The organism is Myxococcus dinghuensis (assembly GCF_024198235.1).
Lineage (GTDB): Bacteria > Myxococcota > Myxococcia > Myxococcales > Myxococcaceae > Myxococcus > Myxococcus dinghuensis.
This window is the reverse complement of record NZ_JAKCFB010000006.1, coordinates 1-57671: the sequence shown is the minus strand read 5'-3', so window position 1 is coordinate 57671 and position 57671 is coordinate 1. Positions and strand designations below refer to the sequence as shown.

Annotated in this window: 41 protein-coding genes and 2 tRNA genes (1 of these 43 running past the window's edge); 32 read left to right on the top strand and 11 right to left on the bottom strand. The window is 70.1% G+C overall.

The features are described 5' to 3' along the window. Positions 1 to 709: the 5' portion of a tetratricopeptide repeat protein gene (locus LZ198_RS10840; RefSeq protein ID WP_253971840.1), read on the bottom strand. The gene continues 44 nt to the left of window position 1, outside the view; 709 of the gene's 753 nt are visible here — the first part of the coding sequence; its start codon is at positions 707 to 709; its stop codon lies beyond the left edge, outside the window. Positions 710 to 805: 96 nt separating this feature from the next. Between LZ198_RS10840 and LZ198_RS10835 the strand changes: the two genes are divergently transcribed. From LZ198_RS10835 to LZ198_RS10805, 7 genes are all read left to right on the top strand, one after another. Continuing rightward, a tRNA-Leu gene (locus LZ198_RS10835) sits at positions 806 to 891 on the top strand. A 96-nt stretch (positions 892 to 987) separates the two neighbouring features. Beyond that, positions 988 to 1653, top strand: coding sequence for a response regulator (locus tag LZ198_RS10830; RefSeq protein WP_253971839.1), 666 nt, complete (start codon positions 988 to 990; stop codon positions 1651 to 1653). A gap of 106 nt (positions 1654 to 1759) precedes the next feature. Beyond that, positions 1760 to 3040: an RsmB/NOP family class I SAM-dependent RNA methyltransferase gene (locus tag LZ198_RS10825; protein ID WP_253972080.1), complete on the top strand. Its 1281-nt coding sequence runs from the start codon at positions 1760 to 1762 to the stop codon at positions 3038 to 3040. 87 nt (positions 3041 to 3127) lie between these two features. Then, positions 3128 to 3499: a hypothetical protein gene (locus tag LZ198_RS10820; protein ID WP_253971838.1), complete on the top strand. Its 372-nt coding sequence runs from the start codon at positions 3128 to 3130 to the stop codon at positions 3497 to 3499. Positions 3500 to 3555: 56 nt separating this feature from the next. Next, positions 3556 to 3628: transfer RNA gene (locus LZ198_RS10815), tRNA-Ala, on the top strand. A 398-nt stretch (positions 3629 to 4026) separates the two neighbouring features. Beyond that, on the top strand, positions 4027 to 5835 hold the full coding sequence (locus LZ198_RS10810; protein ID WP_253971837.1) for a TolC family protein: 1809 nt from the start codon (positions 4027 to 4029) through the stop codon (positions 5833 to 5835). A 54-nt stretch (positions 5836 to 5889) separates the two neighbouring features. Further along, positions 5890 to 6501 (top strand): MlaC/ttg2D family ABC transporter substrate-binding protein, encoded by a 612-nt coding sequence (locus LZ198_RS10805; protein WP_253971836.1) that lies wholly within the window; start codon positions 5890 to 5892, stop codon positions 6499 to 6501. Between the two features lie 91 nt (positions 6502 to 6592). On the opposite strand, the gene LZ198_RS10800 is transcribed toward LZ198_RS10805, so the two are convergent. From LZ198_RS10800 to LZ198_RS10790, 3 genes are read right to left on the bottom strand one after another with little or no spacing between them, the layout of a single operon-like run. Further along, on the bottom strand, positions 6593 to 7591 hold the full coding sequence (locus LZ198_RS10800; RefSeq protein ID WP_253971835.1) for an NAD-dependent epimerase/dehydratase family protein: 999 nt from the start codon (positions 7589 to 7591) through the stop codon (positions 6593 to 6595). A 21-nt stretch (positions 7592 to 7612) separates the two neighbouring features. After that, positions 7613 to 8794, bottom strand: coding sequence for an N-acetyltransferase (locus LZ198_RS10795; RefSeq protein WP_253971834.1), 1182 nt, complete (start codon positions 8792 to 8794; stop codon positions 7613 to 7615). Between the two features lie 7 nt (positions 8795 to 8801). Beyond that, positions 8802 to 10355 carry an aminotransferase class I/II-fold pyridoxal phosphate-dependent enzyme gene (locus tag LZ198_RS10790; RefSeq protein ID WP_253971833.1) on the bottom strand — a complete coding sequence of 518 codons (1554 nt, stop codon included), beginning with the start codon at positions 10353 to 10355 and terminating at the stop codon, positions 8802 to 8804. 425 nt (positions 10356 to 10780) lie between these two features. On the opposite strand from LZ198_RS10790, the gene LZ198_RS10785 reads away from it, so the two are divergent. From LZ198_RS10785 to LZ198_RS10755, 7 genes are all read left to right on the top strand, one after another. Continuing rightward, entirely contained in the window at positions 10781 to 13288 is a 2508-nt protein-coding gene (locus LZ198_RS10785; protein WP_253971832.1) for an efflux RND transporter permease subunit, read from the top strand. Further along, positions 13285 to 14256: a phosphatase PAP2 family protein gene (locus LZ198_RS10780; RefSeq protein ID WP_407667400.1), complete on the top strand. Its 972-nt coding sequence runs from the start codon at positions 13285 to 13287 to the stop codon at positions 14254 to 14256. The genes LZ198_RS10785 and LZ198_RS10780 overlap by 4 nt, the downstream gene beginning before the upstream one ends. Positions 14257 to 14299: 43 nt before the next feature. Further along, entirely contained in the window at positions 14300 to 15493 is a 1194-nt protein-coding gene (locus LZ198_RS10775; protein WP_253971831.1) for an aminotransferase class I/II-fold pyridoxal phosphate-dependent enzyme, read from the top strand. 93 nt (positions 15494 to 15586) lie between these two features. After that, the gene (locus tag LZ198_RS10770; protein ID WP_253971830.1) at positions 15587 to 16315 is read left to right on the top strand and encodes a class I SAM-dependent methyltransferase; all 729 of its coding nucleotides are present in this window, start codon (positions 15587 to 15589) and stop codon (positions 16313 to 16315) included. Continuing rightward, positions 16308 to 17282 carry a hydroxymethylglutaryl-CoA lyase gene (locus LZ198_RS10765; protein WP_253971829.1) on the top strand — a complete coding sequence of 325 codons (975 nt, stop codon included), beginning with the start codon at positions 16308 to 16310 and terminating at the stop codon, positions 17280 to 17282. Before LZ198_RS10770 ends, LZ198_RS10765 begins: the two co-directional genes overlap by 8 nt. 117 nt (positions 17283 to 17399) lie before the next feature. After that, positions 17400 to 18947, top strand: a complete 1548-nt coding sequence (locus tag LZ198_RS10760; protein ID WP_253971828.1) for a methyl-accepting chemotaxis protein — start codon at positions 17400 to 17402, stop codon at positions 18945 to 18947. A gap of 169 nt (positions 18948 to 19116) precedes the next feature. Then, positions 19117 to 20628 carry a methyl-accepting chemotaxis protein gene (locus LZ198_RS10755; protein WP_253971827.1) on the top strand — a complete coding sequence of 504 codons (1512 nt, stop codon included), beginning with the start codon at positions 19117 to 19119 and terminating at the stop codon, positions 20626 to 20628. Between the two features lie 52 nt (positions 20629 to 20680). Here LZ198_RS10755 and LZ198_RS10750 read toward each other — a convergent pair whose 3' ends face one another. Continuing rightward, positions 20681 to 22639 (bottom strand): TIM44-like domain-containing protein, encoded by a 1959-nt coding sequence (locus tag LZ198_RS10750; RefSeq protein ID WP_253971826.1) that lies wholly within the window; start codon positions 22637 to 22639, stop codon positions 20681 to 20683. A 104-nt stretch (positions 22640 to 22743) separates the two neighbouring features. Here LZ198_RS10750 and LZ198_RS10745 point away from each other — a divergent pair, with 104 nt between their 5' ends. Continuing rightward, positions 22744 to 23520, top strand: coding sequence for an enoyl-CoA hydratase-related protein (locus LZ198_RS10745; RefSeq protein WP_253971825.1), 777 nt, complete (start codon positions 22744 to 22746; stop codon positions 23518 to 23520). A gap of 102 nt (positions 23521 to 23622) precedes the next feature. Here LZ198_RS10745 and LZ198_RS10740 read toward each other — a convergent pair whose 3' ends face one another. Further along, positions 23623 to 23982, bottom strand: a complete 360-nt coding sequence (locus LZ198_RS10740; RefSeq protein ID WP_253971824.1) for a YtxH domain-containing protein — start codon at positions 23980 to 23982, stop codon at positions 23623 to 23625. A gap of 298 nt (positions 23983 to 24280) precedes the next feature. Between LZ198_RS10740 and LZ198_RS10735 the strand changes: the two genes are divergently transcribed. From LZ198_RS10735 to LZ198_RS10680, 12 genes are all read left to right on the top strand, one after another. Beyond that, positions 24281 to 25426 carry an acyl-CoA dehydrogenase family protein gene (locus LZ198_RS10735; protein WP_253971823.1) on the top strand — a complete coding sequence of 382 codons (1146 nt, stop codon included), beginning with the start codon at positions 24281 to 24283 and terminating at the stop codon, positions 25424 to 25426. After that, positions 25426 to 26289 (top strand): hypothetical protein, encoded by an 864-nt coding sequence (locus LZ198_RS10730; RefSeq protein ID WP_253971822.1) that lies wholly within the window; start codon positions 25426 to 25428, stop codon positions 26287 to 26289. The genes LZ198_RS10735 and LZ198_RS10730 overlap by 1 nt, the downstream gene beginning before the upstream one ends. Positions 26290 to 26298: 9 nt before the next feature. Continuing rightward, a complete protein-coding gene (gene rnc, locus LZ198_RS10725) occupies positions 26299 to 27120 on the top strand; it encodes a ribonuclease III (protein ID WP_253971821.1) in 822 nt (273 codons plus the stop codon). 44 nt (positions 27121 to 27164) lie between these two features. Then, positions 27165 to 27872 carry a peptidylprolyl isomerase gene (locus LZ198_RS10720; RefSeq protein ID WP_253971820.1) on the top strand — a complete coding sequence of 236 codons (708 nt, stop codon included), beginning with the start codon at positions 27165 to 27167 and terminating at the stop codon, positions 27870 to 27872. Positions 27873 to 28062: 190 nt separating this feature from the next. Further along, a complete protein-coding gene (gene era / locus LZ198_RS10715; RefSeq protein ID WP_253971819.1) occupies positions 28063 to 29007 on the top strand; it encodes a GTPase Era in 945 nt (314 codons plus the stop codon). A 1-nt stretch (position 29008) separates the two neighbouring features. Then, the gene (gene der / locus LZ198_RS10710; protein WP_253971818.1) at positions 29009 to 30388 is read left to right on the top strand and encodes a ribosome biogenesis GTPase Der; all 1380 of its coding nucleotides are present in this window, start codon (positions 29009 to 29011) and stop codon (positions 30386 to 30388) included. Between the two features lie 103 nt (positions 30389 to 30491). Then, positions 30492 to 31304 carry a tetratricopeptide repeat protein gene (locus tag LZ198_RS10705; protein WP_253971817.1) on the top strand — a complete coding sequence of 271 codons (813 nt, stop codon included), beginning with the start codon at positions 30492 to 30494 and terminating at the stop codon, positions 31302 to 31304. Between the two features lie 23 nt (positions 31305 to 31327). Then, positions 31328 to 32494 carry an outer membrane protein assembly factor BamB family protein gene (locus LZ198_RS10700; RefSeq protein WP_253971816.1) on the top strand — a complete coding sequence of 389 codons (1167 nt, stop codon included), beginning with the start codon at positions 31328 to 31330 and terminating at the stop codon, positions 32492 to 32494. A gap of 26 nt (positions 32495 to 32520) precedes the next feature. Further along, positions 32521 to 32919, top strand: a complete 399-nt coding sequence (locus tag LZ198_RS10695) for a (deoxy)nucleoside triphosphate pyrophosphohydrolase (RefSeq protein WP_323382345.1) — start codon at positions 32521 to 32523, stop codon at positions 32917 to 32919. Continuing rightward, positions 32919 to 33800 (top strand): ribonuclease H-like domain-containing protein, encoded by an 882-nt coding sequence (locus tag LZ198_RS10690; RefSeq protein WP_253971815.1) that lies wholly within the window; start codon positions 32919 to 32921, stop codon positions 33798 to 33800. The genes LZ198_RS10695 and LZ198_RS10690 overlap by 1 nt, the downstream gene beginning before the upstream one ends. A 157-nt stretch (positions 33801 to 33957) precedes the next feature. Then, positions 33958 to 34797, top strand: coding sequence for a DUF3014 domain-containing protein (locus LZ198_RS10685; RefSeq protein WP_253971814.1), 840 nt, complete (start codon positions 33958 to 33960; stop codon positions 34795 to 34797). 86 nt (positions 34798 to 34883) lie between these two features. Beyond that, on the top strand, positions 34884 to 35387 hold the full coding sequence (locus tag LZ198_RS10680) for a peptidylprolyl isomerase (RefSeq protein WP_253971813.1): 504 nt from the start codon (positions 34884 to 34886) through the stop codon (positions 35385 to 35387). Positions 35388 to 35423: 36 nt separating this feature from the next. Here the strand turns inward: LZ198_RS10680 and LZ198_RS10675 are convergent, their stop codons facing one another. Both LZ198_RS10675 and LZ198_RS10670 read right to left on the bottom strand, forming a co-directional pair. Further along, a complete protein-coding gene (locus LZ198_RS10675) occupies positions 35424 to 35972 on the bottom strand; it encodes a hypothetical protein (protein WP_253971812.1) in 549 nt (182 codons plus the stop codon). Between the two features lie 99 nt (positions 35973 to 36071). After that, a complete protein-coding gene (locus LZ198_RS10670; RefSeq protein ID WP_253971811.1) occupies positions 36072 to 36392 on the bottom strand; it encodes a DMT family transporter in 321 nt (106 codons plus the stop codon). A 510-nt stretch (positions 36393 to 36902) separates the two neighbouring features. Here LZ198_RS10670 and LZ198_RS10665 point away from each other — a divergent pair. Further along, positions 36903 to 39365: an ABC transporter permease gene (locus LZ198_RS10665; RefSeq protein ID WP_323382343.1), complete on the top strand. Its 2463-nt coding sequence runs from the start codon at positions 36903 to 36905 to the stop codon at positions 39363 to 39365. A gap of 282 nt (positions 39366 to 39647) precedes the next feature. After that, entirely contained in the window at positions 39648 to 41774 is a 2127-nt protein-coding gene (locus LZ198_RS10660; protein WP_253971809.1) for a S46 family peptidase, read from the top strand. Positions 41775 to 41906: 132 nt separating this feature from the next. Here the strand turns inward: LZ198_RS10660 and LZ198_RS10655 are convergent, their stop codons facing one another. After that, on the bottom strand, positions 41907 to 42647 hold the full coding sequence (locus LZ198_RS10655) for a hypothetical protein (protein WP_253971808.1): 741 nt from the start codon (positions 42645 to 42647) through the stop codon (positions 41907 to 41909). Between the two features lie 300 nt (positions 42648 to 42947). After that, positions 42948 to 44501 carry a glutamine-hydrolyzing GMP synthase gene (guaA, locus tag LZ198_RS10650; RefSeq protein WP_253971807.1) on the bottom strand — a complete coding sequence of 518 codons (1554 nt, stop codon included), beginning with the start codon at positions 44499 to 44501 and terminating at the stop codon, positions 42948 to 42950. A gap of 85 nt (positions 44502 to 44586) precedes the next feature. Here guaA and LZ198_RS10645 point away from each other — a divergent pair, with 85 nt between their 5' ends. Beyond that, complete coding sequence (locus LZ198_RS10645; protein ID WP_253971806.1) at positions 44587 to 45219, top strand: hypothetical protein; 633 nt, start codon at positions 44587 to 44589, stop codon at positions 45217 to 45219. 100 nt (positions 45220 to 45319) lie between these two features. Here LZ198_RS10645 and guaB read toward each other — a convergent pair whose 3' ends face one another. Beyond that, entirely contained in the window at positions 45320 to 46777 is a 1458-nt protein-coding gene (gene guaB / locus LZ198_RS10640; RefSeq protein WP_253971805.1) for an IMP dehydrogenase, read from the bottom strand. 179 nt (positions 46778 to 46956) lie between these two features. Here guaB and LZ198_RS10635 point away from each other — a divergent pair, with 179 nt between their 5' ends. Both LZ198_RS10635 and LZ198_RS10630 read left to right on the top strand, forming a co-directional pair. Beyond that, positions 46957 to 49206 carry a TIGR02266 family protein gene (locus LZ198_RS10635; protein ID WP_253971804.1) on the top strand — a complete coding sequence of 750 codons (2250 nt, stop codon included), beginning with the start codon at positions 46957 to 46959 and terminating at the stop codon, positions 49204 to 49206. Positions 49207 to 49360: 154 nt separating this feature from the next. Further along, positions 49361 to 57671: non-ribosomal peptide synthetase (locus LZ198_RS10630; RefSeq protein WP_253971803.1), on the top strand; the 8311-nt coding region annotated here is incomplete at its 3' end.

The following is a 57671-nucleotide window of genomic DNA, read 5'->3' as shown; positions in this document are numbered from 1 at the left end:
TGGGGGGCATCATCGGCGGAGGCGTCTCCAGGCCGAACTGCCACCACGTGGGCTCGTATGGCTTCATCTTCAGGCGCTTGTCGTTCTGGAGCTGGGACAGGCTCGTCTTGAGCTTCTCGTCCTTGGGGTTCTCCTCGACGGCGCGGGCCAGCACGCGCTGGGCCTCGTCCTTCTCCTTCCGCTGCAGGAGGCACCACGCGTAGACGGCCCAGACGATGGACTCCTTCTTGCCGCTCTTCACCGCGGCCTCGAAGGCGGTCTTCATCGCGGGGATGTTCTCGCTCCGGTAGTACAGGGCGCCCTCCATGGCCTTGGCCATGAAGTTGCGGGAGCTGGACTTGTCGAAGTGGCTCTTGGCCCCGTCGAAGTCCTGCACCATGTACTTGAGGATGCCGATCTGCGCGTGGATCTCCGGTCCGACCATGAACTGCCACTTGTCGTAGACCAGACCCTTCTCGAGCGTCTTGACGGCGCGCTCCACCCGGCCCTGGGCGTCCTTCTTGCTGGTGGGCTGCGTCTGCTGGAGCTCCTGCTGCACCGTCGTCATCAGGGCCTGGATGCGGTTGGCCACCCGCCTGGCCAGCAGGACGAAGGTGGCGACCATGGCGATGACCCCCGGGACGAGGCCAGCCCACAGGGAGAAGTTCGCGAGTTTCACCAGCAGCGCGACGACGATACCCACTGCCAGCGAGATCAGAAGGTTGTACATGCGGGGCCCCTCATAGCGATGTGCGTGCGCCACCGCAATCTTCGGATGCACAAGTCCAGCCGTCGCGGTATACGTCTGGCCGCTTCATCAACAAACGGCCCTCTGTCGAAATTGGTAGACGAGGCGGACTCAAAATCCGCTGCGGCTGACCCCGCGTCCCGGTTCGAGTCCGGGGAGGGCCACTTCCCGAAAGGGGGCGGCAGTCGAGTTGGCGCCGCCCCCCCCGCCCGGGAACGTGGAGGACTTGCTCCGGGCAGGGGCGGCGGAGAGACCCCGAGATGAAGGTTCTGCTGGTCGAGGATGACGCGAGCCTCCGAGAAGGCATGGGTGAGCTCATCTCCGACCTGGCGGAGGTGCGGTCGGTCGGCACCGTGACGGAGGCCCTGGCGGCGCTGGGGTCGGAGCCCTTCGAGCTGGTGGTGACGGACCTCCGCATCGGCGGAGGCGAGTCCGGCGGTCGCGCGGTGGTGGAGGCGGCCCGGAAGCGTCAGCGGGCGGTGGCCATCGTCAGCGCCGCGTCTCCGGAGGAGGTGGCCCGGGCGCTGCGGCCCTTCATCCCCGACGGCATCCTGGTGAAGCCCTTCCAGATCGAGGACATCCTCGGGCTGGTGGAGCGCTTCCTCGAGGTCCACCGCCTGTCGGAAGAGGTGGCCCGGCAGGGACAGCCGCCGACGGGGGGCTGGGTGGAGCGCGGCGCCGGAGTCCAGATGGTGTCCTCCGCCGAGGAGGGCGCTCGGGCCTGGGTCCGCCTGGCGCGGGACACGCGCTGGGACTGGGAGGTGCGGCCCCGGGGGCGCGAGGTCGTCCAGCTGTTGGAGGGCGAGCTGGAGCTGGAGGGGATCCGCCATGTGGCGCCGGCGACGTTCTTCGTGGGCGCCGGTCAGGTGCCCGAGGCCCGGAGCGCCACCGGTTGTCTCGCCGTCACGTTGGGGCTGAAAGGCTAGGTCATCCGTCGTGGACTCCGTCTGGCCCACCCTCCCGCTCGACGCGGCACGCATGGGGCGTCCCTCGCGCAGGGGGGCGACCGCGGCCCTCGAGGCCCATATCGCGGTGCTGCGGGGCGAACCCCTGAAGGCCGCCCTGGCGAACGCGCTGCGGGACGCGGACGGGCTGGGCGGGCAGGAGCGGCGCTTCGCCGCGCTCGTCGTGCGCGAGCTGTCCCGACACCAGCGGTTGTTGGATCTCGCCGCGCGCACGCTGGGACATCCCCCGGGGAAGCTGGGGCTCACCGAGGACCAGGCGCTGGTGCGGTACGCGCTCTGGCGCCGGCTCTTCTGTGGAGAGGGCTGGACGCGGATCGGCCCGGAGGTCCGGTTGCCGGGGCCGGTGCGTCCGCGCACCCTCAAGGACGACGTCCTCCAGAAGGTGGTGGAGTCGCCGCTGCCGGAGCCCTCGCTGCCGGACACGCGCGCGGAGTGGCTCGCGATCCGCTACTCGTTCCCCACCTGGCTCGTGACGAAGCTGACGGAGGCGTACCCGGAGTCCGTGATGGAGGGCCTCCTGGCCTCCCTGGACGAGGATCCCGGGTTGCACTTCCGCGTCCGTCCTCCAGGCACGCGCGACGCGGTGCTGGCCGCGCTGGCGGAGGAGGGCGTCGCCGCGGAGGCCGTCCCCGCCGCGCCGGACGCGGTGCGCGTGGTGGACTCGAGCCACCGCGTGTTCGAGACGCGGGTGATGAAGACCGGGCGGCTGCAGGTGCAGGACGTGGGCAGCCAGCTCATCTCGGAGGTGTGTCGTCCCGTCGGGGGCTCCATGGCGGGCCTCACGGTGGCGGACGTCTGCGCGGGGGCGGGCGGCAAGACGCTGGCGCTCGCGGACTTCGTGGGCGCCACCGGCCGGGTGGTCGCGGGGGATCGCTCCCGCCGCCGACTGGCCGAGGCCCGGGAGCGGGTCCGTCATTTCTCGCTGCGGCAGGTCGCCTTCCCGCATCCACTGCCCCTGTCCGACGCGGACGTGCTCCTGATCGATGCTCCGTGCAGCGGCACGGGCTCGCTGGCGCGCGAGCCGGATCAGAAGTGGAAGCTGACGGCGCAGGAGATCTCCAAGTTCCAGACGACGCAGTCGGAGCTGCTGGAGGAGGTGGCCCGGCAGGCCCGTCCGGGCGCGCTCGTCGTCTACGCCACCTGCTCGGTGCTCCCGGAGGAGGACGAGGTGGTCGTCGAGGCCTTCCTCGCGAAGCATCCGGAGTTCACGCTGGAGCCGGTGGTGGACGTGCTCGGCGTGGAGCGCGCGGCGCTGGCCGCCCAGGGCCCCTACCTCAAGGCGCTGCCGCCCCGGGTCCCCGGAGGCGGTTTCTTCGCCGCCCGACTGAGGCGGGCCCCCCAGGGTTGACAGTCGACGAGGCCACACGCTACGCAATCGTTGGATTTTCCAAGGGGTGTCAGTCACGTGGCGGCCGACTCGAAGCAGTCCGAGGTGATGAAGCAGATCAACGAGGCCTTCAAGGCGGCGCAGGGCCGACTGGCGGAGCTGCGCGAGGCCGTGGAGCGCAACACGGACCTGGCTCGGGCGAATGCCAAGGCCACCGTGCTTCGTGATCAGAAGGACCGCGCCCTGAAGGAGCTGGGCGAACTGGTCTGGCGGAGCACCCAGAAGGGGAAGCTGGAGCTGCCCGCGGGTTTCGGCGCCGCGCTCAAGGCGATCGAGGCTGCCGAGCAGGCGGCCGAGGCGCATGCGCGCGAGCTGACCGACATCCTCCAGGAAGGCGCGGAGGTGGCTGAGCGGTTGAAGGTTGGAAAAAACGCAACGAAGCCTCAAACAGTTCTGGCCACCGGCGGAAAGAGGCGATAGAAGGCACCCACTTTCGACGGCGGGCCGCTCCCCAAGGCGGCTCGGCAGCAAAAGAAGGGGCTATAGCTCAGCTGGGAGAGCGCTTGAATGGCATTCAAGAGGTCACCGGTTCGATCCCGGTTAGCTCCACTCTGAAATGAAGAAGGCCCGCCAGGGAAACCCGGCGGGCCTTCTGCTTTTCCGGCCACACCCTCGCTACCGCCGTGAGCACAAGGTCCGGAGGCTCACCCACCGCCCGCGGGCTTCACGTTGGACGGCGCGCCTCCCGGTTCGGGGTTCCGTTCGAAAGTCGCGAAGCGGTGTCGCGGCCCCAGGAGATCTCCGCCGAGGGGCATGCTGGCGAGGTGGCGACGCCGGGAGTCGTGCGGCGAACACGTCCGTCACGCATCCATGGTGCGCTGGCGTGAATGGGCGCCGGAAGTAGACGGTGGACAGGGAATGAAGATGAGCGATGACTGTGCGTCGGCGAACGTAGATGCTGCGCCGCTGTGGGATTCTCGGATATGGGGCCCGCGAGAGGCCGAGTGATGCGCAGACACCTGGATCGAGGCGTGACAGTGGCGCTGCTGCTCGCGGCCAATCTGTCGGCCGCGCAGTTCACCCCGGGTACGGCGGGGCCGGGCAGTGGCTCGGCGCCGGGAACGACGGGCTCCTCTGGCGGCTCGACGTCCGGCACCAGCGGGACGACGGGAACCAGCGGGAGTCCGACGGGAGCCACGCCGGGCACCGCGTCGCCGGGGAGCGGGAGCATTCCGGGGGCGACCCCCTCGGGCTCGAGCGCGCCCACGTCCCAGGGGACCGGGGCGGTGACCACGACTCCTGGCGCGCGGGGCGGCACGGGCAATCCCGACAGCCTCCCTCCGGGCCCCACGCCCATCACCCCCGAGACGGTGGATACGGCGAACTCGCCTCGGCCCGGGGCGAAGACCGTCTCTCCGGCCCCCGCCCGGACGCCCGCGCAGGACGCGCAGCGGGCCGCGGATGGGGTCCAGGAGACGCCCGACGCGCAGGGAGCGCCGCCGCGCGCGGAGCCGCTGACCCTGGAGAAGCTGGTCGAGCGGGCGCGCGCGACGGACTCCCGCGTGGAGGAGGCGTCCGCGGAGCTCGCGAAGTTCCAGGCGCTCGCGGATCAGGCGCGGTGGGCCTGGTTCCCCAAGTTCGAGATCTCCATCGGCATGGGCGGTCCCGTGCCCGAGGCCATCAACGACGGGCGCGGTGGCCCGGTCACCAAGGCCTCCGAGAAGGGTGACCTCAACTTCGGCAAGGTGGGCGTCACCGTCTTCTCCAACGGCAACGCGGTGTTGCCGCTCTACACCTTCGGCAAGCTGACGGCGTTGAAGGAGGCGGGCGCGCAGGGGCCCATCGTCGGCGCGGCGTTGCGTGAGCGCGCCCGGGCCGAGGCCGGCTTCCAGGCCGCGCAGGCGTACTTCAGCTATCAACTGGCGCGCTCCGGCGTGCAGCAGATGGAGGAGGTGACGAAGCGCCTGGAGGACGCCGCCGGACGCATCGCCGCGCTCCTGAAGGACGAGTCGCCGCAGGTGTCCCAGGTGGACACCTACAAGGTCCGCTTCTTCCAGCAGGTGGTCGCGGCACGCAAGGCGGAGGCCCTGCAGGGGCGCACGCTCGCGCTCACCGCCATCGGCCTGCTGGCCAACGTCCCTCCGGGCGCGCCCGTGGACGTGGTGGAGGAGGACCTGCCGCTCGACGAGGAGGTGACGCCGCCCACGTTGGAGCGGGCGCTGATGCTGGCCGAGCAGTACCGGCCGGAGCTCACCGCCATCGCCGCGGGTATCGCCGCGCGCGAGAAGGAAGTGTTCATCCGCGAGCGGAGCTACTTCCCCGACTTCGGGCTCGCGGGCTTCTACGACGTCCGGTTCACCACGAGCGCCACGCGCCAGCTCAGCCCGTTCTCCTACGATCCGTACAACGACCGGACGGCGGGCGTGGGCCTGGTCATGCGGGGCACCTTCGACATCCCCATCAAGGATGCGCAACTGGCGCAGGCGCGTGCGGAGCTGGACAAGATGCGCGCGCAGGAGAAGCAGATCCGCGCGGGCATCCGTCTGGAGGTGACCAAGGTCCACGGCGATCTGGTCGCCGCCTGGGCCCGGGCCAAGGCCTACACGGACGCGGAGAAGAGCGCGCGGCGCTGGGTGACGGCCGCCTTCGCCGCCTTCGACCTGGGGACGGGCGAAACGAGGGATCTGGTGGACGCCTTCACCGCCTATGCGCAGGTTACGGCCGACCGGTCGAAGAGCTGGTTCGACGTCCGGTTGGGAACGGTGGCCCTCACGCGTGTCACGGGGGCGCCCCCCGCCTCGGGTGGCGGTGAATAACCGGGGCGCCACCCCTGTCCTTTCCGTCGTTCTCCTTCACGGAGCCGAAAACACATGATCGCCTCTCTCCTCGCCGCCACCTTGCTCGCCGCCGCGCCTACTCCCCTGACGGTCGTCAAGTCGGGGAACACGGATGTGCAGCGCGCCGCCAATGCTCCGGGCGCCACCGTCGAATCCCTGGCCACCGTCGTCGAGAAGTTCGTCGACTTCGAGGAGCTGGCGAAGCGCGCCCTCGGAGAGAAGACGTGGGCCAGCCTCACCGCCGCCCAGCGCAAGGACTTCTCCCAGACGATGACGGGCCTGTTGCGCGCCTCCTACGCCCAGAAGGCCATCGGCCAGGCGCAGGCGGACGTGAAGTACGGAAAGGAGACCGTCGAGGGCAATGAGGCCACCGTCGCCACGACGCTGACCCTGAAGAAGGACCAGATCCCCGTCGACTACCGCCTCTACAAGGGCGCCAAGGGCGAGTGGCGCATCTACGACGTCGTCACCGACGAGGTGTCGCTCGTGGACACGTACAAGGGCCAGTTCCAGAAGCTGCTCGCCACCAAGGGCTTCGACGGCCTGCTCTCCACACTGAAGACCAAGCGCACGCAGCTCGAGAAGGAGAACGCTGCCCAGTCCGCCAAGGGCGCGAGCGGCGCCGCGCCTTCACCGACGAAGTAGCTCGAGGCGCAGCACAGCGGGGTGGAGCACCGGGGCCGGGGCCCTCCTTTCCACGGAAGGAAAGGGGCCTCGGCCTTCGTCGTCTCGAGGCTCAGTTGCCCCGCGCGTCGTAGGACGCGAGCGTCCCGGCCAGCCCCTGCGGGAGCGCGATGGCGGGGACGAAACCCAGCTCGCGGGCGGCGCGCTCGGTGGTGCACGTCCACGACGCGCAGCTCATCTCCCGGACCTTGTCCCGGTTGAGGATGGGGATGGTGCCACGCAGCCGCGCGACGGCCTCCGAGCCCAGCCCCACGACGTAGCTGACGGAGTCCGGCACCGGGAGCACCGCGGGCCGGCGGCGCCCCATCGCCTCCGCCAGGGCCGCGCACACGTCCTCCCAGGCGTACTCCTGGCCGTCGGAGACCGTGTAGACGCCGCGCGCGGGGTCGCTCGCATCCAGCGTCACGCCCTGGTCCGCCGCCGCGAGGAGCGCGGTGTTCAGGTCATCCACGTGGATGAGCGAGTAGCGCTTGGGGCCGAAGCCGCTCTTGAGGGCCAGGCCCAGCCGGGCCATGGGGAGGATCGACGGGAGGAACTCCGTGTCGCCCGGGCCGTAGACGATGGGCGGCCGGACGATGACGGAGGGGACCTTGCCCGCGAACTCCCGCACCGCCTCCTCTCCCCCCAGCTTGCTGCGGCCGTAGGTGGAGACGGGGGCGGGTGGGTCCTCTTCCCGGCGTGGACGCTCCGGCGTGGACGGGCCCGCGGCGGCGAGCGACGAGCAGTGCACGAGCCGGGGCGGGTGGGGCAGGGCGGCCATCGCCTCCACCAGCCGGCGCGTGCCGTTCGCGTTGCCCTCGAAGTAGCCGGAGGGCTCGCGCGCCTTGGTGACGCCCGCCAGGTGGATGACGCAGTCGACGTCGCGCACGGCCTCCGTCAGGCCCTCGCCCGTCGTCAGGTCGCCCGGCGCGAAGCGGGCGCCGAGCGCCTCCAGGGAGTCCCGGCGCGAGCTGGCGCGGACGAGCACGGTGAGGCCATCACCGCGCTCGACGATGCGGCGGGCGAGCCGCTTGCCGATGAAGCCAGTGCCACCGGTGAGCAGGATTCGCACGAGGATGCTCCGACGTGAGGGTTACAGCGGGCGCTGGTAGACGCGGTAGACCTTGGAGCGCTGGCCGCCCATCGACTCGATGGCGCGGTTGACGAGGTGGTTGTCCTCGAGCGTCCAGGAGATCTCCCCGCCGGCGTAGCCCAGCCGGTGCGCGGTGCGCAGCGTGTCCAGGTACAAGATGGCGTCCAGGCCACGGCGCCGGTAGCCCTCCTTGATGCCCAGGGTGATGAGGCGCAGGCGGTTGATACGCCGCGACGCCAGCACCAGCTTCGCCAGGCCGATGGGCAGGCCGAACGTGGTGAGTCGCCCGTTGGCCGCCTTGATGGCCTGGTTGCCGTCCGGCAGCGTCATGGAGAACGCCACGGCCTCGCCCTTGACCTCGGCGATGAGGACCAGCTCCGGCCGGACGATGGTCTTCATGTCCTTGGCCAGGTGGTCGAACTCCTTGTCCGTGAACGGCACGAAGCCCCAGTTCTTCTCCCAGGCGGAGTTGTAGATGGAGCGGATGCGCTCCACCTCCGCGGGGAAGTCCTTGAGGTTCACCGCGCGCACGGTGACGCCCTCGCGCTGGCGCATCTTCTCCGCGATGCGCACCACCTTCTCCGGAGGCTGCGCCGACGCGGACAGCTCGAAGGCGAACAGGTCCTTGGCCTTGCTCAGCCCACACGCCTCCAGCAGCGCCGGATAGTACGTGGGGTTGTACGGCATCATGATCGCCGGCGGCGTGTCGAAGCCGTCGACGAGCAGGCCCCAGTCCTGGTTGGAGGAGAAGTTGGCCGGGCCGAGCATGGTGTCCATGCCCCGCGACTTCAGCCACGTCCCCGCCGTCTCCAGCAGCGCCCGCGCGATGCCCGCGTCGTTCACGCACTCGAAGAGGCCGAAGAAGCCCTCCTTGGTGCCGTGGATCTCCAGGTGGCGCGGGTTGCGGATGGCCGCGATGCGCCCCACCACGTCCCGCCCCCGGCGCGCGAGGAACAGCTCCACCTCCGCGTAGTCGAAGAAGGGGTTCTTCTTCGGGTCGAGGAAGTCCTTGCGCTCCATCTCCAGCGGGGGGACCCAGTTGGGATCCCCCGCGTAGAGCGAGGCCGGGAAGCGGATGAACGTCATCTTCGCCGCCGCGTCCCGGACGGGCGTCACCTGGACGTCCGACGGAAGCGGGGGAGAGGAGGTCGGGGGCGTGGGAGGCTCGGCGGGAAGGGCCATGAGTGGATCAGATCCTGTCCGCGGGGTTGCCGTCGGTGCCAGTCCCATTGCGCAGGAAGAAGTGGGCCCCCTTCTCCAGCAACAGGCCGGGCAGCTCGCCGCGCTTCTCCCACAGCTTCATCGGCGCCGCCTTCAACTGGCGCAGGTCCTCCGGTTGGAGGTTCGCCGCGCGCCAGGTCAGTTGCTCCACGGCGTCGAAGATCTTCCCGGCGACCTCGCGCGAGGACATCTTCGAAAGCTGCTCGAAGGTGATGCCGCCCTTGTCGGCGAGCAGACCCGCGGAGCCCGCGGCCCACTTCTCGCTGGCCTTGTTGGAGCGCACCGCGGAGGCCGGACGGGCGATCTGCACCGGCTCGTACACCGTGGGGCGGGTGCCCGGAATCACGCCCAGCTTCCGGCCGATGGTCTCGAAGGTGTCCAGCACCCGGTCCAGCTGCGCGTCGGTGTGCGTGGCCATGTACGACGTGCGGATGAGCGCGTGGCCCGCCTCCACCGCCGGCGGAATCACCGGGTTGGCGAACACGCCCGCCTCGTGCAGCGCGCGCCAGAAGCGGAAGCACTTCACCTGGTCGCCGATGTGCACCGGCACCACCGGCGTCACGGAGACGCCCGTGTCGAAGCCCATGGCGCGGAAGCCGTTGTGCATCTTCTCCGCGATGTCCAGCAGGCGCGCGCGCCGCTGCGGCTCCGCCTCGATGATCTCCAGCGACTTGAGCGCCGCGGCGATGGAGCCGGGCGTCATCGACGCGGAGAAGATGACCGAGCGCGAGTTGTGGCGCATGTAGTTGATGACGTCGAACGGGCCGGCCAGCACGCCGCCCAGCGACGCGAAGCTCTTGGAGAACGTCCCCATGACGAGGTCCGTCTCCTTCTCCAGTCCGAAGTACTCGGAGGTGCCGCGGCCCTTCTCGCCCAGCACGCCCATCGCGTGGGCGTCATCCGTCATCACCCGCGCGTTGTACTGCTTGGCCAGCTCCACGATGCGGGGCAGGTTGCAGACGTCGCCCTCCATGGAGAACACGCCGTCGGTGATGATGATCTTCCCGGCCTCCGGCTTGGCCTGGGCGAGCAGCTGCTCCAGGTGATCCATGTCGTTGTGCCGGAACTTGCGCTCCGTGGAGAACGACAGGCGGATGCCATCCACCAGCGACGCGTGGTTCTGCCGGTCGCTGAAGACGATGTCGTGGCGGCCGAGGATCGACGCCAGCGCCAGGTTCGTCTGGAAGCCCGTGGAGATGACCAGCGCGGCCTCGCGGTTGAGGAACTTGGCCAGCTTCGCCTCCAGCTCCTCGTGCAGCGACAGGGTTCCGTTGAGCAGTCGAGAACCCGAACAGGTCGTCCCGAACTTCTCGGTCGCCTTGATCGCCGCTTCTTTTACGCGCGGATCCGCGGACAGGCCCAGATAGTTGTTGGAGCCCACCATGATGACCCGCTTGCCCTCGATCTCCACCTCCGTGGCGCCGTGCGACGCCTCGATCACGCGGAAGTACGGATAGAGGCCCGTGGCCTTGGCGATGCGGTAGTCCTTCCAATTGCTGCACTTATCGAAGACGTCGCTCATGGTGGTCTTTCTCTGATTCCGCGTCGGGAGGGTTTGGGGCCTCGGAGGCGTGATCGAACTCCGGTCGCCACTCACCATGCAGGGCTCGTTCCGAGCCGGGGGCAACCTGCGTCCGGCGACCTCCCACGGGGGACGCGGGGCGGTGAATAAAGAGGCGGAGGGAGAGTGTCAAGGCGCGGACTGTCGCTCGGGTCCCTTGCGAGAGTGCCCCATGCCGCCGTCCCTTGACAGCACCGTGACTTTGGTGGCACGCCGCCGACCCACATTGTCGTTCTCCAGTGGATACTGGAAAACACCGTGTGTACTGGGGTGCACGCCGGCAACAAGCAGCGCGGCGCCCGGAAGGCATTCCCGCTAGCCGTTGTTTGCGGGGACCATGACTGGCCGGGAATTTGCTATGCCCGGCGTTCATCGAGGAGTGGACGGTGGCCAGGTCTCTGCGGCAGCGGTGGTTCGAGGGATTCATCCAGGTGGCCGTCTCACGGCCCTGGTACGTGCTGCTGGTCGCCGCATTGCTGACCCTCGGAGGTATGGCACTGGCGTCGCGGTTGGAGTTTCGCGGCTCCTTCGTCGAGCTCCTCCCCCAGGGGGCACGAGAAGTTCAGGACCTGACACGTGTGTCACAGAAGGCGGGCGGCGACGGCTACCTGGTCATCCTGGCCAGGGGGGATGCTCCGGAGCGCCTCAAGGCCTACGCTGGCGAGCTGAAGGCGCGCCTGGAGGCCCTGCCGGAGATCCGCTACGTCGAGCACAGCTACGACGTGGAGTTCTTCCGCCAGCACGGCTTGTTGTTGTTGCCCGCGGAGAAGCTGGCGGAGCTGCGCAAGGATTTGACGGCGCGGGTGCGCTACGAGCGGCAGCAGGCCAATCCTTTCTATATCGACCTGGGGGCCACGCCGCCGCCGCCGTCGTTCGAGGAGATTTCCCGCAAGCATTCGCCGGAGGTCTCCATGCGCGAGTACCTCTCCAACGCGGACGGCACGGAGGTCTACCTCATGCTCAAGCCCATGGGGACGGCGGGCGATCTCGACTTCGCGCGCCGCTTCGTGGACCTGGCCATGGGCACCGGGCGTGAGCTGGCGAAGGAGCGCTATCCGGCGGTCACGTTGGAGGCCACGGGCAACTTCCAGAACCGCATCGAGGAGGACGCGGTGATGCGCGGCGACCTGTCGCGCGCGGGGACGCTGTCGGCGCTCATCGCGGTGGGGCTCATCCTGCTGGCCACCCGGCGCGTGGCGGCGCTCGCCGTGGTGGGCGTGCCGGTCATCGTGGGCCTGGTGGTGACGTTCGGCGTGGCGCAGGTGACCATCGGCCACCTGAACGTCGTGACGGGCTTCCTCGTCGCCATCCTCATCGGCCTGGGCATCGAGTACGGCGTCCACCTGTGCATGCGCTACTGGGAGGAGCGCCGCACCCAGTCGTCGCGGGACGCGCTGGCCACCGCCGTCCAGGGGACGTTCAGCGGCGCGCTCACCTCCGCGCTGACGAACGCGGCGGCCTTCTTCGTGCTGCTGCTGGCGCAGTTCCACGCCTTCAACCAGTTCGGCTTCCTGGCGGGCCTGGGCGTGCTGCTCGCGGTGGTCGCGGCCTATGCCATGGGCCCCTCGCTCCTGGCCATCGCCGAGCGGCTGCGCCCCTTCCGACGTGACGACGCACCGGTGGCGGACGCCACTGCGACGCCCGCTCCGGCCGCGCCCGAGCGCGAGTGGCGCCGCTGGCCCACGTCCGTCATCGCCGCCATCGCGCTCTCCGTGGTCGGCTTCGCCGCGTACTCGGCCGTCATCGCCCCGGAGCTGGGGTTCGAGACGGACATGCGGAAGCTGAAGGGGGACTCGCCCGCGTCGCGCCTGGACGACCACGTCACGGAGCAGTTGGGCCAGCCCCTCAACCCCGCCATCTTCCTGGTCGACGACCTCACGCAGGCCGCGCGGGTGGAGGCCGTCATCGCGGAGGTGAAGGCGCGCAACGGCGCCGACTCCGTCTTCCTGCGCACCACGTCCCTCAACGACCTGGTCCCCGGGGACCTCGAGCGCCGCGAGAAGGAGATCGCCGGCATCCGCGACCTGTTCAAGGGTCTGCCCGAGTCGGCGCACGCCGACCCGCGGCTCCAGGAGTTCGAGCAGATGGTGGCGGCGAAGCCCTATGGCCTGGACGCGCTCCCGGTGGAGGTCCGCCGCCGCTTCGAGGCCACGGACGGTCACGGCACGTTCCTGCTGCTGTTCCCGTCCGTGTCGAACTACGACACCGACGACCTGAAGCGCTGGGCCACGCAGATCGACCAGGTGGTGGAGGGGGCGACGGCGAAGGGCATCGAGATGTCCGTGCTGGACAGCAACCGCATCGCCGCGCGCATCTTCGCGCTCGTCCGCGCGGACGGTCCGCTCATCCTCTGGTCCGCCGCGGTGGTGGTGTTCCTCGTCATCCTCGTCAGCCTGCGCAGCCTCAAGCGCACGCTGCTGGTGACGGGGCCGCTCTTCCTGGGCATGACGTGTCTGGCGGGGGGCATGCACCTGTTCGGCATCCAGCTCAACTTCATCAACGCCGTCGTCCTGCCGAACCTGCTCGCCATCGCCGTGGACAACTCCATCCACCTCTACCACCGGTATGAGGAAGAGGGGCCCGGCTCGCTCGGCAAGGTGGTGCGGCACACGGGGCTGGCGGCCGTGGTGGCGACCCTGTCCAACGCCGCCGGCTATGGCGCGCTGCTCATCGCAAACCATCAGGGGTTGCGCAGTATCGGACAGATTGCGCTACTCGGGGTCGTGTGCACCTTTCTCGGGACCACGGTCTTCTTCCCCGCGCTGCTGGCCTTGCTGGAGCGGTGGAAGGAGCGGAGGGGCCCCGTCGGACGGGACGGAACCGTCGTTCGGAGTCTGGAGCTCGGAGTGACCGGCGAGAACGCTGGCTCATCGGGGGATCGGAAATCGGCGTGAGTTTCGCGTCTTTCCAGAGCGCTCGTGGCGCGTCGTCGGGGGATGGGCGTCCGAACCAGGTCACGCTCACGCCGGTGGACCTCATCATCGTGGTCGCCTGCTCGCTCGCCGCGCTGGTCCTCCTGGGGCCGGGGCGCTGGGCGCCCGGTGCCCTGGTCAACACCTTCCTGTTCGCGTCGATGGCCGCGGGGCCCCTGGTGCTCCGGACGTTGGAGGCGACGTTCCCGGGGCAGCGCTGGCTGGCCGTGGTGGCGGACTTCTGGTTGCTCCCGGTGGCGGTGCTCACGCACGGCTGGCTCACGCCCGTGGTGGACACGCTGAACCCGATCCTCCGCGACGCGCAGCTCGTCACGGCGGATCAGCACATCTTCGGCTTCCAGGCGTCGGTGGTGCTGGCGCGCGTGGTGCCGGGCTGGCTCAACGACGTGCTGTTGATCTGCTACTACGGCCACTTCGTGTGGCCGTTGGTGCTGGGCATCGCCCTGTACTGGCGCGCGCGCTCGGCGTCGCCGGAGTTCGACGAGTACCTGCTGGGCCTGGGGCTGCTCTTCATCCTCAACTACTCGGCCTACTCGCTGGTGCCGGCGGTGGGGCCGCGCTACTTCCTCATCGACTCCTTCGACGGGCCGCTCCAGGGCACGTTGACGCCGCTGCTCGACTCGATGATGCGCCGGCCCATGTTCGCGCGGGACTGCTTCCCGTCCGGGCACACGGGCACCACGCTGGTGGTCCTCTTCTATTCGTGGCGGTTCCACCGCGGGCTGTTCCGGGTGATGTTGCTGCCGGGCCTCGGCCTCATCATCGCCACGCTCGCCGGTCGCTTCCACTACGCCACGGACCTCCTGTGCGCGGTGCCGCTGGTGATGGTGGTGGTGGGCATGTCCGCCGCGCTGAGCCGGGCGACCCGTCAGCGGGAGGGTGAGCGGGCCGCGCGCTCCGTGCCGGTGGACGCTATCGTGCGCCCCTGAAGCACCGCAGGCCGGCCCGCCGCCGGCCCCTTCAGGAGCCCGCATGTCCCGGCCCGTGTTCGCAGCACGCGTCTCCCGGTTTGGCACCACCGTCTTCTCCGAGTTCAGCGCCCTGGCCGCGAAGCACGGCGCGGTGAACCTGGGGCAGGGGTTCCCGGACTTCGACGGCCCGGAGGCGGTGAAGGAGGCCGCCGCGCGCGCCATCCGCGACGGCGTCAACCAGTACGCCATCACCTCCGGCGCCCGGGAGCTGCGCGTCGCCATCGCCGAGCACTCCGCCCGCTTCCATGGCCAGCCGGTGGACCCGGACACCATGGTGACGGTGACGAGCGGCGCCACCGAGGCCATCCTCGACGTCCTCCTGGCCCTGGTGGACCCGGGAGACGAGGTGGTGGCCTTCGAGCCCTTCTACGACTCGTACGACGCCAACATCACCTTCGTGGGCGCCACCGCGAGGTGGGTGCCGCTGCGGCCCCCGGACGCGACGCATGCGCAGTGGTGGTTCGACTGGGACGAACTGCGCGCGGCCTTCGGCCACCGCACGCGGGTGCTCATCCTCAACACCCCGCACAACCCCACCGGCAAGGTGTTCACCCGCGAGGAGCTGGAGCGCATCGGCGCGCTGTGCGCCGAGTTCGACGTGAAGGTGCTGTCCGACGAGGTGTACGAGCACATCACCTTCGCGCCCGCCCGCCACGTGCGCCCCGCGTCGCTGCCGGCGCTCGCGGATCGCACCGTGACGGTGAGCAGCGGGGGCAAGACGTTCAGCCTCACCGGGTGGAAGGTGGGCTGGGTCATCGCGCCGCCCCCGCTGCGCGACGTCATCCAGCGTGCCCACCAGTTCGTGACGTTCGCCACCGCGTCCCCCCTCCAGGCGGCCATGGCGGCGGCGCTCCGGCTGCCTGATGCCTACTTCGACGAGCTGGCGGCCACCTACCGGGCGAAGCGCGAGCGGTTGCTCGGCGGGCTTCGCGAGGCGGGGCTGACGGTCTACGTCCCGGAGGGGAGCTACTTCATCCTCGCGGACATCCGCGGCTTCGGCTTCCCGGACGACATGGCCTTCTGCCGCCACCTCGTCTCCGAGGTGGGCGTCGCCGCCATCCCCCCGAGTGTCTTCTACGGCCCGGAGCACCGGCACCTGGGGCAGGGGATGGCGCGCTTCGCCTTCTGCAAGACGGAGGCGGTGCTCGACGAGGCCGTGCGGCGGCTGCTCTCGAGGCTGACACCCCGCGGCTGAGCGCCCGCCCCGCATTGCGAGTCCCGGACGCGGTTGCTACATCCCCCGGGGAGGAGCGCGGCGCGTCGGAGTCCGACGCCACCGCGAGCGCGCGTGGACTTCTTCGGAGAGCTGTACCTGCGCAGCACCCTGCCGTTCCTCTCCGAGACCGTCACGGCGCGGGAGGCGGAGTATCTCGCCCGTGTCTTCCACGACGTGCCGGGCCCCGCGCCGGTGGTGGACCTGGGCTGTGGTCACGGTCGCCATGCCGCGCGACTCCATGCGTCAGGGCCGTTGGCGGGCCGGGTCATCGGGCTGGAGCGCGACGCGCTGTCCCTGGCCATGCGGCGGCGGGGCTTCCCCGTGGTGCGCGGTGACCTGCGGGCCTTGCCCTTCCGGACGGGGAGCCTGGCCGGGGCCTACGCGTGGTACTCGACGCTGTTCGCCTTCTCGGACGAGGAGCACGTGCGCATCCTCCGGGAGGTGGCGCGGGTGCTGCGCCCCGGAGGATGCCTGGTGTTCCAGACGGTGCCCGCCGAACGCCTGGCCGCGTCTCCCGGAGCGGCCTTCCAGCGCACGCTGCCGGACGGAAGCGTGCTGGAGGAGGAGAGCCACTTCGACGCGGGCACGGGCCGCGACGTGGGACGGCGGACGCTCACCCTGCGGGACGGTCGCGTTCTTTCTGCGTCCTACGCCCTTCGTTACTATTCACTCCCGGAGCTGAGCGGGCTGTTGGAGCGCACCGGCTTCGTCCTCCGCTGGGTCCATGGCGGGCTCGACGGCGAGCCGCTGACCTCCCAGTCCCCCGACCTCATCGTTGGAGCGGTGTTGCGAGATGGCTGAGAACGCACTGTCAGGCCCGCGCGGTTCCTTCCTGGGGCGACTCCCGGACCGGGTCGATGTCTACGAAGTCGGCCCGAGGGACGGGCTCCAGAACGAGCTGCGGACGCTGCCCACGCGCGACAAGGCGCGGCTCATCGACGCGCTGGTGGCCGCGGGGGAGAAGCGCATCGAGGTGACGTCGTTCGTGTCGCCCAGGTGGATCCCCCAGCTCGCGGACGCCGAGGAGCTGCTCGCGCTCGTGGGTCGCCGCGAGGGCGTGGTGTTCTCCGCGCTGGTGCCCAACCTCAAGGGCCTGGAGCGCGCCCGGGCCGCGGGGCTCGAGGAGGCGGCGGTGTTCATCTCCGCGTCCGAGGCCCACTCCAAGAAGAACATCAACAAGAGCATCGCGGAGGCGCTCGCCGGCGCGCGCGAGGTGACGGCGGCGGCGCTCCAGTCCGGCATGCGCGTGCGCGGCTACCTCTCCACCGTGTGGGGCTGCCCCTACGAGGGCCACGTCCCCGTGGAGCGTGTGGTGGACATCTGCCGGCAGTTGGTGGACGCGGGCATCTACCAGCTCAGCCTCGGCGACACGATTGGCGTGGGCACGCCCCGGCAGACGGAGGAGATCCTCGGCGCGCTCCTCGCGCACATCCCCGTGGGCAAGCTCGCGCTGCACCTGCACGACACGCGCGGCACGGCGCTCGCCAACGCGCTCGTCGGATTGTCGGCGGGCGTGACGACGTTCGACGCCAGCATCGGTGGACTGGGGGGCTGCCCCTACGCCCCCGGCGCCGCGGGCAACCTCGCCACCGAGGACGCGGTCTTCATGTTCCAGGGCATGGGCGTGGACACCGGCATCGACCTGGATCGGCTCGTCGAGGCGGGGGAGATCGCCCAGGAGCTCATCGGTCGGAAGCTCGCGGGCAAGTACCTCCAGGCCGCACTGGGTGAACGGGAGAAGAAGGCCTCGCGGCGCGCGCGGACGTGAGCCTCCGCACGGCGTGTCGTGTGCACCCTCCACGCGATGGCTGGATTGAAAGTGTTCGTTTTCATGAAACATTGAACATGGTTTGTTCAAGGTCTGGAGGCATCCAGTCCCGCGCTCATGACGACACTCCCGGTCGACGCGACGGCCCTCGCGCGCCAGTCCCAAGACTTCTTCGCTGAATATCAGTCCACGCTGGTCCGCCGGACGGACCGCATGTTCGCCGTCCTCATGGGCGTGCAGTGGGTGGGCGGGCTCGTCACCGCGCTCACGCTGTCGCCCCGGATGTGGTCGGGCACCACGAGCCAACTGCATCCTCACGTCTGGGCGGCGGTGGTGCTCGGGCTCGTGGTCTCGTCGCTGCCGGTGGCGTTGAGCCGGGCCCGACCCGGAGAGCCCGCGACGCGCTACACCATCGCGGTGGCGCAGGCGCTCTGGTCGGCGCTGCTCATCCACCTGACGGGGGGGCGCATCGAGACGCACTTCCACATCTTCGGCTCGTTGGCGTTCCTGGCCGTCTATCGTGACGTGCGGGTGCTCGGCCTCTACTCGCTCGTCACGGTGGCGGACCACCTGCTGCGCGGGCTGTTCTGGCCCGAGTCCATCTTCGGCGCGGGGGTCTCCGGACTCCTGCGCCCCCTGGAGCACGCGGGCTGGGTGGCGCTGGAGGATGTCTTCCTCGTCATCAGTTGCGTGGGTGGCTTGAAGGACTGGCGAGACCTGTCCATGCGGCAGGTGGAGCTGGCGCGTGGACAGGCGGAGGCGAACATCATCCGACCGCTGGTCGCCTCCGCTCACGCGCTGGCGGCGGCGATGCATTCGCTGCACTCCACGGCGGAGGAGCAGCGGAAGATGCTGGTGCGCCAGGCCCAGGCGCTGATGGAGACCCAGACGACCGCGACCGAGCTCCAGCGGACCTCCGAGGAGACGTCCCGACAGGCGGAGGTCATCCTCTCGTCCATCTCCGAGGCGGGGGACGTGGGCGCCACCGCGCAACGGATGATCGGCCGTGGCGCGGAGGGACTGGAGGGGCTCCGCGCACAGGTCGCGGATCTGTCCGGACAGATGGAGGGACTCGAGGCTCGCGCGATCCAGCTCGGCAGGGTCGCGGTCACCATCAAGGACCTGGCGGACCAGTCGAACATGGTGGCGCTCAACGCGGCCATCGAGGCGGCGCGCTCCGGCGAGCACGGGCGCGGCTTCGCCGTGGTGGCCAGCGAGATGCGCCGGCTGGCCCGCAAGTCCCAGGAGGCCACCAGCCAGGTCCGGGGCATCCTCGACGACACGCGCAGGGCCATCCAGTCCGTGGTGGGCTCCAGCCGTGACGGCGCCGCGCGGATGGCCAGGGACCTCGACGCCGTGCGCGCCTCGGGTGAGAGCCTGCGCGGCCTCTCGTCCATCATGGAGCTCGGCACGGACAGCGTGCGCCGCATCTCCTCCGCCGTCGGGCAGCAGGCCGTGGGCGTCACCCAGCTCTTCGACGCCGTGAATCACCTCTCCGGGATGATGACCGAGACGCTCGGCCGGTTGGACGCGATGCGCGCCGCGACGGAAGCGCTCCAGGTCGTCACCGACGGGGTCGAGCGCGTCATCCACGCCCATCAGGTCGCCCCCGACGAGGACGGGCGGGACGCCCCGCGCCCCGTGCCCATCGCCAGCTCCGCCTGAGCAGGCCGCGGCCCACCCCTTGGGCGCCCGTGTGCCCACTCATGGGCCTGACTTCAGGCCTACATGAGCAGGCGTGCCTGTAAGTTTTCGGGGGTGGTTCACGAGGTTGGATTCGCCGGGTATAGGTGGGTGTGTTTCAACCCGGCCTCTTCTCCCTCGGATTCGCGGCATGCACATCTCTGTCGACGCGACGGCCCTCGCGCGACGTGCGCAAGACATCTTCGACGCGCATCAGCTCGCACTCAGTCGTCGCACGGACCGCATGTTCGCGCTCCTCCTGGGCCTTCAATGGGGCGCGGGGCTCGCGATGGCGTTGTTCCTCTCGCCCCGGACGTGGGAGGGCGCGTCGAGCGCCATCCATCCCCACGTCTGGGCCGCGGGGCTGCTGGGCTTCGTCGTCTCCGGCCTCCCCGTGGCCCTGGGCCTGCTGCGCTCCGGGCTCGCGAGCACGCGCTTCGTCATCGCGGTGGCGCAGGCGGTCTGGTCGGGGCTGCTCATCCACCTCTCCGACGGGCGCATCGAGACGCACTTCCACATCTTCGGCTCGTTGGCCTTCCTGGCCGTCTACCGCGACCTGCGGGTGCTGGGCCTCTACTCGACCGTCGTCGTGGCGGACCACCTGCTGCGGGGCGTGTTCTGGCCCCATTCGATCTTCGGCACGGACGTGGGCAGCATCGCCCGCGCGCTGGAGCACGGCGGCTGGGTGCTGTTCGAGGTCGTCTTCCTCTTCATCACCTGTCGCGGAGGCCTCCGGGACTTGAACGAACTGTCCTCCCGCCAGGCCCGGCTGGAGCTGGCGCAGGGAGAGGTTCGCGCGCGCGTGGTGGAACCCCTGGTGGACTCCGCGCAGGACCTGACGGTGGCCATGCGTTCGTTGAGCGAATCCACCGAGGAGCAGCGCTCGACCCTGGCCCGACAGGCCCAGGCCCTGACGGAGACGCAGGCGACCGCGACGGAGCTCCAGCGCGCCTCCGAGGACGCCGCGCGTCAGGCCGACGCCATCCTCGCCGCCGCGACCCAGGCGGGAGACATGGGCGCCTCCGTGCAGGAGAGCCTGGGGCGCAGCATGGTGGGCCTGGAGGGCATCCGCGACCAGGTGGCGGAGTTCACCACGCACCTGGAGGGGCTCGCCGCGCGCGCCCGCCGGCTGACCGACGTGGCCGCGACCATCAAGGACTTGTCGGACCAGTCCAACATGGTGGCCGTCAACGCCGCCATCGAGGCCGCGCGTTCGGGGGAGCAGGGGCGGGGGTTCGCGGTGGTGGCCATGGAGATGCGCCGGCTCGCCCGCCAATCCCAGCAGGCGATGACCGAGGTGCGGGGCATCCTCGACGACACGCGTCGCGCCATCCAGGACGCCGTGGGCCTGTCCCAGCGCGGCGCCGAGCGCATGGCGCACGACCTCGACGTGGTGCGCGCTTCCGGAGAGGACCTCCGGGGGCTGTCCTCCATCGTGGACCGGGGCGCCGACAGCATCCGCCGCATCTCCGCCACCGTCGGCCAGCAGGCCGCGGGCGTCGCGCAGCTCTTCGCCGCCGTCAACGACCTCTCCTCGATGATGAACGAGTCGCTGGGGCGACTGGAGGCGACCCGCCTCGCCACCGGCTCGCTCCAGGGCGTCACCGACCGCGTCCACGGCGTCATCGAGACCTACCGTCCGGACGAGCGCCGCGCCTCCTGAGTCCCCACCTGGAGGCCAGGCGGGACTTCACTCCCCGTAATCATACGGAGAGTCACTGTCCGGAGAGCATCGAGGCCAGTTGCTCCTGGAGGCCGAGGTGGGCGGCGGCGGACTCCAGCATGCGCCGCTCCTTGCGGTCGATGCGGCCGTCGACGAGCGCCATCTCCACGATGTTGCGCAGGAAGACCTCGGCCTCCGGGCTGCCCCGGGTGACGAGCCGGTCGAAGAGCTGGGGGCCGGCGTTGAGGGCCATCTCGACGTTGGCCCACGCCACGTCCCAGCGCTCGGCGCACAGCTTCAGCAGCTTGCGCTCGGCGGGGGTGACGGTGCCGTCCGCCGCGGCGATGGCGGCCATCATGTAGAGCAGCCGTTGCCGCTCCTGGATGTCCATCACCACGTCCGAGTCCGGGGCCACGGGCGCGGCCTCGCGCGGCGCGGGCGCGGGGTCGCTCCGCACGGCGTTGCGGCGGGGGACGTAGCTGGCGCGGGGGCCGCCCTGGCTCGCGTTCCAGGCCTCGAAGGGGAGGGCGGAGGCGAGCACCCAATCCCGCTCGCCGCTCCCGAGCTGCGTGCCGCAGAAGTCGCACGTGGTGGCGGCGGTGTTGGTGAGCGGCGCGTTGCACTGCGGGCAGCGGTCCGTGGACATGCCGTTGGCGGTGTTGGTGGCCGCGCCGTGCTTGCGCACCAGCGTGAACACGAAGCGCTGGGGCACGGTGGGCAGTTCGGGCGGGCGCTCGTCGATGGGCCCCACGCCCATTCGCGCGCTCCAGCGGACCTCCACGTGGGCGCGGTCATACCCGCCCGGGTCCACCTCCAGCGCGCGCACGTCCACCGACCCCACCGCGCACTCGAGGAAGACGCGGCGGCGGCCCTGCCGGCGCAGCGACTCTAGCTCCCCGCCGAGCGTCTGGAGGGCCGCGGAGGTGGCCACCTTGGACAGGCCCTGGGTGTCGCCCCGGCTCTGGGCGGAGATCCACTTCCAGAACAGCAGCGACGCGCGGTCCTCCAGCACCTCCAGGTTGAGCGCCGGGTCGGCCTCGCGCGCCTGCCTCAGCCCGTCCACCGTGCGGTGGTAGCGCGTGTGCTCCACGCCCTGGGTGATTTCGGAGAGCGTCCAGTCGTAGTTGCCGGAGTTCACCACCGCGTCGCAGAACTCGCAGCGGTTGGTGGCGCCGCCCTTGTACGGCGCGCCGCAGTTGGGGCACTTGCCCTGGAACAGGTCCTCGCCGATGCGCGTCTGGGCCCCCGGCTTGCGCACGAAGGTCCAGACCTCCGTGAAGGCCTCCAGCGGCGCCTTGCGCGCGGCGTCCGTGGCCTGGGCGTCCGTGAAGCGCGCGGGCACGTCCGTGTCCCGCATCCGCGCGTGGACTCGGACCTGGATGCTGTCGAACCACTCGCTCTGCGTCAGGCCGATGAGCTGCACGTCGCCCACCTCGATGTCCGTGATCGCATCGCGCACGCCCTGCGCGTCGAGCAGCTTCAACTGCACGTCGAAGCGCTGCCACGTCGCGTCCGACAGGAAGGGCCGCACCGGCGCCATGTCGCGCAGGAACCACGCCTGCTGCAGGTCGAGGAAGAGGCGGCTCACCTTGTCGAGCACGGGCTGCAGCTCGAACTTCGGGTCCTCGAGCTTCAGGGCGCTGACCCAGCCCTGCACGTCGCGCGAGGACACCTGCGTGCGCTGGTCCGCCTCGTACTGGTCCAGCGCGCGACGGGTGGTGGCGTCCGGGTGCAGGTTGCGCTTGTAGAGCCAGTAGGCCACGCCGCCCAGGACGATGAGCGGGAGCATCACCTTCGGGTAGCGGAAGACGAGCCGGAAGACCTCGAAGAGGAGCCAGATCGGCAGGCCGTCGCCCCCCCCGCCGCCGTCCCGATTGTCCGACTGCGGGCGCGTGTAGTGTTCGCCGCCACCTCCCCGGGCGAGGACCTCCAGCGGAAGGGCGAGGGCCACCAGGGCCAGGGTCGGGGCCCACGGGGCCAGGCGATGGAGCACGGTGCGCGACGGAGGCATGAGGGGAATGGTAACCGTTTCCGCCTTGCCAGACTCGCCTTCCCGCCGCACTCTGCCGCGTCCCAGGGCGGCCCGCCGGACGGGCCCAGCAGGAGAGAGTCCACATGCCGGAATTCAAGGTCGACGCGCGCGGAGCCATCGAAATCTGGACCATCGACGGCGAGGGCCGGCGCAACGCCATCAGCCGCGCCATGCTCCAGGAGCTGGGCGCCCTCGTGGCGCGTGTCACCTCGGGCCGTCAGGTGCGCGCGGTCATCATCACCGGCGCCGGGGACAAGGCCTTCTGCGCGGGCGCGGACCTGAAGGAGCGCGCCACCATGGTCGAATCCGAGGTGCGCGCCTTCCTCGAGGGCCTGCGCCAGACGTTCCGCGCCATCGAACACAGCGACTGTGTCTTCATCGCCGCCATCAACGGCTCGGCCTTCGGCGGGGGCACCGAGCTGGCGCTCGCCTGCGACCTGCGCGTGGCGGCGCCGGCGGCCGAGCTGGGGCTCACCGAGGTGAAGCTCGGCATCATCCCGGGGGGCGGCGGGACGCAGCGGCTCACCCGGCTGGTGGGCCCGGGGCGCGCCAAGGACCTCATCCTCACCGCCCGCCGCATCAACGCCGCGGAGGCGTTCAGCATCGGCCTGGTGAACCGGCTCGCGCCGGAGGGCCACCTGCTGGAGGTCGCCTACGGCCTGGCCGAGGCCGTCGTGGAGAACGCCCCCGTCGCCGTGGCGAGCGCGAAGCACGCCATCGACGAAGGGATGGGGCTGGAGCTCGACGAGGCGCTCGCGCTGGAGCTGCGCAAGTACGAGGAGGTCCTGAAGACGGAGGACCGCCTCGAGGGCCTGCGGGCCTTCGCCGAGAAGCGCCCCCCCGTCTACAAGGGGCGCTGACCCGCCACGTGGCGAGACGCGAAAGGGCGGCGGCCCGGGCTCACGGCCCCAGGCGCCGCCCTCCGCGTGTCACGGATGGCTCGCGACCGCCCGCGCCGGCGGCTAGGCGTTGGCGCTCTTCTCCTGGCCCAGGTTCAGGTTCTGCTTGTTCATGTAGGACGAGGCCTTGTCCTTCACCGTGGTGCGCAGGTCGTTGCCCGTCGTCGGCGTGAGCAGCAGGGCGGCCACGCCCCCGGCCACCGCGCCGAGCAGGAACAGGCCCACCGCGCCCAGGCCCGTGCGGCCGGGCCGGTACGTCGTCAGTCCGATGTGCCGCAGCGCATCATCCGGCTCGAAGTCCTCCCACCGCTCCCGGGCGGCGCGCGGGAACTCGTTGAGGAGCTTGTGCGCCACCCACTTGCGGTAGAGGTCGCTCTTGGCCAACCCCTTCGCCGTCCACTTCGCCTTTCTCTTCGCGAACATGCATCCCTCCTGGGCCAGGTGTGGTCGGGGACGCGCCACGCACGGGAGCGTCTCCTTCGAGCCTTGAAGGTAGGCAGGGGAGCCCGCGCCGCCATCCCCCGGGCCCAGGGGGACGCCCGGCGCGTCATCGGTCGGACGGCGGCCGGCACCCCAGCGGGCGAGAGGGCAGCCAGGCCATCCCCTTTCTGGTATGTCGCCCCGGCCATGTTCCCCGGACCCGGGCCTACCGGGCTCCGCTCCACCCTGCTCGAAGGTCCCCGTACCCCTCGGGACCGTCTGCTATAGATCCCGCCCGACCATGGATTTCGAACTCCCCGAGAGTCACCGCGCCCTCCAATCCTCGCTCCGAGACTTCTGCGAACGACGGGTGAAGCCGTACGCGGCCCAGTGGGACCGGGAGGAGACGTTCCCCCTGGAGGTCGTGCGGGAGCTGGGGCAGCTGGGCGTGATGGGCATCCTCGTGGGCGAGCAGTACGGTGGGGCCGCCATGGACTCGCTCGCGGTGGCCGTGGCGGTGGAGGAGCTCGCCCGGTTCGACGGCTCGCTCGCGCTCACGGTGGCCAGCCACAACGGCCTGGGCACCAGCCACCTGCGCGTGTTCGGTTCGGAGGCCCAGCGGGAGAAGTACCTGCCCCGGCTGGCCACGGGCGAGGCCCTGGGCGCCTGGGGCCTGACGGAGCCCGGCTCCGGCTCGGACGCGTCCGGGATGAAGACGACGGCCGTGCGCCAGGGCTCGAACTGGGTCCTCAACGGCGCCAAGATGTTCATCACCCAGGGAACCGTGGGTGACGTCTTCGTCGTGCTCGCCGTGACCAGCCCCCAGAAGCGCCAGAAGGGCATCACCGCCTTCCTCCTGGAGAAGGGGATGCCGGGCTTCAGCCAGCGCGCCATCCACGGGAAGCTGGGCATGCGTTCGTCCGACACCGCGGAGCTGGTGATGGAGGACGTGGAGGTCCCCGACGCGAACCGCGTGGGCGAGGTGGACCACGGCTTCATCGACACGATGAAGATCCTCGACAAGGGCCGCATCACCATCGGCGCGCTGGCGGTGGGCCTGGCCCGGGGCGCGCTGGAGGAGTCGACGCGGTACGCGCGCGAGCGTACCGCCTTCGGTCAGCCCATCGCCGAGTTCCAGGCCCTGCGCTGGATGATGGCGGACATGGCCACGGAGACGGACGCGGCGCGGCTGCTGGTCCACCGGGCCGCCCGGCTGGCCGATGCGGGCTTGCCGTACTCGCGGGAGGCCTCGATGGCGAAGCTGTTCGCCTCCGAGGTGGCCACCCGCGCGTGCGGGAAGGCCGTGCAGATCCACGGGGGGTATGGCTACACCCGTGAATTCCCCGTTGAACGCTACCTGCGCGACGCCAAACTATGTGAGATTGGCGAGGGTACGAGCGAGATCCAACGCACCATCATCGCGAGAGAGACCTTCAAAGGGACTTGATGGACACCGCACGGCTGGAGGGACTCGGGCTGCAAGTGCGGGAGGACGTGGCCGGCATCGAAGCGGTGCTGGACCTGGAGTCGTCCCCCCTCGTGAATCCCGTCACCAAGGCGTTCATCGCCGAGGTGACCTTCCAGGTGATGGGCGATCGGCTCATCCCCATCTCCCCCGCGGCGGTGGTGGGCCTGGCGCCCATCCTCATCGGCGCGCTCAGTGACGTGGCGGACATCGAGGCGCTGCTGTCGGACGCCTTCAACGAGCACATCTTCCACGTCCAGCGCCGCTCGGCGGAGCTCCAGGTGCTGGGGCTCGCGCCGCGGGTGGACGCCGACACGCTGGAGCTGACCACGCGGGTGGAGGACGGCCCGCTGACGGTGACGCTGGCGGCGGACCGGCTGGGCAACTTCCGCATCGTCCAGGCCGAACGCGAGGGCGCCGAGGTGCCCGGCGGGGCCGGCCACACGCTGGAGCTGTCGGAGTTCCGGGAGCGGGCGGCGCTGACCGGCTACCTGGCCGCGTTGCTCGGCGAGCCGGCGAGTCGCCCGCAGGCCTCCCCGCCGGGGGCGGGCCTGGTGCGCTTCTCGGACATCGTGGAGAAGTTCGGGATGGAGTCGCTCGTGCCACCCCGCAGCAGCCTGGAGCTCCTGGCGCAGCTCCAGGTCGACGGTCGTCCGTACCGTTTCGCCGCCGCCCGCATCGCGGGGCGGACCTTCCGGGGCCTCCTCGCGGGGGCCCAGGGCAAGGTGTGGGCGGGCCGGTTCGAACTGGACGAGTTCCCTGGAATCGTCCGGATGGTGGCCGCGTTGCTGAAGGTCCGGCCGGAGGCCGTGAGGCTGGTGGGGCCGGATGCGCCGCAGGAGTGAGAGACGTCCGTGGAGAAGCTGAGTCAGTCGGAGCGGGTGGCGGCCCTGGAGACGCGCCTGGGGCTGGTGTTCTCGCGCAGGGAAGTGGCGCTCGAGGCCCTCACCCACAAGACGTACGTCAACGAGAACAAGGACAAGGACCTCAAGGACAACCAGCGCCTGGAGTTCCTCGGTGACTCCGTCGTGAACCTGGTCGTGGGCCACCGCCTCATGGAGCGCTTCCCGAGCGTCCCCGAAGGGGACCTCACCAAGATGCGCGCCCGGGTGGTCAACGAGGACGGCCTGGCGCGCGTGGCCCGGGGGCTGCCCCTGGGGGACCTGCTCCTGCTGGGCCGGGGCGAGCTGCTCTCCGGTGGCAGGGAGAAGCCGTCGGTGCTGGCGGACGCGCTGGAGGCGGTGTTCGGCGCGGTGTACCTGTGCGCCGGGCTGGAGGCCGCGGGCGCGCTGGTGGACCGGCTCTTCGCCGAGCTGCTGGACGAGGTGTCCACCGGCCAGGGACGGCTGGACTACAAGACGCTCCTCCAGGAGATGGCCCACGAGAAGCGCAAGGTGTCCCCGCGCTACCGGGTCATCTCCGAGACCGGCCCCGAGCACGCCAAGGTGTTCGAGGTCGAGGTCACCCTGGCAGACGTCTCCTTCGCGCGGGCCTCCGGCCGGAGCAAGAAGGAGGCGGAGCAGAGCGCGGCCCAGGCCACCCTCGAGCGGCTGAAGCAGGAGGCCGCCGACGAAGCGGCCAACGCCACCCAGCTCCAGGCCTCGCCCGGGGCGGAGAGCCCGGGGGAGGGCGCACATCCACCTCCAGATGCCCCGACGGGTGACACACCGGCGTGAAACCCCTTGGAGGGGCGGAAGGTGGGGAATATGGTGCCGCGCCCATGCGCACCTCCCCCCTCCGAATGACCTTCGCGCTGGTCGCCTGCCTCGTGGCGGGGACCGCCCTTGCCGCCGCGCCGGGCAAGTGGACGAAGAAGGTGGAGGCCGGCAAGCCGCTCTACGCCACGCTCAAGACGACCCAGGGTGACATCGTGGTGCGGCTGTTCTCGAAGGACGCCCCGAAGACGGTGGCGAACTTCGTGGGGCTGGCCACCGGGGAGAAGCCGTGGCGTGACCCGAAGCGCGACGCCATGTCGAACAAGCCGCTCTACGACGGCACGGTGTTCCACCGCGTCATCCCCGGCTTCATGATTCAGGGGGGAGATCCCACCGGCACCGGCATGGGGGATCCGGGCTACCGCTTCGAGGACGAGGTCCTCAACGGCCGCTCCTTCGACAAGGTGGGGCTGCTCGCCATGGCCAACCGGGGGCCGAACACCAACGGCAGCCAGTTCTTCATCACCACCAGCACGCCGTCGCACCTCGACGGCAAGCACACCATCTTCGGCGAGGTGGTGAAGGGCTACGAGGTGGTGGAAGCCATCGGCGGTGTGCCCCGCGACAACCGCGACCGTCCCCAGACGGCCGTGGTGCTCAACAAGGTGGAGCTGAGCGACAAGGCCCCCAAGAGCGTGACCCTCTCCGACGCGCCGGTCGCCGCGCCCACCGGAAAGGCCCCCCCGAAGGCACAGGAGTCCGCCCGGCCCTGAGACGGCGGGGCGCGCAAGGAAGCAAGCTCCCGACAGACCCTCCGGCGACCCACCCGCAGGTCGCCCGCCCGCCGCCGCCTCCGCGAGTCGAAAGACGAAGGGACGGTGTCCTGTTATAGGGCGTTCCGCAGGACGTACTTTTTCAGGGGCTCCCAGGTAGGACAGGGACTCCCAGATCACCTCCGAAGCAATGGCCTCCCCCAAGAATCACCGCAGCGGCTTCGCCGCGCTCATCGGGCGCCCCAACGTGGGCAAGAGCACGCTGCTCAACGCGCTGACCGGCGAGAAGATCGCCATCGTCTCCGCCAAGCCGCAGACGACGCGCAACCGCATCCTCGGCGTGGTGACCCGCCCCGAGGGCCAGGTCGCCTTCATCGACACCCCCGGCATCCACCAGGCCAAGGGGGAGCTCAACCGCTACATGGTGGAGACGGCCCTGCAGGCCGCCGAGGAGGTGGACCTGGTCCTCTTCCTCATCGAGCCGCCGGCGGGGGAGAAGCCCGAGGTGAGCCCGGGCAACCGCACCATCCTCGAGCGGCTCCAGAAGCTGGGCAAGCCCACCTTCCTGGTCATCAACAAGATCGACTCGGTCCCGAAGGGCGAGCTGCTGCCGCTCATCGACCTGTACCGCCAGGAGTTCCCCTTCGCGGAGGTGGTGCCCATCTCCGCGCGGGAGAAGGACGGCGTGGACCGCCTGTTCCAGGTCGTGCTGGGCCACCTGCCCGAGGGCGAGCGCATCTTCGACGAGGACATGCTCACCGACCAGCAGGAGCGCACCCTGGTGGGCGAGTACATCCGCGAGCAGGTGCTGCGGCACTGCCGCCAGGAGATCCCGTACTCCACGGCGGTGATGGTGGACATCTTCGACGAGACGGAGCGGGAGCCCCGGCCCGGCACGCCGCCGGGCCAACTGGGTGGCCTCATCCGCATCGCCGCGTCCATCTACGTGGAGCGCGACAGCCAGAAGGCCATCATCATCGGCAAGCAGGGGCAGATGCTGAAGACCATCGGCACGGATGCGCGCAAGTCCGTTCAACGGCTGCTCGGCGCGCATGTGTACCTGGACCTCCGGGTCCGGGTGGAGCCGCGTTGGAGCGAACGCCCCGAAGGCCTCAAGAAGCTGGGATACGACTGAGATGAAGCCGCTGGTCGCCATTGTCGGACGCCCCAACGTGGGCAAGAGCACGCTGTTCAACCGCCTCGTCGGCAAGCGCATCTCGCTGGTCGAGGACATGCCGGGCGTGACGCGGGATCGCGTCTACTCGGACGCGGAGTGGGGAGGCCGCAAGTTCACCTTCATCGACACGGGGGGCTTCGTCCCCGGCGAGAAGGACGCGCTGCTGTCCCAGGTCCGGGAGCAGGCCCAGCTCGCCGTGGAGGAGTGTGACGTCATCGTCTTCGTCACGGACGGGCGCGACGGCGTCACGCCCGCGGACGCGGCGGTGGCCAGCTACCTGCGCAAGAGCGGCAAGCCCGTCATCGTCGCGGCGAACAAGCTCGACAACACGTCGGGCACCATGCAGTCGCTCGCCGCGGACTTCTACAAGCTGGGCCTGGGCGAGGTGCAGCCCCTGTCCGCCGAGCACGGCCTGGGAGTCCCCGGCCTGTGCGATGAGGTCGTCTCCAAGCTCCCGCCCAAGCAGGACGGCGAGGACGACGAGGCCCCTCCGGACGACGGCATCATCCGCGTGGCCATCATCGGCCGGCCCAACGTGGGCAAGAGCACGCTGGTCAACGCCATCCTCCAGGAGAAGCGGGTGGTGGCCAGCGACGTGCCGGGCACCACCCGCGATCCGGTGGACTCGCCGCTGACGTACAAGGGCCACAAGCTCATCCTCACCGACACCGCGGGCATCCGGCGCAAGAAGACCATCGCCCAGCAGGTGGAGAAGTACTCGGTGGTGGCGGCGCTCAAGGTGATGGAGCGCAGCGACGTGGCGGTGCTGCTGATGGACGCCACGGAGCCCGCGGTGGACCAGGACGCGAAGCTCGCGGGCCTGGCCGAGGAGCGGGGCCGCGCGCTCGTCATCGTGGTGAACAAGTGGGACCTGGTGGACGCGGATCAGCGGCGCCAGGAGGCCTACCGCGAGACGCTCAAGTACGCGCTCAAGTTCGTGGGCTACGCCCCCATCCTGTTCACCTCCGCGCTGACCGGCTCGAAGGTGGAGAAGGTGGTGGACGTGGCGGTGGAGCTGGCCGAGCAGTTCCGCTTCCGGGCGCCCACCCCGCAGCTCAACCGCCTGCTGGATCACATGGTGGACAACCACCCGGCCCCCATCGTCCGGGGCAAGCCGCTGCGGCTGTACTACATCGCCCAGGTGACCACCGCGCCGCCGACGTTCGCCCTGACGTGCAATCATCCGGACGGCGTCCCGGACATGTACAAGCGGTACATCACGAACCAGCTGCGCAAGACGTTCGACCTGCGAGTGCCCATCCGCCTCCTGTTCCGGGCACGGCCGGGACAGGCGAAGCGGGCGGCGCGAAAGAAGCCACATCTCCAGGGGAAGCACTGAAGCGTCCGTGCGTTGACACTCGCGGCGCGCGCTCCATACAGTGCGCCGCTCTTCCGCCCTCTGACAGGGTAGAGCACCGAAGCGCAGAGAGAGGTTGACCGACGTGGCCGGAACCAAGACCGAGAAGATTCGCCAGCAGGAGCTTCGCCAGCCTGACTCCTTCCAGAAGGTGGGCGCCGAGGCGCGTGACTGGCTCATCCAGCGGCAGAAGCTCATCGGCATCGCCGTGGCCGTCGTCATCATCGGCGGCATCGGCGTGGCCATCGCCAGCGAGGTGTCCAAGCGCGGCGAGGCCAAGGCCGCCCAGGCGCTGGGGCAGGCGTTCGCCGTGCTGGACCGCCCCGTGGAGGGCGTGCAGCCCGCGCAGCCCGGTGACACCGACCCCGCCTTCAAGAACCTGAAGGAGCGGGACGAGGCGCTGGTGAAGGCCCTCACGGACTTCCGCGCGGCCCACTCGGGGACCCGCTCGGCGACCACTGCGGCGCTGTCGCTCGGCGAGGCGCACTTCCGCCTGGGCCAGTTCGGCGAGGCCCAGACGGCCTTCGGCGAGTTCCTCAAGGGCGCCGCCCAGAACGATCCCCTCCGCGCCGGCGCGCTCGAGGGCCAGGGCTACGCCTTCGAGGCGGAGAAGAAGTACGACGACGCCCTCAAGGCCTTCGAGCAGATGGACGCGGCCGGTGGCGGCGAGTTCCTGCCGGGCATGGGCGCGTACCACAAGGGCCGCATGCTCATCCTCCAGGGCAAGAAGGAGGAGGCGGCGGGCGTGCTCTCCAAGGTCTCGACGGACCACCCGAACACCGCCGCGGCGCGCCTGTCCAGCGAGCGCCTGGCGGTGCTGGCGTCGGCGGGCGTGAAGGTTCCCGCGCCGGCCGTTCCCGCGCAGCCCGGCCAGCCCGCGGCGGTCACCGATAAATGACGCGAAGTGGTACGACGGTCGCCATGAGGAGGAAGCAGCTCGTGAGCTGGAAGCATTGGCTGGGGAGCGCCGTGGCGGTCGGTCTCCTGGGTGGTTGCAGCATGGCGCCGCGGTACGGGAGCCCGGAGTTGCCCCGGACCGAGCTGGCGCCTCCCGTGGACTACTTCTCCGTGTCGTGGTGGGCGCAACTGGTCGAGCCCACCACGCTGGAGTACGCCCCCCGCGAAGTCGCCTCTCCGGCGTATGACCCGTTGAGCAAGACGGTCATCGCCCTGACGCGCGACGGCTACATCCGGGGCGTCGGGGAAGACGGGCGGGTGAAGTGGTCGAAGAAGACCGCCACCCGTTTCGCCGCGGGCCCCTCCGTCAGCGAGGGCGTGGTCTTCGTGCCGGGTGGCGACGGCGTGCTCTACGCCATGGACGCCGCCACCGGCGACGAGAAGTGGAAGTACGCCGCGAACGAGTCGCTCGCCACGGTGCCGGTCGTGGCCGAGGGCCTGGTGCTCGTGGCCTCGGAGAGCGACACGCTGTTCGCGGTGAAGGCCGCGGACGGGGTCTGGGCGTGGCAGTACCGGAGGGATCCGCCGTCCGGGTTCACCGTGCGTGGCGCGTCCCGCCCGACGGTGCGCGACGGCACGGCCTACGTGGGCTTCTCCGACGGCTACATCGTCTCGCTGAACATGAAGGACGGTGGCGCCAACTGGGAGAAGTCGCTGTCCGGCAGCGGCAACGAGTTCCTGGACGTGGACTCGTCCCCCGTGCTGGACGACCACGGCCAGCTCTACGTCAGCTCGTACAAGAACGGCATCTTCGCGCTCGAGGCGGAGACGGGCGACATGGTGTGGAGCAGCTCCGTGCCCGGCATGACGGCGCTGGTGATGCGCGGGCAGATGCTCTTCGCGGTGGGCGACGCCCGGCTGGACGCCTACCTGGCCGAGGACGGGCGGCTGCTCTGGTCGCTCCCCCTGGGGGAACGGGCGGGCTTCACGCCGGTGTTCGCCAAGGGAATGCTGCTCGTGCCCATCCAGCGCTCGCTGCTGTTCGTGGACCCGAAGACGGGCAAGTCTCGGGTGTCGTGGAACCCGGGCAGTGGCATCTCTGCGACGCCGTTCGTCGCGGGCTCGCAGGTGTTCGTGCTGTCGAACAACGGCTGGCTCTACGCGCTCGACATGAACGGGCTGAAGGGGTGACGACGGGTTCGACCAGGACGGTCCGCGTGGTGGCGGCACTGATTCCGGGTCCCCTCGACGCCCAGCGGTTCCTGGTGCAGCAGCGGCTCCCCGGCGGGAGCCGCGCGCTGCTGTGGGAGTTCCCCGGTGGGAAGGTGGAGGCCGGGGAGACGGACGAGGCCGCGCTGGCCCGTGAGTGCCGCGAGGAGCTGGACGTCGAGCTCCGCGTGGGCCGGCGCCTCTCCCAGGTGCGGCACGTCTATCCGGACCTCACGGTGGAGCTGGTGCTCTACGCGGCGCGGCTGGTGTCCGGCGAGCCGAAGCCCCTGGGGGCCAACGCCCTGGCCTACCACTCCCCGGAGGAGATGCGGGCCCTGCCTTTCTGCGAGGCGGACATCCCGTTCCTCGAGGAGCTCGTGGCGGGAAGGCTGGGGCCGTTGGAGTGATGCTCGAGCGGACGTTCCAGCACATCCCGGGCGTGGGCCCCTGGCGGGAGAAGGACCTGTGGGCCCGAGGCTTCCGGACGTGGGACGACTACCCGGCGGCCGGCGGCGGCGTGGCCATCTCCCGGAAGACGGATGACATCGCGCGCGAGCGGATCGCCCAGGCCCGCGAGGCCCTGGCGCGGAGGGACTTGCGCAAGCTCGCGGAGCTGATTCCCCCACGCGAGCACTGGCGGCTGTATCCGACGTTCCAGGACGACGCCGTCTACTTCGACATCGAGACGGACGGGCGCGAGGCCCAGGCGCCCACGGTGGTGAGCCTCTTCGACAAGCAGGGCCTGCACGTCTTCATCCAGGGCCGGAACATGGACGCGCTGCCGGAGGCGATGGCGGCGCGGCGGCTGTGGGTGACGTTCAACGGTTCGACGTTCGACGTCCCCGTGCTGCGGGACCACTTCGGGCCCGGGCGTTTCCCCGTGCCGGACGCGCACATCGACCTGCGCTTCGTGACGCGGCGGCTGGGCTTGGGCGGAGGCCTGAAGGAGATCGAGGGCCAGATCGGCGCCGAGCGTCCGTCGCACCTCAAGGGCGTGAAGGGCTACGACGCGGTGCTGCTGTGGCGTGCGTACCAACGGCGCGGCGACATCGAGGCCCTGCGGTTCCTCGTCGAGTACAACCTCTACGACTCGTTCCAGCTCCGGACGCTGATGGACGTGGCCTACAACCGGGGCGCGGACGACCTGAACCAGGACGTCCCCCGGTTGCCGGTGTTCGAGCGCGGCGACGTCCTCTACGACGTCAGCCGCATCCTCCTGGAGATGGGCCCCACGGAGCGGGACCTGCAGACCCTCGCCCGGGTCCGGGCCGAGGAGCAGTTGCCGTGAAGGGCAGGGGGCCTGGGGGGCGCGCCGCCCCGGGCTCAGAGGTTCACTCGGTTGACAGTCCCACACCCGTGCGTGCTGGCCCGGGGTGGAATGGTCCGGGGGGCCGTTTGTAGCTTCCACCGTCCCCCGTGCCTGGGAACCCCAGGAGGAGCGCCGAATGAGCGACCCGGTTTTCGCAGGAGGCCCGATGACGCCGCCGCCCCCGGAGGAGCCCCCGAGGACGGGCGGCAGCGGATGGGTGGCGGGTGGGGTGGTCGCGGCGATCGTGGTCGCTGGTGGGGCTGGCGCCTGGTTCTTCTATCGAGGCACGACGGGGACGCCGGGCCCGAGCCCCGAGGTTCCCGTCGTCGTCACGCCGCAGGACGCGGGCGTGGTCGCGGCACAGCCCACGGTGTCCCTGCCGGAGAGCGACGGCAAGGTTCGAGATCTCGCCGGCCGCCTGTCGGATGCGCCGGAGCTGGCCGCGTGGCTCCAGGAGCGGGACCTGGCCCGGCGTGTCGCCGCGGCGGTGAACAACGTCGCCGAGGGCGCGAGTCCGCGCATGGTGCTCGGCTTCCTGGGGCCGGCGGAGCCTTTCGTGGTGGTCGAGGCGAAGGACCACCAGACGTTGACCATCGACCCGAAGAGTCATGCCCGGTACGACACGGTGGCGCGGGTGTTCGGATCGCTCGACGCGCAGGCGGCGGGGAGCCTCTATCGCGAGCTCAAGCCGCTGCTCGTCCAGGCGCACGCGGAGCTGGCGCCGCCGGGACAGGGCTTCGACGCGACCTTGGGGCGCTCCATCCAGCACCTGTTGGCCGTGCCTGTCCCCGAAGGGGCGCCCGTGGAGGTGAAGGCCCAGGGCGCGCTCTATGCCTACGTGTCCCCGGAGCTGGAGGGGTTGAGCCGGGCCCAGAAACACCTGTTGCGGATGGGGCCGCAGAACATCCGCGTCATCCAGGCGAAGCTGCGGGAGCTGCAGACCGCCCTGGGGCTTCCGTCCGTGGCTGAACGCTAGGTCGGACGGTTCTGGCGGCATTGGGGCCGCCAGTTGTGGCAGAACGCGCCGGACTCTTTCCACGCAGGACTTTCGAGAGGTTCGTGATGGCCAACCCCGTCGTGCAGTTCAAGACCAGCGAAGGCGACATCCAGCTCGAGCTGTATCCCGAGAAGGCGCCGAAGACGGTCGCCAACTTCATCGAGTACGTCGAGGCCGGGCACTACACCGGCACCATCTTCCACCGCGTGATCCAGGGCTTCATGATCCAGGGGGGCGGCTTCACGTCCAGCATGGACCAGAAGAAGACCCGTGCGTCGATTCCGATCGAGAGCCAGAACGGCCTGAAGAACCAGACGGGCACCATCGCGATGGCCCGGACCTCGGACCCGAACTCGGCCACGGCGCAGTTCTTCATCAACACCGTGGACAACTCCGGCCTGGACTATCCGCGGCCGGACGGTCACGGCTACACCGTCTTCGGCAAGGTCACCTCGGGCCTGGACGTGGTGAAGAAGATCGAGGCGACGGCCACCGGCATGCGCAGCGGGATGCGGGACGTGCCGCAGAAGACCATCTCCATCGAGTCGGCGACGATCCTCTCGAAGTGAGCGGTCGCGCGGTGGCCGCCCGGGCGTCGCGGGCGGCTATCGGCGCTTCTTCTTCTTGGCGGGCGCGGGCGGCGGAGCGGGCTTTTCCTTCTCGCCGGCGACCTGGAACGTGGTGCGCAGCTCCTCGACCTCGCGCCCGAGCGTGTCCGTGAAGGCGTTGCCCGTCTGCGCGTCGACCACGAGCGTGTACGAGAAGCCGGTCTTGAGCGGCTGCGGCAGGTTGATCCGGTAGACGAGTCCTGAGTCCGCTTCCTCGGCGCTGTCGTCGGAGACCATCGCGCGCTCGGCCTCGTCGAACAGGCGGACCCGGTAGTTGCGCAGGCCGTGGTTCGTCCGGAGCTCGAGCGCGGAGGTCTGTTGGATGAGCGGCTTGTCACCGGGCTCCAGGGAGACCTGGGCGAGGCTCGCGTCCGGCGCCTGATAGCTGAGGCTGAAGGCGGTCGGCGGTGGCGGCTTGGGGGGCTCGGGCGCAGTGGCGGTGCCAGAGCCGGAGTCCGGGGTGTCCGTCGGCTTGTCCGGGCAGCCAGTCAGGAAGAGCGCGCCGCAGCACAGGGTGGCGGAAAGTCCGGTTCGGAGAAGGCGCATGCGCGGGACACGGTACGCGTCGACACGGTGCGGGTGAAGCACGGACTCGCGTCCGGGCAGCCGAGCCTGGGATTGGTCGGACGAGGGGCCGAGCCAGCCTCAGTGCGCGCCGCCCAGGTTCAGGATGACGACACCCACGACGATGAGGCTCACGCCGATGATCTTGATCGCGCTGATGGATTCGCCCAGGAAGGTCACGCCGATGACGACGATGGCGGCCGTCCCGAGCCCGGACCAGAGCGCATAGGCGACGCCCACGGGGATGGTCTTCACGGCCTGGGACAGGAGCGCGAACGCCACGCCATAGGCCCCGAGGCAGGCCAGGGACGGCCAGAGCCGGGTGAAGCCCTCGGTGGTCTTCAGCATGCTCGTACCAAGAATCTCGCTGGCGATGGCCAGGACCAGGAACACGTACGCCACGGGGAATACCTCCACGCGTTTTTTAAGTGGCCAGCCGCGGGGATGCACGGGCCGGAAGCGTCCTCGAACGTGGAGATGCAGGCCACGTCGCAGCAGATGCTCAATCCGGGGAGCGGCGCGTTCGCCGATGCCCAGGAGGACGGAGTCCCGGGGCCTCGGCCGGGGCCTCGGGTTCAGGGGCTGGAGGGCGCCGTTCGGCGGTTCAGCCGGCCCGGAGGACAGGTCTTTCGCCCTCTGGCCCCAGAGTGCCATTAGGTCCGATAACATGCGTTATGTAAACTAAGCCCGTGGCGTCCCAGGTGGGGTTTTGGGCGCCGGCTCCAGGCTGATTCCGAAGCTCTCCCCGGCTGGCCTCGGACCCCCTTGGCGGGCTTCGGGCCGCTGAATCCGGCACTCACGTGGTGCCGCGAGCATCCGCCGCGCCGCCATGCCGAGCCGACCACAGGCCCTGCGTGCGGCGTGCTTGTTGGACGAAGCCCCCTGTTCCGCCAGGCGCCGATCCTCGCCACAATGGCTCGCGTCTCTTTCCAGCCAACTTCGATCGGTTTCTGGGGCCTCCACCTCATGGGCTTCGTCGATTCCGTTTTCGCGGATGCGCGTTTCGCGCTCCGCACGTTCATGCGTTCCCCTGGCTTCGTCGCCGCCGCGGTGCTCTGCCTGGGGCTCGGTATCGGCGCCAACGTCGTGGTCTTCAGCGTCGTCCATGGCGTGCTGCTCCGGCCGCTCCCGTATCCAGAACCCGACCGCATCGTCTCCGTGGTCGAACTCCGCCCCGAGCTCAGCGGCGGCCCCGTGTCGTGGCCCACGTTCTGGGATTGGCGAGACCAGGCCACGGTCTTCGAACACCTCGCCGCGTTCACCACCGGCGGCGCCATCCTCCGGACCGAGTCCGATTCCGAGCGCCTCGAGGCCACCCGGGCCACCGGCGACTACTTCGCGGTCCACGGTGTCCCGCCCGTCCTGGGCCGAACCTTCGCCCCGACCGATGACCAGCCCGGCCAGGAGCCCATCACGGTGCTGAGCGAAGCCCTGTGGCGTCGGCGCTTCGCCTCCAATCCGGCCGTTCTCGGCCAGCGCATCCTGCTCGACGACGTCCCGCATACCGTGGTCGGCGTCATCCCCGAGTTTTTCGACCCCGGGATGGACCTCTGGCTCCCCCTGGTCGCCCCTCCAGATGCCCGGGATCGACGCAACTCCACCGTGCTCTCGGTCCGCGGCCGGCTCGCCGTGGGCGTCTCCGTGGCCACGGCCGACCAGCACCTGAAGGAGCTCGCGTCCCGACTCGGCGCAGCGGGACCTGCCTCGGGCAAGGACCGGAGCGCGCGCGTCGATTCGCTCGCCGAGGCCCGGACCCGACTCTGGGTCGGGCCCTTGCGATTGTTGCTCGGCGCCGTCGCGCTCGTGCTCCTCATCGCGTGCGCCAACATCGCGAACCTGCTGCTCGCCCGAGCTGGAGCCCGCGGCCAGGAGTTCGCCGTTCGCGCGGCGCTCGGCGCGGGCCGAGCCCGGGTCATCCAGCAGCTCCTCGTCGAGAGTCTTCTCCTGTCGGGTCTCGGCGCCGTGTTCGCGCTCCTCGTCGCCCGGTGGGGCCTGGATGCCCTCATGGCCATCGCGCCCGAGACGATGCCTCGGCGCGAGGCCGTGGGCCTGGATGGTCCCGTGTTCCTCTACCTGCTCGCCATCACCGGGACCTGCGGGCTCGGATTCGGCCTGGTTCCCGCGCTCCAGGTCACCGGGTGGAACCTGCGCGCCGGCCTGGCCTCGGCGAGCCCGGGATGGCTCGGCTCCCGCCGCCTGCGCTCGATGTTGGTCGTCGGCGAACTCGCCCTGTGCCTCATCCTGCTCGTGGGCGCCGGCCTCCTGGGGCGCGGCTTCTTCCTGCTGCTGGGCACGTCTCCGGGAATCGCCACCGAGCAGCTCCTGACCCTGCATCTGGGCATCCCCGACAGCCGGTTCTTCACCTCGGACGGGCTGGACACCCGTCTCCCAGGCACCCTGCTGGAACCCATCCTCGACGAGGTTCGCGCCCTTCCGGGCGTCACGGCCGCCGGAATGACGTCGCTGCTCCCCATCCAGCGCGCCTGGAGCAACGCCCGCTACACGGTCGAGGGCGAGGATGCCCCTGAACCCGGCCGAGAACCCCGCGCCGAGCGCCGGGCATCCAGCCCCGGCTTCTTCTCGACCCTGGGAATCCCCCTGAAGCACGGTCGGGATTTCACCCCCCAGGACTCGGCCCCCGGTCAGCCGGGCGTCGTCATCATCAACGAGGCGCTCGCGCGGAGGCACTTCCAGGACGGAGGCGCCCTGGGCCGACAGCTCCGCCTGGGCATCGGCGTCCACACCATCGTGGGCGTCGTGGGCGATGTCCGGCAGGCGGGCCTCGAGCAGGCGCCGCTGCCGGAGTTCCATGTCCCGCAGGGCCGCCCCTGGGGCGACGACAGCCTGGTCCTCGTGATTCGCACCTCCGTGCCCCCGGAGACCGTGTTGCCCTCGGTCCAGGCGGCGGTCCGGCGCGTCGACTCCGGCATCCCCGTCTTCCGGGCCGCGACCATGGAGCAGGTCGTCACCCAGTCGCTCGGGGCGCGGCGGCTCGTGCTCTCGTTGCTCGGGGGCTTCGCGGCGCTCGCGCTGATCCTCTCCACCCATGGCCTCTATGGCGTCATCTCGCTGCTCGTCGCGCAGCGCACCCGCGAGTTCGGCATCCGCATGGCCCTGGGGGCGCGCTCGGGAGACGTCCTCCGGCGGGTCCTGACCCAGGGGGCGGCGCTGGCGGGGCTCGGGCTGGCGGTCGGCCTCGGGGGGGCCCTGGCGCTGACGCGGCTCCTGGCGTCCCAGCTCTACGGCGTCTCTTCCTGGGACCCGCTGACGTTCGTGGGGGTCACCCTGCTCTTCGCCGTGGTCGCCCTGCTGGCCTGTTGGCTCCCGGCGCGAAGGGCGACGCGAGTGGACCCCCTCCAGGCCATGCGCGGCTGAGTCGGACGGACCTCCTGGCGTCCCGGAAATGGCACGCCAGGACACGACACGCCGCGCCACCCACGCGGCTCGAATCACGGCTTCGCGACGCGCCCCGACAAGACGTGATTCCAGGCATTCGTCGTCGCCTGCCTGCACTCAGGCCTCGTGCGATGCCGAGGAATCCCACGCCCGCTCGAATGTTCCACGAGATGGGAATTCATCCCGGCTTTTTTCCCGGTTGACCGAGGCAGGGGCTTCCCGCAGAACCGCGACATCCCTGGCCCTGGAAAGGACCTCTTCATGAAGCGTTTGTTCCTGATCGCCACCCTCGTCGGCGCGTCCCCCGCGTTGGCCGACGAAGGCATGTGGACCTACAACAACTTCCCGTCCGCGAAGGTGAAGGAGAAGTACGGGTTCGAGCCGTCGCAGCAGTGGCTCGACAAGGTGCGCCTGTCCTCCGCGCGTCTGGCGGGCGGCTGTTCCGCCAGCTTCGTGTCGCCGGACGGTCTGGTGATGACCAATCACCACTGCGCCCGCGGCTGTATCGAGCAGCTCTCCGGTCCGAAGAAGGACTTCATCGCGAACGGCTTCTACGCGAAGAGCCAGGCCGAGGAGACGCAGTGCCCGGCGATGGAGATCAACCAGCTCGAGCAGATCACCGACGTCACCGACGCGCTCAACCAGGCCACGCAGGGCCTGTCCGGCAAGCAGTACAGCGACACGCTGAAGGCGAAGATGGCGGCGATGGAGCAGGAGTGCTCCGCCGGTGACGCCAAGGTCCGCTGCGACGTCGTGACGCTGTACCAGGGCGGCAAGTACAACCTCTACAAGTACCGCCGCTTCCAGGACGTGCGCCTGGTCATGGCGCCCGAGCACGCCATCGCCTTCTTCGGCGGCGACCCGGACAACTTCGAGTTCCCCCGTTGGGACCTCGACGTGACGTTCCTGCGCGTCTACCAGGACGGCAAGCCGGCGAAGACGGAGAACTACTTCAAGTGGTCCGAGAAGAGCGCCAAGGAGGGTGACCTCACCTTCGTGACCGGCCACCCCGGCCGCACCTCGCGCGGGCTGACCATCGCGGAGCTGGAGTACCAGCGCGACGTCGCCATGCCCAAGGCGCTGTTCATGCTGTCCGAGCTGCGCGGCCTCGTCACCGAGTTCCAGAAGAAGGGCCCGGAGCAGAAGCGCATCTCCAACAACCTGCTGTTCGGCGTGGAGAACAGCCTCAAGGCGTTCAAGGGCCGCCTGGAGGCGCTGCAGGACAAGAAGTTCTTCGCGCAGAAGGTCGCCGCGGAGCAGGAGCTGCGCAAGAAGGTCGACGCCAACCCGGAGATGAAGAAGAAGTACGGCGCGGCGTGGGACGAGATCGCCAAGGCCCAGGTCGACATGGCCAACATCCGCAAGGACCTCGGCTTCATGGAGCAGGGCTCGGGCCTGTCCTCCAGCCTGTACGGCATCGCCAAGACGCTGGTGCGGGCCTCCGAGGAGCTCAACAAGGAGAACGGTCAGCGCCTGCGTGAGTTCAACCAGGCCAACCTGCCCGCGCTCCAGGCGCAGCTGCTCAGCCCCGCCCCCATCTACCCGGAGCTGGAGATCACCCGCCTGACCTTCGGTCTCACGAAGATGCGCGAGGAGCTGGGCTCCAACCACCCGTTCGTGAAGAAGGTCCTGGGCAAGGAGTCCCCGGAGAAGCTGGCGACCCGTCTGGTGAAGGGCTCCAAGCTGTGCGTCATCAAGGACGTGAAGGGCTCCAAGGTGTGTGACGTCTCCGTCCGCAAGGCGCTGTTCGACGGCGGCAAGGCGGCCATCGCGGCCTCCAAGGACCCGATGATCCAGCTCGCCCTCGCGTTGGACGGCGACTCCCGCGCGGTCCGCAAGAACTACGAGGAGAACATCGAGGCGGTCATCAAGAAGAACAGCGAGCTGGTGGCCAAGTCGAAGTTCGAGGTCTACGGCACCAACCAGTACCCCGACGCCACGTTCACCCTGCGCCTGTCGTACGGCTCGGTGAAGGGCTACATGGAGGACGGCAAGAAGGTGGACCCCATCACCCAGATGGCGGGCACCTTCGACCACGCGACCGGTGAGGACCCGTTCGCGCTGCCCGCGTCCTGGCTGAAGGCGGAGAAGAACCTCGACGGCGCCACGGCCATGAACATGGTCACCACCAACGACATCATCGGCGGCAACTCCGGCTCGCCCATGATCAGCAAGGACGCGGAGATCATCGGCCTGGTGTTCGACGGCAACATCCAGTCCCTGGGCGGTGAGTACGGCTTCGACGAGAGCGTCAACCGCACCGTCGCCGTGCACAGCGACGCCATCATCGAGGCGCTGAAGAAGATCTACGGCGCCAACCGCGTCCTCGAGGAGCTGCGCCCGGGGAGCACCCAGGTGCCGCCCGTGAAGGCGAACCCGGCCGGGTAGTCACCGGCTTCCGAGCAGGGAGCCCGACTTCGAGGCCCTCGTTGGAAAAGCAAAGAGGCTGCCTGGGCACCCCGGGCAGCCTCTTCGTTCATTCAGGGCTCCTGGCGGCGCCGGTGTTCACGCCCCAGCGGCTCAGCGCTTCGGGGCGGGCTTCTCGAGCCACCACGGCGTCTCCAGCGCGTCCTGCTCGACGCGGATGCCGGCCCCCTTGCGGATGCGCTCCCAGAAGCGACGGGACAGGTCCGGGTCGAGGATCTGGAAGTCGCCGGCCTTCTGTCGCTCCTCCAGGAACAGGGGGTACGCCCCCACCGCCTCGGGGCCCGCCTGCTGGAAGATGATGTCCCCGCCGTACTGGCGATGCAGCTCCCGCTGCACCTTCCACGCGAGGACCATGTCGCGGGAGACGCGCGCGGAGGATTCCGCGGCCAGCTCGGGGTTCTGGGCCCGCTCGGCCTGGTCCGCCTCGTCGAACCTCGTGACGTTCTCGAGCGTCATGAGCCGGGTACGGAGGTCCTCGCGGTCCGCGACGGACAGGTCCCTCGCTCCGAGCTGCCTACGCAGGGTGTCGAGTTCCTGTTTCTGTCGTTCTCGCAGCTCGGCGCTCTTGGCGTCCATCGCGGCGGTGCAGTCCCGCACTTCTTGCGGCGTGGGCTCCAGTTGCTTCTGCTGGGCATAGCGCATCAAGAGTGGAGCCAGGAGCAGCCCCTGGAGACGGAGGGCATCGCTCTTGGCCTTCCATTCGGCATCCGCGTCGGGCCGTGGCCCTCCGGGGGGCGCGAGGTCCGCGCGACGAATCTCGTGCCCCAGGACGATGGCGACGGGGGCGGCGGCCCCCTTGCGCGGGGGCGCGGCCACGGCGACAGCCAGGGGCATGAGCAGGAGGACTCCCCCCAACAGGACTCCCGCGCCCCTGGCACTCAGGCTCTTCCTCATGTGCGACCTTCCCTTCTCGGAACCAGGCGCAGTCTCGCACGGGACTGCACCCTTCCCGACCGCCCTCCCCCAGACCGCCTGGGCCCGTCGACCAGCGCCGCGTTGGCGCGGCTCCTGGATGCACCGCCGGACGCCAGCGGGCGCCCCTGAAACACCACGGGCCGGCGGGCAAGGATGCCAGCCGGCCCATGGATGAAGCCAACGGTCAGCCGTCGGCGCGAGTCCCGGGAGGCCCCGGCCTCACTCCCACTCGATGGTCGCGGGGGGCTTGGAGGACACGTCGTAGACGACGCGGTTGATGCCGCGCACCTCGTTGGTGATGCGCGTGGAGATGCGCTCCAGCACGGGGTACGGCAGCCGGGCCCAGTCCGCCGTCATGCCGTCCACGCTGGTGACGGCGCGAAGGACGCAGGTGGACTCGTAGGTGCGCTCGTCGCCCATGACGCCCACGCTCTGCACCGGCAGCAGCACCGCGAACGCCTGCCACAGCTCCTTGTAGAGCCCGGCCGCGCGAATCTCCTCCTGGACGATGGCGTCCGCGCGGCGCACCAGCTCCAGCCGCGCCTCCGTCACCTCGCCCAGCACGCGGATGGCCAGACCGGGGCCGGGGAACGGCTGCCGGGACACCATCTCCTCCGGCAACCCCAGCTCGCGGCCGAGCGCGCGGACCTCGTCCTTGAACAGCTCGCGCAGGGGCTCCACCAGCTTGAGCTTCATCTGCTCGGGCAGGCCGCCCACGTTGTGGTGGCTCTTGATGGTGACGGACGGCCCCTTGTACGAGACGGACTCGATGACGTCCGGGTACAGCGTCCCCTGGGCCAGGAACTCCGCGTCCTGGATGTCGCGGGAGGACTCCTCGAACACGGCGATGAACTCGCGGCCGATGATCTTCCGCTTCTTCTCCGGGTCCGTGACGCCGGCCAGCTTCTCCAGGAAGCGCGCCCGCGCATCCACCGTCTTCAGCGGCACGTGGAAGCGGTCCACGAAGAGCGCCTCCACCTGGGCGCGCTCCCCCTGCCGGAGCACCCCGTTGTCCACGAAGATGCACTGGAGGCGGGGCCCGATGGCCCGGTGGAGCAGCAGCGCGGCCACGGAGCTGTCCACGCCACCCGACAGCGCGCAGATGACCCGCCCGTGCTCACCGACCTGCTTGCGGATGGTCGCGACGGCCTCGTCGATGAAGCCCTTCATCGTCCACGAGCCGCTGACCTTGCAGTCGTTGAAGAGGAAGGCGCGCAGCATGGCCTTGCCCTGCGGCGTGTGGACCACCTCCGGGTGGAACTGGAAGCCGTAGAAGGGCTTGCTCTCGTGCGCCGCCGCCGCGAAGGGCGAGTTGCCCGAGCGACCGATGGCCTCGAAGCCCGGCGGGAGCGCCTCCACCCGGTCCCCGTGGCTCATCCACACCTGGACCCGGTCTCCCGGACGGAACTCCGAGAACGGTCCCCGCGCCGAGATGACCTCGACTTCCGCGTTTCCGAACTCGCGGTGGGCCGTCCGGTCGATGCGGCCGCCGAGCAGCTTGGCGGTGAGCTGGAGCCCGTAGCAGATGCCCAGGACGGGGACCCCGGCCTCGAAGACGAAGGGGTCGCACCGGGGGGAGTCGGGCGCCTCGACGGACGCCGGGCCCCCCGAAAGGATGATGCCCCGAGGGGCGAAGCGCCGGATGTCCTCCGAGGGGAGGTCCGGGCGGTGGATTTCGCAGTAGACGCCCAGCTCGCGCACCCGACGGGCGATGAGCTGGGTGTACTGACTCCCGAAATCAAGGATCAGGATCTTCTCGGCGTGCAGGTCCACCGGAGTTTCTCCAAGGGGGCGTCGTTGACGGCTGGGGGCCCTTATCGCTACAAACTTCCGGAAATCAACGCCCAAGTCCCCTCAATTGTTCGAGGTCCGGATGCTCCGCCGCCTGTCCGCTTCCACTGCTGCAGCTTTCCTCCTTCTGTCCGCTTCCGGATGTGTGAAGGAGATCTCCTCGGATGAGCGGCTGGACCGCGAGACCCAGAACCTGGCCGTCAAGGACGTGCCAGGGGTCTCCGAGCTCCAGAAGCTCACCTGTGATGACACCACCGATGCGCTCGGCAAGGCGCGCAACGTCAACCGCGAGGAGACCGAGCGCCTGGTCGATTACATCGAGCTGTACTCCTCCCTGCGCAAGCGCACCTCGACGTTCGAGGATGCGATGAACCGCAACCCCGACCTGAGCTACCGCGAGGGCAGCCAGCAGATCGTCAACGCCAAGGACAACTGCGTCCAGCAGACCGCGGACGTGCGGGTCGAGTTCGAGACCTACATGCGCGAGCTGGTGGAGGTCCCCACCGTCCAGGAGATCAAGGGCGGCAACACCGTCACCATCGCCCGCCTGGACTTCAACACCCTGCGCCAGGCCATCGAGACGCTGGAGCCGGACGACAAGGACGCCCTGCTCAACCGCGTGGCCAACGCGGAGAAGAAGATCTCCGCCACGCCCGCCGAGGAGGCGGGTTCCACGGGCGGTCGCAAGGGCCGCAAGTAGTCCCCACCGCCCCGCGCGCTGGCTGAGGACGAGGGCCCCGCCGGGTTGGCGCGGGCCCTCTTCTCGTTCCCACGCCGCCCCGGGAGGCGCCCGCCGCGGGCTACTCCACGCGGTAGTTGGGGGCCTCCTCGGTGATGATGACGTCGTGCACGTGGCTCTCCTTGAGCCCCGCGGAGGTGATGCGCACGAACTGGGCGCTCTTGCGCAGCTCGTCGATGGTGCCGCAGCCCACGTAGCCCATGCCGCTGCGGATGCCGCCGAGCATCTGGTGCACGTTCATGGCGAGCGTGCCCTTGTACGGCACGCGGCCCTCGATGCCCTCCGGCACGAGCTTCACCGCGTCCACGTCCGCCTGGAAGTAGCGGTCCTTCGCGCCCTGCTTCATGGCGCCCAGGCTGCCCATGCCGCGGTAGCTCTTGTAGCTGCGGCCCTGGTACAGGATGACGTCGCCCGGGGCCTCCTCGGTGCCCGCGAAGAGCGAGCCGATCATCACCGTGCTCGCGCCCGCGGCGAGCGCCTTGACGATGTCGCCCGAGTACTTGATGCCGCCATCGGAGATGATGGGGATGTCGTGCTTGTCCGCCTCGCGGCTGCAGTCGTCCACCGCCGTCACCTGGGGCACGCCCACGCCCGCCACCACGCGGGTGGTGCAGATGGATCCCGGGCCGATGCCCACCTTCACCGCGTCCACGCCCGCCAGGATGAGCGCGCGCGTCGCCTCCGCGGTGGCCACGTTGCCGGCGATGAGCTCGAAGCCGTGGAAGTTCTTCTTCGTGTCGCGCACGCCGTCCACCACGCCGCGCGAGTGGCCGTGCGCCGTGTCCACCACGATGACGTCCACGCCCGCCTTCACCAGCGCGTCGACGCGCGCCTCGCGGTCCGCGGACACGCCCACGGCGGCGGCGCACAGCAGCCGGCCCTTGGCGTCCTTGGCCGCGTTGGGGTGCGTGCGGCGCTTCTCGATGTCCTTGATGGTGATGAGGCCGCGCAGCTCGAAGTCGTCGTTGACGACCAGCAGCTTCTCGATGCGGTGCTCGTGCAGGAGCTTCTGCGCGTCGTTCTGGGAGATGCCCTCGCGCCCGGTGACGAGCTTGCGCGTCATCACCGCCTCCACCTTCTGGGTGAGGTTGGTCTCGAAGCGCACGTCGCGGCTGGTGACGATGCCCACCAGCCGGCGCCCCTTCACCACCGGGATGCCGGACACGCCGTGCTGGCGCATCAGGTCGATGGCGCGGCCCAGCGGGGCCTCGGGGTCGATGGTGACGGGGTCCACCACCATGCCGCTCTCGAACTTCTTGACCTTGAGGACCTCGAGCGCCTGCTGCTCGGGCGTCATGTTCTTGTGGATGACGCCGATGCCGCCTTCCTGCGCCATGGCGATGGCGGTGCGCGCCTCCGTCACCGTGTCCATCGCGGCCGACAGCAGCGGGATGTTCAGGCGGAGGTTGCGGGTCAGGCGCGTCGTCAGGTCGGCATCCTTGGGGACGACCGCGCTCTCGGCGGGCACCAGCAGCACGTCATCGAAGGTGAGTGCGAGCCGGATTTCGGGGTTCAGCATGGAGGGCGCTCCCGGGACGAAGGGGCCCGCGAGGCACCAGCGCCCGGCGGGTGCGGTTCCATACGAGGTACGTTGTCGCCACGCAACCCGGAAGGGTGGACTTTTTGACGCCCGTTCACTCGCACTTCGAGCGATAATCCAAGCAGCGGGCTATCCCCTCTCGTCTCAGGAACCGGGCTTTGACGGAATCGAATCAGGCGGCGGTCGGTCTCGTGGTGAAGCTGCCCTTCGCGACGCCGGAGGAGTTCCTGGCGAAGTATGGCGGCAACGTCACGCGAGGCGGCATCTACCTGCGTGCTCGCGCGGTGAAGCCGCCCGGGACGCCCGTCAACCTCGACCTGCGCCTGGCCAACGGCGAGCGCCTCATCCACGCCTCCGCGGTGGTCCACTTCGTGACGGGCCAGGGGGGCCAGGGCGTGCCCGGCATGGGGCTGCGCTTCCTGGGGGTCGACCCCCAGACGAAGCGCTTCCTCGAGCTGGCGGTCGCCGCCCTCCCCCACGCCCAGTCGGACGTCCCCCCGGTCCCCTCTGGGGTCGGCACGCCGGACTACACCGTCCCACCCACGCAGCCGGGTCCGTCCGTCGCCCTGGCCGCCACGCCCGCGAGCGCCGCTCCGACGGGCTCCCCGGCCCTGATGACGCATGCGGGGCTGGACCTGAGCACCGAGGAGCCCAAACGAACGGGCCTGGTGATCGGCATCGACCTGGGGACGACGAACTCGTGCGCGGCCTACGTGCGCAACGGGCGCCCCGGGGTGCTCAACAGCCGTGAGGGGCACAACACGGTGCCCTCCATCATCGCCGTCAACACGCGCGGCAAGCTGGTGGTGGGCCACCCCGCCAAGGGGCAGATGCTCACCAACCCGCGCCAGACGGTGTACGGCGCGAAGCGGCTGGTGGGGCGGCCCTACGGCTCGCCCATCGTCGAGCACATCAAGGACCGCTTCCACTACGAGATCACCCCCGGGGAGAACGGCGACGCGGGCGTGAAGCTGGGTGAGCGCGTCTACACGCTCCAGCAGATCTCCGCGCTCATCCTCCGCGAGGTGCGCGAGGTGGCGCAGAACCAGTTGGGGCAGCCGGTGTCCCGCGCGGTCATCACCGTCCCGGCGTACTACAACGACAACCAGCGGCAGGCGGTGCGCGAGGCCGGCAAGCTCGCGGGGTTGTACGTCGAGCGCATCCTCAACGAGCCCACCGCGGCGGCGCTGGCGTACGGCTACGGGCGCAAGCTCAACCAGCGCGTGCTCGTCTACGATTTGGGCGGCGGCACCTTCGATGCGTCCGTGCTCGAGCTCTCGGACAACGTCTACGAGGTCATCTCCACCGGCGGCGACACGTTCCTGGGCGGCATCGACTTCGACAACGCCATCGTCAACTTCCTCCTGGAGGAGTTCCAGAAGAAGACGGGCCGGCCGTTCCAGGGCGACCGCGTGGCCATGCAGCGCATCAACGACGCCGCGGAGCGGGCCAAGTGCGCCCTGTCCGAGCGCTCGGAGATGCGCGTGCACGTGGCGTTCGTCACGATGATCGACGACAAGCCGTACGACCTGGACGTCACCCTGACACGCCAGAAGCTCATCGAGCTGACCGAGGGGCTGGTGGACCGCACCCTCCAGGTCTGCGCCGAGGTCCTCGAGGCGAAGCAGCTGGGGCCGCGCGACATCGACGAGGTCATCCTCGTGGGAGGCCAGAGCCGCTTCCCGCTGGTGCACGAGAAGATCACCCGCTTCTTCGGCAAGCCCCCCAGCAAGGGCGTCCACCCGGACGAGGCCGTCGCGCTGGGCGCCGCGCTCCTGGCGCACAGCCTGGGGCAGCTCGAGGGCGTGGTGCTCATCGACGTGTTGCCCATGGCCATTGGCGTGGGGCTGCCCGGTGGGCGCTTCAAGCCCGTGCTGGAGCGCAACACGTCGCTGCCGGCCACCAAGAGCTACACGCTGTCCACCCACCGCGACGAGCAGACGGAGCTGGAGCTCACCGTGTTCCAGGGGGACTCCGACAAGGCGGCCGACAACGAGTTCCTCGGGACGCTCAAGCTCACGGGGCTGCCCCGGCTGCCGCGCGGCGGTGTCCAGGTGACGGTGACGTTCGAGGTGAACAACGAGTCCCTCCTCAAGGTGACGGCGCGCGAGTCCGCCTCCGGGCGTGAGGTCTCCAGCACCTTCTCCACGCGCGACACCCCCGAGTCCGTGAAGGCGAAGCTCGCCCAGCCCGCGCCGGAGGCCCCCACCCCGGCTCCGGCGCCCAGGCCCCAGGCCCCCGCGGCTCCGGCCCAGGCGGCTCGCCCCGCGCCGCCCAAGGTCTCCGCGACGCCGCGGATCACAGCTCCGGCGCAATCCGCCATCCAGGCCGTCGCGCCTCCGCCCGAAGCAACTCCGAAGCCACGCACGTTCATGGGGTGGCTCCGGGGACTCTTCGGGAGGCCCTGAAGTCAGAATTTTTCTATAGGTATGGGTTGTGGCCGCTCACGACGTACTCGCGGAGCGGCGGGTAGTGTGGGACATCGCATTTTCCGCGATTCTGAGAGACGCCTGTTATTAAGGACCTCTCAGAAACACGTCCATCCGAGCCCCACACCCCCCCATGGACACGACAACTCGGACCCTCATCGACGCCACGCGTGCGCGCGCGGCCAACGCCGCGTCGCGGCCTCCGCTTTTCACCTTCATCGCCGAAGACGACGGCGAGGACCTGACGCTCGACGCGGTGGAGTTGGATCGCCGCGCCAGGCGCATCGCGGCGGCCCTCCAGGCGCGAGGCGCGGTGGGTCAGCGCGTCATGTTGTTGTATCCACCGGGGCTCGACTACGTCGCGGGCTTCTTCGGCTGCCTCTACGCGGGGGCCATCGCCGTCCCCGCGTATCCGCCGGACCCCTCGCGACTGGAGCGCACCCTGCCCCGGCTGCGCGCCATCATCCAGGATGCGGAGGCCCTGGTGGTCCTGACCACCTCCGGCATCCTCGGGCTGACGGACTTCGTCTTCGAGCAGGCGCCGGACTTCCGGGCGCTGCATTGGCTGGCGACGGACGCGCTGCCGGAGGGCGGAGAGGTCGACTGGCGCGAGCCGGACATCGGGCCAGACTCCCTGGCGTTCCTCCAGTACACGTCCGGGTCGACGGGCACGCCCAAGGGCGTGATGCTGACCCACGCGAACCTGCTGCACAACACGGGGCTCATCTCGCTCGGCCTCCAGGTGCGCGACGACAGCGTGTCCGTCTTCTGGCTGCCGCCGTACCACGACATGGGGCTGATCGGCGGCATCCTCGCGCCCCTGTGTGGTGGCTACCGCGTGGCGTTGATGTCCCCCCTCGCCTTCCTCCAGCGGCCGTTGCGCTGGGTGAGCGCCATCTCGCGGCTCGGGGGCACCATCAGCGGGGGGCCCAACTTCGCCTTCGACTTGTGCGCCAGTCGCGCCACGGCCGAGGACGTGCGCGCGCTGGACCTGCGCTCATGGGAGGTCGCGTTCTGCGGCGCCGAGCCCATCCGCGCTGGCACGCTCGAGCGGTTCGCCCGGGTGTTCGAGCCCGCGGGCTTCCGGAGGGAAGCCCTCTATCCCTGCTATGGCCTGGCGGAGGGCACGCTCATCGTCACGGGCGCGCGCAAGGGCGAGGGGCCGCGCGCCTTCCATCTCGATGACGGCTCGCTCGCGGGCGGGCGCGCGGTGGACAGGTCGCCCGAGGCCCCGGGGACGCACGCTCATGTCTCCAGCGGTGAGGTGCTCGGCGACCAGCGCCTGCTCATCGTCGACCCGGAGCGCCGGACGCCCCGGCTCGCGGGACAGGTCGGGGAGATCTGGGTGGCGGGCGACAGCGTGGCCCAGGGCTACTGGCGCAAGCCCGAGCTGTCCGAGGAGGGCTTCCGCGCGCGGCCCGAGGGCGTCGAGGACGGCCCACGGTATCTGCGCACGGGCGACCTGGGCCTGTTGCGAGAGGACGGACAGCTCATCGTCACGGGGCGCCGCAAGGACCTCATCATCCTCCGGGGCCGCAACCTGTACCCACAGGACATCGAGGTCGTCATGGAGCGCGCGCACCCGCGCGTGCGCCTGGGCTGCGTCGCGGCGTTCTCCCTCGAAGCTCCGGGTGGAGAGGTGCTCGGGGTGATGGCGGAGGTGTCCCGGGAGCTGGCCTCGTCGGGAGATGCCGCGGCGTTGGCCGAGGTGGCGGACGCCCTGGGACAGGCCATTGCGCGGGAGCTGGAGGTCCAGCCTCGCGCCGTGGCGTTGCTGCCCCCTGGCGCCATCCCCAAGACGTCGAGCGGGAAGATCCAGCGTCACGCCTGTCGCGCGGGGCTGCTCTCCGGGGAGCTGCCCATCCTCTGGCGGATGGGGACGAACGCGCCGGAGGCCCCGCCTCCCGCCGTGGCCGCCCTCCGGGCGGACGCCGAGGCCGCGCGCGGAGCCCTGACACGGGGACTGCGCGAAGAGCTCGAGGCGGTACTGGGGAGCGCGGCATCGGGCGTCGACGAGGGCACGCCCCTGACGCGGCTGGGGATGGACTCACTCGGAGCGGCGGAGCTGCAGGAGCGCATCGAGAAGCGCTTCGGCGTTCGCCTCCCCGCGACGATCCTGTTGCAGGACGTCAGCCTGGCGGAGCTGGCCGAGCGTGTCGCGCGGCCAGCCCCGACACGCCCCGCGCTCGTTCCGCTCTCCCGGCGTGCCGAGACGTCGGGGCTCGCGGAGGCCTCCTTCCCGCAACACCGGCTCTGGGTCATGCAGCAACTCGACCCGGCCTCCACCGCGTACCACCTTCCGCTCGCCTTTCCGTTGCGTGGACCGCTGGATGTGGACGTCCTGGAGCGGGCCCTGACGGAGTTGTCGCGCCGGCACGAGGTGCTGCGCTCGACGTTCGTCTCGACCAGGGAGTCCCTCTTCCAGCGGATTCGTCCCGTGACGCCGCTCGTCGTCGAGCGGGTGGACGCGACGGGGCGCGCCGACCGGGGCGCGGTGCTCGACGCGCTGGCGGTGCTCGACGGTCAACGACCGATGGACGTGGCCACGGGGCCACTCCTCCGGGGGACCCTGGTGCGGTTCGGCGACGAGGACCATGTGCTGGTCCTGTCCCTCCACCACCTCGTCGCGGATGGATGGACCGTGGGCCTCCTCCTGCGCGAGCTGGCGGCCCTCCACGCCGCCTTCCGCGACGGACGCCCGTCCCCGCTCGTGGAGCCCGCGCACCAGTACGCCGACTTCGCGGCGTGGCAACGCACCCAGCTCACGCCCCGGGCGATGGCGCCGGAGCTGGCCTGGTGGCGACAGACGCTCGCGGACGCGCCATCCCTCCTCGCGCTCCCCACGGACAGGCCTCGTCCCCAGCGGATGTCGTTCCGGGGCGCACGGCGCCTGCGCCTCATCCCCGCTTCGGTGACGCACCGGCTGCATCACCTGGGACGTCAACAGGGCGCCACGCCCTTCGTGAGCGTCATCAGCGCGCTCGCCGTCGTGCTCCACCGTTGGAGCCGACAGGCGGACTTCGTCGTGGGCACCGTGGTGTACGGGCGGGACGTCCCGGGGACCCGGGAGCTGGTGGGCGACTTCACCAACTTCCTCCCACTGCGCATGCGGCTCCCGGAGTCAGTGACGACGACGGGGCTCATGGGCGTGGTGAAGCAGGTCACGCTCGGCGCACTCGCCCATGGTCATTGTCCGTTCGACCATGTCCTCGCCGCGCTCCAATCCGGCGCTCAGCGACGGGAGCTGTACAACGTCGCCTTCGTCCTCGACGACTACGACCTGCCCCGCGAGCTGCCCATGGGGGGTGGGCTGTCTCTCGCCATGTCGCCGCGCGAATCGCTGCTCGACAACCGCACGGCCGAACTGGACCTGACGTTCGAGGCCATCCATGGGCCCGACGGGTTGTTGATCAGTTGCAAGTACGCGGCGGACCTCTTCGACGCGGAGACGGTCGATCGACTCCTGGGCCAGCTCGAGGTGGTGATGACCGGGATGGCGGACGCGCCCGACCAGCGCATCGCCGAGCTGCCGCTGATGACCGACGCCGAACGGCGACAGGTGCTCCACGGTTGGAATCCGCCCGAGGAGCGGCTCGGTGACGCGGGCACCCTGGTCGAGCTGTTCGAAGCGCAGGTGGATCGGACTCCGGACGCCATCGCCCTGGCCTTCGAGGCGGAGCGGCTGACCTACCGGGAGCTCGAGGCGCGCGCCAATGGACTCGCCCAGGTGCTGCGCCAGCAGGGCGTGGGGCCGGACGTCCTCGTCGGGGTCTGCCTGGAGCGGAGCGTCGACCTCGTCGTGAGCCTGCTCGGCATCCTGAAGGCGGGCGGCGCCTACGTTCCGCTCGACCCCTCCTATCCACGAGACGTCCTCGCGTTCATGCGGGAGGACACTCGGGCACCGGTCATCGTGACGCGGGCCTCGCTCGAGGACCAGGTCCGCGCACCCGGCACCGTCCTCATCCGGATGGACGTGGAGCTCGCCGACGCCGCGGCGGGGCCCCGGTTGGAGCGTCGCAACACGCCGGCGGACCTCGCCTACGTCATCTACACGTCGGGCAGTACCGGTCGCCCCAAGGGCGCGATGAACTCGCATCGGGGCATCGTCAACCGGCTCCAGTGGATGCAGCGCGAGTACGGCCTGGGGCCGGAGGAGCACGTCCTCCAGAAGACGCCGTTCAGCTTCGATGTCTCGGTGTGGGAGTTCTTCTGGCCGCTGATGGCCGGCGCGCGGCTGGTCCTCGCGAAGCCCGAGGGGCACCGCGACCCGCGCTACCTCGTCCGGCTGATGGCCGAGGAGCGCGTCACCACCACGCACTTCGTGCCCTCGATGCTGCGGGCCTTCCTCGATGAGCCGGGGCTGGAGGCGCTGGGACACCTGCGTCGGGTGATGTGCAGCGGCGAGGCCCTCCCCGCGGAGTGGGTCCATCGCGCCCATGCGCGACTCCCCGCCATCACGGAGCTCCACAACCTGTACGGCCCCACCGAGGCCGCGGTGGACGTGACGCACTGGCACTGCGTCCGGGGTGGCACGGGGCCCGTCGTGCCCATCGGTCGCCCGGTGGCGAACACCCGCATCTACATCCTCGATGGGCTCGGCAACCCCACGCCCGTGGGGGTTCCAGGGGAGCTGTTCATCGCGGGTGTCCAGGTCGGGCGAGGCTACTGGAATCGCCCCGAGCTCACCGCGGAGCGGTTCGTGCTGGATCCCCATTCCGGGGGTGATGGCGCTCGCATGTACCGCACGGGCGACGTGGCCCGGTGGCGCGCGGACGGCACGCTGGAGTACCTGGGCCGAGCGGACTTCCAGGTCAAGGTGCGGGGCTTTCGCATCGAGCCCGGGGAGATCGAAGCAGCGTTGACGGCACAGCCGTCCGTCCGCGAGGCCGTGGTGCTCGCGCGACCGGACGCGACGGGAGACGTGCGTCTGGCGGCCTATGTCGTGCTGGGCGAGCCGACCCCGGCGGGCGCGGCGGACCAGTCCGCGGACTGGAAGGCCATCTACGACGTCACGTACACCCAGCAGGCACGCAACGCGGACCCCACGTTCGACATCGCCGGGTGGAACGACAGCTATTCCGGCGGGCCTCTCCCCGAGGCCCAGATGCGCGAGTGGGTGGAGACGACGGTGGCGCAGATCCTCGCGCTGCGGCCCCGCCGGGTGCTGGAGCTGGGGTGCGGCACGGGCCTCCTGCTGTACCGCCTCGCGCCGCATTGCGAAGCCTACTGGGGCGTGGACTTCGCCCGTCCGGCGCTGGAGCGCATCGAGCGGCAGCGCCAGCACATGGGGGACGCGCTCGCCTCCGTGAAGCTGCTGCACCGGGGCGTGGAGGACCTGTCGGACCTCGAGCCTGGCTCGTTCGACACGGTGGTCCTCAACTCGGTCATCCAGTGCTTCTCGAGCGTGGACTACCTCCTCCAGGTGCTGCTCGGCGCGGCGAGGGTCCTGAAGGCCGGCGGGCGCATCTTCCTGGGGGACGTGCGTCACCTGGAGCTGTTGGAGGCATTCCAGGCCTCGGTGCGACTGCACCGGGCGCCGCCAGGCCTGGCGACGTCGCAGTTGCAGTACCGCGTCCAGCGAGACGTCCTCGCCGAGGCGGAGCTGGTCCTGTCGCCCACGTTCTTCACCTCGCTGCCGGCCCACATCCCAGCCATCTCCCGGGTGGAGGTGCTGCCCAAGCACGGGCGCTACGACAACGAGCTCAGCCGCTTCCGCTACGAGGTCATCCTCCACATCGGAGAAGCGGGCACCTCGACGGACGCGCTGCGTCCGGCGTGGACCGAGGGCGCGGACCTGTCGCTCGACTCGGTGCGTGCGCTCCTGGAGACACGCCCCCCGCTCCTGGCCCTGCGCGGCGTTCCGAATGCCCGCGTCCTGGAGGCCACGCGAGTGGTGAAGTTGTTGTCGGGTACGGGCCGGCCCGCGCAGGTGGCGGCGCTTCGAGACGTGCTGCGCGACTGGCCCGGGACACGGGGCGTGGACCCCGAGGACCTCTATTCGCTCGGTGAGTCCCTGGGCTACGCGACGCGGGTGAGCTGGGCGGGCGCGCATCGGGACGGCGCGCTCGACGTCCTCTTCGTGGGTGAAGGGACGCAGCCCCCGGTCGAGTGGGCTGCGGCATCGCCGCGAGAGTCCGAGTCGCTGCACGCGCTCGCCAACGACCCGCTGCGGGGGGCACGAAGCGCACGCGAGGTCATCCGCCTCCGACAGGTCTTGTCGGAGCAGCTCGCGCCGCACCTGGTGCCCTCCGCGTTCGTGGTGCTCCCGTCGCTCCCGCTGACACCGAGCGGCAAGTTGGACCGGAGCGCACTGCCGGACCCGGAGGCGGATCGCTCGCTCGTCGAGGACGAGTTCGTCCCGCCGAGTGGCTCCACGGAAGAGCTGGTGGCGAAGGTCTTCGCCGAGGTCCTCGGCCAGTCGCGGGTGGGGGCTCGCGACGACTTCTTCGCGCTGGGGGGCCACTCGCTGCTGGCGACCCAGGTGGTGACGCGCCTGAGTACCCAGAGCGGCGTGCCCGTGTCGTTGCGCGCCCTCTTCGAGCATCCGACCGTCGCCCGGTTGTCCTCCCACCTGGGGACACTGAGCGGCGGCGGTGGGCAGGAGGCTCCGCCCCTGGTTCGGCTCCGGGACGTCCAGCCGGGTGACGAACTGGAGGCGTCCTACGCGCAGCAGCGCTTGTGGTTCCTGGAGCAGTTCGAACCAGGACAGGTCTCTTACAACATCCCCCTCGCGCTCGAGTTGACGGGGCCGCTCCAGGTCGAGGCCCTGCGCCAGACCTTCGCACGGCTCGTCCACCGGCATGCCGTACTGCGTACCACCTTCGCGGATCGCGACGGCCAGCCGGTCCAATGCATCCAGGCGGCCCCCGATGAGTGGCCGCTTCCCGTGGAGGACCTGCGCGCGCTGACGGCCGATGCGCGTGAGGCCGCGGTGCGTGCTGCGTTGAAGTCGGAGGCCCATTCGCCCTTCGACCTGGGGCGTGGCCCGCTGCTGCGCACTCGACTGCTGTGGGTGGAGGATTCCCGGCACCTGCTCGTGGTGTGCATGCACCACATCGTCTCGGATGGTTGGTCCATGGGCGTCCTGGTGCGAGAGGTCGCGGCGCTCTACGGCACCCTCCGCGAGGGACGTGAACCCACCCTGGCCCCGCTGCCCGTGCAGTACACCGATTACGCGGCGTGGCACCGGCGGGTCCTGGAGGGAGAGGTCGCGCGCGAGCAGCTCGGCTGGTGGCGCGAGCACCTCCGAGCTGTTCCGCCCCTGGCGCTGCCCACGGACGCACCGCGTCCCGCGGTCCGTGGCTCCCGTGGCGCGGCCCATGACTTCACGCTGCCGCCCGACCTCGTCTCCGACCTGGAGCGGCTGGGCAGGGCCGAAGGCGCCACGTTGTTCATGGTGCTGATTGCGGGCTGGCAGGCCCTGCTGTCCCGCTACTCGGGGCAGACGGAGTTCTCTGTCGGCACCCCCGTGGCTCATCGCGTCCGGCCAGAGCTGGAGGCGATGATCGGCTTCTTCGTCAACACCCTCGCGCTGAGGGCGAACCTGGCGGGGACGCCGACCTTCGTGGAGCTGATCGCACGCGTCCGCGAGGAGTCCCTGGCCGCCTTCTCACGACAAGACGTGCCCTTCGAGCGGCTGGTGGAAGCCCTGGGCGGCGAGCGCGACCTGTCCCGGACGCCGGTCTTCCAGACGCTGTTCACGCTCCAGAATGCGCCACTGGAGACCCCGTCCCTGCCAGGGCTGAGCGTCGAGTCGATACCGCTGTCCACGGAGACGTCGAAGTTCGACGTCTCCGTGCTGCTGACGCCGCGATCCGGCGGACTGATGGGTCGGCTGGAGTACAGCCTCGACCTCTTCCGGCCGGAGACCGCCGCTCGCATGGCGGAGCACTTCCAGCGGCTGCTGCGTGGAGCCATCGCCGATGCTCGCCAGCGCACCCATGAGGTGTCCCTCCTGTCGGAGGACGAGCGACGGAAGGTGCTGGAGGAGTTCCAGGGGCGCGTGGAGGACTATCCGGCGGATGCGCTCGTGCACACGCTCATCGAGGCGCAGGTGGACCGCACGCCTCACGCCGAGGCCGTGCGCTTCGAGTCGGAGGCACTCACCTACGCGCAGTTGGACGCCCGCGCCAACCAGCTCGCCCACCACCTGCGCGCCCTGGGCGTCGGCCCCCATCAACTCGTGGCCGTCTGCCTGGAGCGCTCACTGGACATGGTGGTGGCCCTCGTGGCCGTCCTCAAGTCCGGCGCCGCCTACGTCCCGTTGGACCCGGCCTATCCCCGCGAGCGACTGGCCGGCATGTTGGAGGATTCCCAAGCCCCCGTGCTGCTGACGCACCAGCGGCTGACGTCGTCGCTTCCTTCCCACGCGGCCCACGTCGTCTGCCTCGACTCCGAAGCCTCCGTCCTCGCTCAGCGCCCCACCTCCCGGCCCACGCCCGTGG

Bases quoted from the DNA above. Each gene is read 5' to 3' on its own strand.
- LZ198_RS10830 (WP_253971839.1), top strand. From the start codon at position 988: ATGAAGGTTCTGCTGGTCGAGGATGACGCGAGCCTCCGAGAAGGCATG.
- LZ198_RS10820 (WP_253971838.1), top strand. From the start codon at position 3,128: ATGAAGCAGATCAACGAGGCCTTCAAGGCGGCGCAGGGCCGACTGGCG.
- LZ198_RS10810 (WP_253971837.1), top strand. From the start codon at position 4,027: ATGCGCAGACACCTGGATCGAGGCGTGACAGTGGCGCTGCTGCTCGCG.
- LZ198_RS10805 (WP_253971836.1), top strand. From the start codon at position 5,890: ATGATCGCCTCTCTCCTCGCCGCCACCTTGCTCGCCGCCGCGCCTACT.
- LZ198_RS10795 (WP_253971834.1), bottom strand. From the start codon at position 8,794: ATGGCCCTTCCCGCCGAGCCTCCCACGCCCCCGACCTCCTCTCCCCCG.
- LZ198_RS10790 (WP_253971833.1), bottom strand. From the start codon at position 10,355: ATGAGCGACGTCTTCGATAAGTGCAGCAATTGGAAGGACTACCGCATC.
- LZ198_RS10775 (WP_253971831.1), top strand. From the start codon at position 14,300: ATGTCCCGGCCCGTGTTCGCAGCACGCGTCTCCCGGTTTGGCACCACC.
- LZ198_RS10765 (WP_253971829.1), top strand. From the start codon at position 16,308: ATGGCTGAGAACGCACTGTCAGGCCCGCGCGGTTCCTTCCTGGGGCGA.
- LZ198_RS10760 (WP_253971828.1), top strand. From the start codon at position 17,400: ATGACGACACTCCCGGTCGACGCGACGGCCCTCGCGCGCCAGTCCCAA.
- LZ198_RS10755 (WP_253971827.1), top strand. From the start codon at position 19,117: ATGCACATCTCTGTCGACGCGACGGCCCTCGCGCGACGTGCGCAAGAC.
- LZ198_RS10750 (WP_253971826.1), bottom strand. From the start codon at position 22,639: ATGCCTCCGTCGCGCACCGTGCTCCATCGCCTGGCCCCGTGGGCCCCG.
- LZ198_RS10745 (WP_253971825.1), top strand. From the start codon at position 22,744: ATGCCGGAATTCAAGGTCGACGCGCGCGGAGCCATCGAAATCTGGACC.
- LZ198_RS10740 (WP_253971824.1), bottom strand. From the start codon at position 23,982: ATGTTCGCGAAGAGAAAGGCGAAGTGGACGGCGAAGGGGTTGGCCAAG.
- LZ198_RS10735 (WP_253971823.1), top strand. From the start codon at position 24,281: ATGGATTTCGAACTCCCCGAGAGTCACCGCGCCCTCCAATCCTCGCTC.
- LZ198_RS10730 (WP_253971822.1), top strand. From the start codon at position 25,426: ATGGACACCGCACGGCTGGAGGGACTCGGGCTGCAAGTGCGGGAGGAC.
- LZ198_RS10720 (WP_253971820.1), top strand. From the start codon at position 27,165: ATGCGCACCTCCCCCCTCCGAATGACCTTCGCGCTGGTCGCCTGCCTC.
- era (WP_253971819.1), top strand. From the start codon at position 28,063: ATGGCCTCCCCCAAGAATCACCGCAGCGGCTTCGCCGCGCTCATCGGG.
- der (WP_253971818.1), top strand. From the start codon at position 29,009: ATGAAGCCGCTGGTCGCCATTGTCGGACGCCCCAACGTGGGCAAGAGC.
- LZ198_RS10700 (WP_253971816.1), top strand. From the start codon at position 31,328: ATGAGGAGGAAGCAGCTCGTGAGCTGGAAGCATTGGCTGGGGAGCGCC.
- LZ198_RS10690 (WP_253971815.1), top strand. From the start codon at position 32,919: ATGCTCGAGCGGACGTTCCAGCACATCCCGGGCGTGGGCCCCTGGCGG.
- LZ198_RS10685 (WP_253971814.1), top strand. From the start codon at position 33,958: ATGAGCGACCCGGTTTTCGCAGGAGGCCCGATGACGCCGCCGCCCCCG.
- LZ198_RS10680 (WP_253971813.1), top strand. From the start codon at position 34,884: ATGGCCAACCCCGTCGTGCAGTTCAAGACCAGCGAAGGCGACATCCAG.
- LZ198_RS10675 (WP_253971812.1), bottom strand. From the start codon at position 35,972: ATGCGCCTTCTCCGAACCGGACTTTCCGCCACCCTGTGCTGCGGCGCG.
- LZ198_RS10665 (WP_323382343.1), top strand. From the start codon at position 36,903: ATGGCTCGCGTCTCTTTCCAGCCAACTTCGATCGGTTTCTGGGGCCTC.
- LZ198_RS10660 (WP_253971809.1), top strand. From the start codon at position 39,648: ATGAAGCGTTTGTTCCTGATCGCCACCCTCGTCGGCGCGTCCCCCGCG.
- LZ198_RS10655 (WP_253971808.1), bottom strand. From the start codon at position 42,647: ATGCCCCTGGCTGTCGCCGTGGCCGCGCCCCCGCGCAAGGGGGCCGCC.
- guaB (WP_253971805.1), bottom strand. From the start codon at position 46,777: ATGCTGAACCCCGAAATCCGGCTCGCACTCACCTTCGATGACGTGCTG.